Annotated in this window: 51 protein-coding genes, 1 tRNA gene and 1 pseudogene; 31 read left to right on the plus strand and 22 right to left on the minus strand. The window is 68.1% G+C overall.

Annotated features, from left to right (window positions below):
• Positions 1-196: 196 nt before the first annotated feature.
• The 3 genes from QZ670_RS09455 to QZ670_RS09465 all read left to right on the plus strand — a co-directional run bounded on the left by QZ670_RS09455 (position 197) and on the right by QZ670_RS09465 (position 3910).
• Complete coding sequence (locus tag QZ670_RS09455) at positions 197-1417, plus strand: NADP-dependent isocitrate dehydrogenase (protein ID WP_294254314.1); 1221 nt, start codon at positions 197-199, stop codon at positions 1415-1417.
• 183 nt (positions 1418-1600) lie between these two features.
• A complete protein-coding gene (locus tag QZ670_RS09460; RefSeq protein ID WP_294254316.1) occupies positions 1601-3388 on the plus strand; it encodes a cation:proton antiporter in 1788 nt (595 codons plus the stop codon).
• Between the two features lie 6 nt (positions 3389-3394).
• Entirely contained in the window at positions 3395-3910 is a 516-nt protein-coding gene (locus QZ670_RS09465; protein ID WP_294254318.1) for a hypothetical protein, read from the plus strand.
• Positions 3911-3919: 9 nt separating this feature from the next.
• Here QZ670_RS09465 and alaS read toward each other — a convergent pair whose 3' ends face one another.
• Positions 3920-6571 carry an alanine--tRNA ligase gene (gene alaS, locus QZ670_RS09470; protein WP_294254320.1) on the minus strand — a complete coding sequence of 884 codons (2652 nt, stop codon included), beginning with the start codon at positions 6569-6571 and terminating at the stop codon, positions 3920-3922.
• 100 nt (positions 6572-6671) lie between these two features.
• A complete protein-coding gene (locus QZ670_RS09475) occupies positions 6672-7886 on the minus strand; it encodes a Xaa-Pro peptidase family protein (RefSeq protein WP_294254771.1) in 1215 nt (404 codons plus the stop codon).
• Between the two features lie 353 nt (positions 7887-8239).
• Between QZ670_RS09475 and QZ670_RS09480 the strand changes: the two genes are divergently transcribed.
• Positions 8240-9562 (plus strand): dicarboxylate/amino acid:cation symporter, encoded by a 1323-nt coding sequence (locus QZ670_RS09480; RefSeq protein WP_294254322.1) that lies wholly within the window; start codon positions 8240-8242, stop codon positions 9560-9562.
• A 15-nt stretch (positions 9563-9577) separates the two neighbouring features.
• Here QZ670_RS09480 and QZ670_RS09485 read toward each other — a convergent pair whose 3' ends face one another.
• The 4 genes from QZ670_RS09485 to recA form a co-directional block, all read right to left on the minus strand.
• Positions 9578-10204 (minus strand): glutathione S-transferase, encoded by a 627-nt coding sequence (locus QZ670_RS09485; protein WP_294254774.1) that lies wholly within the window; start codon positions 10202-10204, stop codon positions 9578-9580.
• 98 nt (positions 10205-10302) lie between these two features.
• Positions 10303-12390: a catalase gene (locus tag QZ670_RS09490; protein ID WP_294254323.1), complete on the minus strand. Its 2088-nt coding sequence runs from the start codon at positions 12388-12390 to the stop codon at positions 10303-10305.
• 42 nt (positions 12391-12432) lie between these two features.
• On the minus strand, positions 12433-12666 hold the full coding sequence (locus QZ670_RS09495) for a hypothetical protein (RefSeq protein ID WP_294254325.1): 234 nt from the start codon (positions 12664-12666) through the stop codon (positions 12433-12435).
• A gap of 190 nt (positions 12667-12856) precedes the next feature.
• Positions 12857-13927, minus strand: a complete 1071-nt coding sequence (gene recA / locus QZ670_RS09500) for a recombinase RecA (RefSeq protein ID WP_064312673.1) — start codon at positions 13925-13927, stop codon at positions 12857-12859.
• A 139-nt stretch (positions 13928-14066) separates the two neighbouring features.
• On the opposite strand from recA, the gene QZ670_RS09505 reads away from it, so the two are divergent.
• Positions 14067-14786 carry an MOSC N-terminal beta barrel domain-containing protein gene (locus QZ670_RS09505; RefSeq protein ID WP_294254331.1) on the plus strand — a complete coding sequence of 240 codons (720 nt, stop codon included), beginning with the start codon at positions 14067-14069 and terminating at the stop codon, positions 14784-14786.
• Positions 14787-14817: 31 nt separating this feature from the next.
• Here QZ670_RS09505 and QZ670_RS09510 read toward each other — a convergent pair whose 3' ends face one another.
• Genes QZ670_RS09510 through QZ670_RS09525 form a run of 4 tightly spaced genes read right to left on the minus strand, consistent with a single transcriptional unit; the run spans position 14818 to position 19660 of the window.
• Positions 14818-16863, minus strand: coding sequence for a S9 family peptidase (locus QZ670_RS09510; protein WP_294254332.1), 2046 nt, complete (start codon positions 16861-16863; stop codon positions 14818-14820).
• A gap of 52 nt (positions 16864-16915) precedes the next feature.
• Complete coding sequence (locus tag QZ670_RS09515) at positions 16916-17368, minus strand: DUF2497 domain-containing protein (RefSeq protein ID WP_294254334.1); 453 nt, start codon at positions 17366-17368, stop codon at positions 16916-16918.
• Positions 17369-17405: 37 nt separating this feature from the next.
• On the minus strand, positions 17406-18959 hold the full coding sequence (locus tag QZ670_RS09520) for a TolC family outer membrane protein (protein ID WP_294254335.1): 1554 nt from the start codon (positions 18957-18959) through the stop codon (positions 17406-17408).
• A 17-nt stretch (positions 18960-18976) separates the two neighbouring features.
• Positions 18977-19660, minus strand: coding sequence for a protein-L-isoaspartate O-methyltransferase (locus tag QZ670_RS09525; RefSeq protein ID WP_294254337.1), 684 nt, complete (start codon positions 19658-19660; stop codon positions 18977-18979).
• 164 nt (positions 19661-19824) lie between these two features.
• On the opposite strand from QZ670_RS09525, the gene QZ670_RS09530 reads away from it, so the two are divergent.
• Positions 19825-19898: transfer RNA gene (locus tag QZ670_RS09530), tRNA-Cys, on the plus strand.
• A gap of 94 nt (positions 19899-19992) precedes the next feature.
• Here QZ670_RS09530 and QZ670_RS09535 read toward each other — a convergent pair.
• Positions 19993-20394, minus strand: a complete 402-nt coding sequence (locus QZ670_RS09535; protein WP_294254339.1) for a glycine zipper 2TM domain-containing protein — start codon at positions 20392-20394, stop codon at positions 19993-19995.
• Positions 20395-20595: 201 nt separating this feature from the next.
• Here QZ670_RS09535 and QZ670_RS09540 point away from each other — a divergent pair, with 201 nt between their 5' ends.
• The 4 genes from QZ670_RS09540 (at position 20596) to QZ670_RS09555 (ending at position 23229) form a co-directional block, all read left to right on the plus strand.
• The gene (locus QZ670_RS09540; RefSeq protein WP_294254341.1) at positions 20596-20814 is read left to right on the plus strand and encodes a hypothetical protein; all 219 of its coding nucleotides are present in this window, start codon (positions 20596-20598) and stop codon (positions 20812-20814) included.
• A 3-nt stretch (positions 20815-20817) separates the two neighbouring features.
• Positions 20818-21108, plus strand: a complete 291-nt coding sequence (locus QZ670_RS09545) for a hypothetical protein (protein ID WP_141985380.1) — start codon at positions 20818-20820, stop codon at positions 21106-21108.
• Positions 21109-21149: 41 nt separating this feature from the next.
• Complete coding sequence (cysS, locus tag QZ670_RS09550) at positions 21150-22580, plus strand: cysteine--tRNA ligase (RefSeq protein WP_294254344.1); 1431 nt, start codon at positions 21150-21152, stop codon at positions 22578-22580.
• Positions 22581-22818: 238 nt separating this feature from the next.
• Positions 22819-23229, plus strand: coding sequence for a TM2 domain-containing protein (locus QZ670_RS09555; RefSeq protein WP_294254345.1), 411 nt, complete (start codon positions 22819-22821; stop codon positions 23227-23229).
• Here the strand turns inward: QZ670_RS09555 and QZ670_RS09560 are convergent, their stop codons facing one another.
• From QZ670_RS09560 to QZ670_RS09570, 3 genes are read right to left on the minus strand one after another with little or no spacing between them, the layout of a single operon-like run.
• A complete protein-coding gene (locus tag QZ670_RS09560; protein ID WP_294254348.1) occupies positions 23230-24471 on the minus strand; it encodes an adenosylmethionine--8-amino-7-oxononanoate transaminase in 1242 nt (413 codons plus the stop codon).
• Positions 24471-25097 (minus strand): dethiobiotin synthase, encoded by a 627-nt coding sequence (bioD, locus tag QZ670_RS09565; RefSeq protein ID WP_294254349.1) that lies wholly within the window; start codon positions 25095-25097, stop codon positions 24471-24473. Before bioD ends, QZ670_RS09560 begins: the two co-directional genes overlap by 1 nt.
• Positions 25094-26236, minus strand: a complete 1143-nt coding sequence (locus QZ670_RS09570; protein ID WP_294254351.1) for an 8-amino-7-oxononanoate synthase — start codon at positions 26234-26236, stop codon at positions 25094-25096. The genes bioD and QZ670_RS09570 overlap by 4 nt, the downstream gene beginning before the upstream one ends.
• A 331-nt stretch (positions 26237-26567) precedes the next feature.
• Between QZ670_RS09570 and QZ670_RS09575 the strand changes: the two genes are divergently transcribed.
• Positions 26568-27938 (plus strand): class II 3-deoxy-7-phosphoheptulonate synthase, encoded by a 1371-nt coding sequence (locus tag QZ670_RS09575; RefSeq protein ID WP_294254776.1) that lies wholly within the window; start codon positions 26568-26570, stop codon positions 27936-27938.
• Positions 27939-27957: 19 nt separating this feature from the next.
• Here QZ670_RS09575 and QZ670_RS09580 read toward each other — a convergent pair whose 3' ends face one another.
• Both QZ670_RS09580 and QZ670_RS09585 read right to left on the minus strand, forming a co-directional pair.
• The gene (locus tag QZ670_RS09580; protein ID WP_294254353.1) at positions 27958-28473 is read right to left on the minus strand and encodes a PilZ domain-containing protein; all 516 of its coding nucleotides are present in this window, start codon (positions 28471-28473) and stop codon (positions 27958-27960) included.
• Positions 28474-28743: 270 nt separating this feature from the next.
• Positions 28744-29175 carry a DUF488 domain-containing protein gene (locus QZ670_RS09585; protein ID WP_294254355.1) on the minus strand — a complete coding sequence of 144 codons (432 nt, stop codon included), beginning with the start codon at positions 29173-29175 and terminating at the stop codon, positions 28744-28746.
• 169 nt (positions 29176-29344) lie between these two features.
• On the opposite strand from QZ670_RS09585, the gene QZ670_RS09590 reads away from it, so the two are divergent.
• The 3 genes from QZ670_RS09590 to trmFO are packed head-to-tail and all read left to right on the plus strand — an operon-like array spanning position 29345 to position 32232.
• On the plus strand, positions 29345-29833 hold the full coding sequence (locus tag QZ670_RS09590) for a MarR family transcriptional regulator (RefSeq protein ID WP_294254777.1): 489 nt from the start codon (positions 29345-29347) through the stop codon (positions 29831-29833).
• A 27-nt stretch (positions 29834-29860) separates the two neighbouring features.
• Positions 29861-30862 (plus strand): SRPBCC family protein, encoded by a 1002-nt coding sequence (locus QZ670_RS09595; protein ID WP_294254357.1) that lies wholly within the window; start codon positions 29861-29863, stop codon positions 30860-30862.
• A gap of 53 nt (positions 30863-30915) precedes the next feature.
• Positions 30916-32232 (plus strand): methylenetetrahydrofolate--tRNA-(uracil(54)-C(5))-methyltransferase (FADH(2)-oxidizing) TrmFO, encoded by a 1317-nt coding sequence (trmFO, locus tag QZ670_RS09600; RefSeq protein WP_294254361.1) that lies wholly within the window; start codon positions 30916-30918, stop codon positions 32230-32232.
• 170 nt (positions 32233-32402) lie between these two features.
• Here the strand turns inward: trmFO and QZ670_RS09605 are convergent, their stop codons facing one another.
• The 4 genes from QZ670_RS09605 to QZ670_RS09620 are packed head-to-tail and all read right to left on the minus strand — an operon-like array spanning position 32403 to position 37927.
• Entirely contained in the window at positions 32403-33899 is a 1497-nt protein-coding gene (locus QZ670_RS09605) for a Ppx/GppA family phosphatase (protein WP_294254363.1), read from the minus strand.
• Between the two features lie 4 nt (positions 33900-33903).
• Positions 33904-36072, minus strand: coding sequence for an RNA degradosome polyphosphate kinase (locus QZ670_RS09610; RefSeq protein WP_294254365.1), 2169 nt, complete (start codon positions 36070-36072; stop codon positions 33904-33906).
• Entirely contained in the window at positions 36069-36683 is a 615-nt protein-coding gene (locus tag QZ670_RS09615) for a chromosomal replication initiator DnaA (protein ID WP_294254367.1), read from the minus strand. Before QZ670_RS09615 ends, QZ670_RS09610 begins: the two co-directional genes overlap by 4 nt.
• Positions 36680-37927, minus strand: a complete 1248-nt coding sequence (locus QZ670_RS09620) for a heavy-metal-associated domain-containing protein (RefSeq protein ID WP_294254369.1) — start codon at positions 37925-37927, stop codon at positions 36680-36682. Before QZ670_RS09620 ends, QZ670_RS09615 begins: the two co-directional genes overlap by 4 nt.
• 64 nt (positions 37928-37991) lie before the next feature.
• Between QZ670_RS09620 and purM the strand changes: the two genes are divergently transcribed.
• From purM to QZ670_RS09690, 14 genes are all read left to right on the plus strand, one after another.
• Positions 37992-39098: a phosphoribosylformylglycinamidine cyclo-ligase gene (gene purM / locus QZ670_RS09625; protein WP_294254372.1), complete on the plus strand. Its 1107-nt coding sequence runs from the start codon at positions 37992-37994 to the stop codon at positions 39096-39098.
• A 177-nt stretch (positions 39099-39275) separates the two neighbouring features.
• Complete coding sequence (gene purN, locus QZ670_RS09630; RefSeq protein WP_294254779.1) at positions 39276-39797, plus strand: phosphoribosylglycinamide formyltransferase; 522 nt, start codon at positions 39276-39278, stop codon at positions 39795-39797.
• 70 nt (positions 39798-39867) lie between these two features.
• On the plus strand, positions 39868-40065 hold the full coding sequence (locus tag QZ670_RS09635; RefSeq protein WP_125973576.1) for a hypothetical protein: 198 nt from the start codon (positions 39868-39870) through the stop codon (positions 40063-40065).
• A gap of 41 nt (positions 40066-40106) precedes the next feature.
• Positions 40107-40799 (plus strand): endonuclease/exonuclease/phosphatase family protein, encoded by a 693-nt coding sequence (locus QZ670_RS09640; RefSeq protein ID WP_294254377.1) that lies wholly within the window; start codon positions 40107-40109, stop codon positions 40797-40799.
• Complete coding sequence (locus tag QZ670_RS09645) at positions 40799-43075, plus strand: patatin-like protein (protein WP_294254379.1); 2277 nt, start codon at positions 40799-40801, stop codon at positions 43073-43075. The genes QZ670_RS09640 and QZ670_RS09645 overlap by 1 nt, the downstream gene beginning before the upstream one ends.
• Positions 43076-43139: 64 nt before the next feature.
• On the plus strand, positions 43140-43457 hold the full coding sequence (locus QZ670_RS09650; RefSeq protein WP_294254381.1) for a LapA family protein: 318 nt from the start codon (positions 43140-43142) through the stop codon (positions 43455-43457).
• The gene (gene pyrF / locus QZ670_RS09655) at positions 43454-44128 is read left to right on the plus strand and encodes an orotidine-5'-phosphate decarboxylase (RefSeq protein WP_294254383.1); all 675 of its coding nucleotides are present in this window, start codon (positions 43454-43456) and stop codon (positions 44126-44128) included. Before QZ670_RS09650 ends, pyrF begins: the two co-directional genes overlap by 4 nt.
• Before the next feature lie 51 nt (positions 44129-44179).
• Positions 44180-44686 carry a GNAT family N-acetyltransferase gene (locus tag QZ670_RS09660; RefSeq protein WP_294254386.1) on the plus strand — a complete coding sequence of 169 codons (507 nt, stop codon included), beginning with the start codon at positions 44180-44182 and terminating at the stop codon, positions 44684-44686.
• A 17-nt stretch (positions 44687-44703) separates the two neighbouring features.
• Positions 44704-45342: a phosphoribosylanthranilate isomerase gene (locus QZ670_RS09665; protein ID WP_294254389.1), complete on the plus strand. Its 639-nt coding sequence runs from the start codon at positions 44704-44706 to the stop codon at positions 45340-45342.
• Positions 45339-46568, plus strand: a complete 1230-nt coding sequence (gene trpB / locus QZ670_RS09670; RefSeq protein WP_294254392.1) for a tryptophan synthase subunit beta — start codon at positions 45339-45341, stop codon at positions 46566-46568. Before QZ670_RS09665 ends, trpB begins: the two co-directional genes overlap by 4 nt.
• 124 nt (positions 46569-46692) lie before the next feature.
• Positions 46693-47505 carry a tryptophan synthase subunit alpha gene (gene trpA / locus QZ670_RS09675; protein WP_294254395.1) on the plus strand — a complete coding sequence of 271 codons (813 nt, stop codon included), beginning with the start codon at positions 46693-46695 and terminating at the stop codon, positions 47503-47505.
• Positions 47502-48362 carry an acetyl-CoA carboxylase, carboxyltransferase subunit beta gene (gene accD / locus QZ670_RS09680; protein WP_294254399.1) on the plus strand — a complete coding sequence of 287 codons (861 nt, stop codon included), beginning with the start codon at positions 47502-47504 and terminating at the stop codon, positions 48360-48362. Before trpA ends, accD begins: the two co-directional genes overlap by 4 nt.
• Positions 48363-48488: 126 nt before the next feature.
• A complete protein-coding gene (locus tag QZ670_RS09685; RefSeq protein WP_294254401.1) occupies positions 48489-49805 on the plus strand; it encodes a bifunctional folylpolyglutamate synthase/dihydrofolate synthase in 1317 nt (438 codons plus the stop codon).
• 77 nt (positions 49806-49882) lie between these two features.
• Entirely contained in the window at positions 49883-50314 is a 432-nt protein-coding gene (locus QZ670_RS09690; RefSeq protein ID WP_294254404.1) for a DUF6628 family protein, read from the plus strand.
• A gap of 4 nt (positions 50315-50318) precedes the next feature.
• Here the strand turns inward: QZ670_RS09690 and QZ670_RS09695 are convergent, their stop codons facing one another.
• A complete protein-coding gene (locus QZ670_RS09695) occupies positions 50319-51617 on the minus strand; it encodes an MFS transporter (RefSeq protein ID WP_294254781.1) in 1299 nt (432 codons plus the stop codon).
• 484 nt (positions 51618-52101) lie between these two features.
• Between QZ670_RS09695 and QZ670_RS09700 the strand changes: the two genes are divergently transcribed.
• Entirely contained in the window at positions 52102-53295 is a 1194-nt protein-coding gene (locus tag QZ670_RS09700; RefSeq protein ID WP_294254406.1) for an aromatic ring-hydroxylating dioxygenase subunit alpha, read from the plus strand.
• 27 nt (positions 53296-53322) lie between these two features.
• A complete protein-coding gene (locus QZ670_RS09705) occupies positions 53323-53448 on the plus strand; it encodes a hypothetical protein (protein ID WP_294254408.1) in 126 nt (41 codons plus the stop codon).
• A gap of 6 nt (positions 53449-53454) precedes the next feature.
• Here the strand turns inward: QZ670_RS09705 and QZ670_RS09710 are convergent, their stop codons facing one another.
• The gene (locus tag QZ670_RS09710) at positions 53455-53886 is read right to left on the minus strand and encodes a response regulator (protein ID WP_294254409.1); all 432 of its coding nucleotides are present in this window, start codon (positions 53884-53886) and stop codon (positions 53455-53457) included.
• A gap of 145 nt (positions 53887-54031) precedes the next feature.
• Here QZ670_RS09710 and QZ670_RS20075 point away from each other — a divergent pair.
• Positions 54032-54730, plus strand: a pseudogene (locus QZ670_RS20075) (pseudouridine synthase); the annotation flags it as partial.
• Positions 54731-55418 lie beyond the last annotated feature (688 nt).

Raw genomic sequence — 55418 nt, forward strand, 5'->3', positions numbered from 1 at the left:
AAGCGCCACTTGACGGTGGTGGTCGCGACGGGGGGCTTTTCAAGCGAAGGCATCGGGCCTGTCTACCTGTCCACCGGCCATCGCACAATCTTTTCGGTTCGCCCCGGCCCTTTCTCGTTGCAAGCGGGGTGGTTGATCCGCCGCGCCCCCTCCCCTAGACGCTTGCCCAAACCCGCCTAATCTGAAGGATGCGCATATGGCGAAGATCAAGGTAAACACCCCCGTCGTGGAGATCGACGGCGACGAAATGACCCGGATCATCTGGGAATGGATTCGCGAGCGCCTGATCAAGCCGTATCTCGACATCGAACTGGCCTATTTCGATCTGTCGGTCCAGAATCGCGACGCGACCGCCGACCAGGTGACCATCGACAGCGCCCACGCCACGCAGAAGTACGGCGTCGCCATCAAGTGCGCGACCATCACCCCCGACGAGCAGCGCGTCGAGGAGTTCGGCCTGAAGAAGATGTGGAAGTCGCCCAACGGTACGATCCGCAACATCCTGGGCGGCGTGGTGTTCCGCGAGCCGATCGTCATCAAGAACGTTCCCCGCCTCGTCCCCGGCTGGACCCACCCGATCGTCGTCGGCCGTCATGCGTTCGGCGACCAGTATAAGGCGACCGATTTCAAGGTCCCCGGCAAGGGCAAGCTGACCCTGAAGTGGGAAGGCGAGAATGGCGAGTCGATCGAGGAGGAGGTGTTCAACTTCCCCGCCGCCGGCGTCGCCATGGGCATGTACAATCTCGACGAATCGATCCGCGACTTCGCGCGCGCCTCGATGAACTATGGCCTGAACCGCGGCTGGCCGGTCTATCTGTCGACCAAGAACACCATCCTGAAGGCCTATGACGGCCGCTTCAAGGACATCTTCCAGGAAGTGTTCGACACCGAGTTCGCCGATCAGTTCAAGGCGGCGGGCATCGAGTATCAGCACCGCCTGATCGACGACATGGTAGCCTCGGCGCTCAAGTGGCACGGCGAATTCGTCTGGGCCTGCAAGAACTATGACGGCGACGTCCAGTCGGACCAGGTCGCGCAGGGCTTCGGCTCGCTGGGCCTGATGACCTCGGTGCTGATGACCCCGGACGGCAAGACGATCGAGGCGGAAGCGGCGCACGGCACCGTCACCCGCCACTATCGCCAGCACCAGCAGGGCAAGGCGACGTCGACCAACCCGATCGCGTCGATCTTCGCCTGGACCGGCGGCCTCAAGTATCGCGGCAAGTTCGACGGCACCCCCGAGGTGACCCGCTTCGCCGAGACGCTGGAGAAGGTCTGCATCGAGACCGTCGAGAGCGGCAAGATGACCAAGGACCTCGCGCTGCTGATCGGCCCGGACCAGGCCTGGATGACGACCGAGCAGTTCTTCGAGGCGATCCGCGTCAATCTCGAGACCGCAATGGGCAGCTGGCAGTAAGCCGCCCACCTCTACGTAATGCTACGGAAAAGCCCGCCTCTGGCGGGCTTTTCTACTTGCAATGCCGGGCCTCGCATCGTCTCTAGGGGGCATGACCGAGCGAGCAAAACCCGCCACCGGCCATCGGCCTTTCTGTTCCTCCCTTCCCCGCCCCGCGAACGCACCTCGCCACCGGGACATCGCATGCTGAGCCTGTCCAATCACGGCTTCAGCGATACGCTGGTAATCCTCGGCGCCGCGGGCCTCGTCATTCCGGCTTTCGCGCGCTTCCGCATCAGCCCGGTGATCGGGTTCATCCTTGCCGGGCTGCTGGTCGGGCCGTTCGGGCTCGGCAGCCTGGTCGGCCAAGCGCCGTGGCTCTATTATCTGACCATCTCGGACGCGCATTCGATCGAGCCGTTTGCCGAGTTCGGCATCATCCTGCTGCTGTTCTCGATCGGGCTCGAACTCTCGTTCAAGCGTCTCTGGGCGATGCGCGCGCTGGTGTTCGGCACCGGTGCGGCGGAGCTGTTCGGATCGGGGCTGATCCTGGCCGCGCTGCTCTATCTCACCGGGCTGAGCACGGGCGGTGCGATCGGACTGGGTCTGGCGCTCGCACTTTCCTCCACGGCGCTGGTGATCCCGATCGCCGGCACGACCAGCCCCGTAGGCCGCGCTGCCTTCGCGATGCTGCTGTTCGAGGATCTCGCGCTGGTGCCGATCATCTTCGGCCTCGGGGCGATGGCGCCCAATCCGGATGGCGCAGGCGTCACCAAATTGCTGATGACGCTCGGCATCGGCGCGGCGACCGTCGCGGCGCTGTTCATCGGCGGCCGCATCGTGCTGCCGCGGATGTTCGCCCAGGCCGCGCGGACCAAAAGCCCAGAGCTCTTCCTCGCCGCCAGCCTGCTTGTGGTGATCGTTGCCAGCCTTGCCACCACCGCGGCGGGCCTGTCGCCGATCGTCGGTGCGCTGATCGCGGGCCTGCTGATCGCCGAGACCGAATATCACGGCGAAGTCGAAGCGATCACCGCGCCGTTCAAGGGCCTCGCACTCGGCGTGTTCCTGCTCACTGTGGGCATGCAACTCGACCTCGGCTTCGTCGCAGCCAACTGGGCGGCACTGCTACTCGCGAGCCTGCTGGTGATGGTGGTCAAGGTCGCGGTGACGACGCTGCTGCTGCGCTGGTCGGGCGCCCGCATGGGCACGGCGGCGGAAACCGGCGTGCTGATGGCGAGCCCGTCCGAGACCACGCTGATCGTGCTCGGCGTCGCAGGTGCCGCCGGCCTCATCGCGCCCGGCACCGCGGCCTTCTGGAGCGCGGTCACCGCGATCGGCCTCACCGCCACCCCGCTGCTCGCCAAGGCGGGCCGCGGCGCCGCGCGCAAGATCGAGGGCAAGAACGGCGCGCAGATCGCGGAAGAAGACCTCGCCCCCGTCGAGGGCGGCACCGTGGTGATCGGCTTCGGTCGCGTCGGTCGTACCGTCGCCGAGATGCTGCGCCGGCACGACAAGCCCTATGTCGCCGTCGACGCCGATATCGACAGCGTCGTGCGTGGCCGACGCGCCGGCTTCCACGTGCTGTTCGGTGATGTCACCCGCAACGAACTCGTCGATCAGCTCCAGCTCGGGCGCGCCAAGGCGCTGGTGCTGACGATGGATGATCCGGTGCTGACCGTGCGGCTGACCAAGCGGGTCCGCGGCTGGGTGCCGAGTCTGCCGATCATCGCCCGCGCGCGCGACGCCGCCCATGCTGCCGAGCTCTATCGCGCCGGGGCGACCGATGCCGTGCCGGAAGCAATGGAAAGCTCGCTGCAATTGTCCGAGGCGCTGCTGGTCGATCTCGGCCTCGGTGTCGGCCCGGTGATTGCATCGATCCACGAAAAGCGCGACGAGATGCGCCGCTCGATCAAGGAAGCCGCCGGGCTGCAGCGCGAACCGCGCCTCACCCGGTCGCGCCTTGGTGCGAGCACCGAACCAACCGAGGCCTGAACCCTGATGCTGCTTTCCCTCGCCCTCGCCCTGCTCGCCCCCGTGCAGGGCGAAGCCGTTCCCGATCCGCTCGCCCCGGCCAAGGCCGGGCGCATCCGCTGCATCGATCCCGATCGCAGCGCGCGTACCTGCGGCACGATCGTCCGCTACACGCTGCGCGGCGACGGCGCGTTCGACGCGCTGGTCACCGGCGTGGTCAACCGTGATCCGGTGATCGTGCTCGAGTATTCCACCTTCGGCCAGGTGCGCGACGGCATGGTGTGCAGCCGCGTCCGCCCCGCCGACTTCACCAGCGGGAAGCTGTCGAGCAACGGCACGGCGCTGAGCCCGGCCTTGGAGTCGAACACGCGCCTCAAGCTGATGGAGGCGCTCCAGCCGCTCGCCGGCCATGAGCGCTGCTACCGCGATGCCGGCGCGGGCGAACTGACCGTCAACGTCACCATCGACGGTCTGCTGCGCCCCGACATGAGCCAGACCGCGATCTGGGTGCTGCCCGAGGACGGCTACGCCCCCGGGCGCTGACCCTTTTGATCAGGCGGCGACGGCAGCCTCTGCCAGCGCCGCCTTCACCGCCGCAAGCGCATCGACGCCCTTGGCTCCGTCCGGACCGCCACCCTGCGCCATATCCGGACGGCCGCCGCCGCCCTGCCCGCCGAGCACCGCGACGGCGACCTTCACTAGGTCCACCGCGCTGACGCCGATACCGTCGGTCACGCCGACCGCGACCGACGCACGGCCCTCGTTCACCGCGACCAGCGCGACCACGCCGCTGCCGATCCGCGCCTTGGCCTCGTCGACCGCGCCGCGCAGGGCCTTGGCCTCCAGCCCGTCGAGCACCTGGCCGACGAAGTTGATGCCGTTCACCTGCTCCGGACCGGCCGGGGCAGCCCCTGCCCCGCCGCCGAGGGCCAGCGCCTTCTTGGCCTCGGCCAGCTCGCGCTCGAGCTTGCGGCGTTCCTCGACCAGCGCCGCGACACGCGCGGGCACGTCGTCGGGCGAGGTCTTGAGTGCCGCCGCTGCCTCGCGCAGCCGCTCGTCACGGCCGTTGAGCCACTGGCGCGCGCTCTCGCCGGTCAGCGCCTCGATACGGCGCACGCCCGAGGAGACGGCGCTTTCCGACACGATCTTGAAGATCGCGATGTCGCCCGTCGCATTGACGTGCGTACCACCGCACAGCTCGACCGAGTAGGACGCATCCTCGCCCAGCCCCATCGAGAGCACACGGACCTCGTCGCCATATTTCTCGCCGAACAGCGCCATCGCGCCCGCGGCAATCGCATCGTCCGGCGTCATCAGCCGCGTCTCGACCACGCCGTTGTGGCGGATCTGCGCGTTCACATCGGCTTCGACCTGCGCGATCTGCTCCGCCGTCAGCGCGGAGGGATGGGAGAAGTCGAAGCGCAGCCGCTCGGGCGCCACCAGGCTGCCCTTCTGGCTGACATGGGTGCCGAGCCGCTTGCGCAGCGCAGCGTGCAGCAGGTGGGTCGCCGAATGGTTGGCGCGGACCTGGTCGCGATGCTCGACATCGACCGAGAGGTGGACGGCATCGCCCACGGCAACCTCGCCGCTCTCGATCTTGGCATGGTGCGCATGGAGGCGGCCCAGCGGCTTCGACGTATCGTCGACAAGCGCGCGCAGCTTGTCGTTGCCGATCACGCCGACGTCGCCCATCTGGCCGCCGCTTTCGCCATAGAAGGGCGTCTGGTTGGTGAGGATGGTCACCGTGTCGCCGGCAACTGCCTTCTCGACCCGCGCACCGTCCTTCACCAGCGCAACCACCTGGCCTTCGCCCTCGGTGCTGACATAGCCGGTGAACTCGGTGCCGCCGAGCTCGTCGGCGAGGTCGTACCACAGCTCTTCCGAGGCCTTCTCGCCCGAGCCCTTCCAGGCCGCGCGGGCGGCGCGCTTCTGCTCGGCCATCGCCGCGTCGAAACCGGCGCGATCGACGCCGATCTCCTGCACGCGCAGCGCGTCCTCGGTCAGATCATAGGGGAAGCCGAAGGTGTCGTAGAGCTTGAACGCGGTCGCACCCGGCAGCGTGTCGCCGGCCTTGAGCCCCTGCGTTGCCTCGTCGAGCAGGCGCAGGCCGTTGGCGAGCGTCTGGCGGAAGCGGGTTTCCTCCTGGAGCAGCGTCGCCTCGATCAGCGGCTGCGCGCGGACCAGCTCGGGATAAGCCGCGCCCATCTCGGCGACCAGCGACGGCACCAGCCGGTGCATCAGCGGATCCTTGGCACCGAGCAGATGCGCATGGCGCATCGCGCGGCGCATGATGCGGCGGAGCACATAGCCGCGGCCCTCGTTCGCCGGCAGCACGCCGTCCGCGACGAGGAAGCCCGACGAGCGCAGGTGATCGGCGATCACGCGGTGGCTGGCGACCTGCTCGCCGGTCGCCGAGGTGCCGGTCAGCGCCGCCGACTGGTCGATCAGCGCCTTGAACGTGTCGATATCGTAATTGTTGTGGACGCCCTGGAGCACGGCGGCGATGCGCTCCAGCCCCATACCGGTGTCGATGCTCGGCCGCGGCAGGTCGCCGATAATCTCGTCATTTTCCTGCACGAACTGCATGAAGACGAGGTTCCAGATCTCGACGAAGCGGTCGCCATCTTCCTCGGGCGAGCCCGGGGGGCCGCCATAGATATGCTCGCCGTGATCGTAGAAGATTTCCGAGCAGGGGCCGCACGGACCGTCCGAGCCCATCGCCCAGAAATTGTCCTTGGTCGGGATGCGGATGATCCTGTGATCGGGCAGCCCGGCGATCTTCTTCCAAAGGTCGAACGCCTGGTCGTCGGTGTGGTACACCGTGACGGTCAGCTTCTCGGCCGGAATGCCCCATTCCTTGGTGAGGAGCGTCCAGGCATGGGTGATCGCCTGCTCCTTGAAATAGTCGCCGAACGAGAAATTGCCGAGCATCTCGAAGAAAGTGTGGTGCCGGGCGGTATAGCCGACATTGTCGAGGTCGTTATGCTTGCCGCCCGCGCGCACGCACTTCTGGCTGCTGGTCGCGGTGCTGTAGGGGCGCGATTCCAGGCCGGTGAACACGTTCTTGAACGGCACCATGCCCGCGTTCACGAACATCAGCGTGGGATCGTTGTGCGGCACCAGCGGCGCGCTGGGGACGCGGGCATGGCCCTGGCCCTCGAAATAGTCGAGAAACGAGCGGCGGATATCATTGGTCGACGTCATGAGGCCGACTTAGGGGCGCGCGCGCGTTCGCTCAAGCGAAACACGTCGATCATGCTGATCGTTCCGCATTCGCATTGGCCAGGCCCGCGCGCGGCGCGGTTCAGCCCATCGGCTGGTCGATCGAGACCGGTGGGGTCGAGAACCATTTCGGCCCGCCCTCCGTCACATGGAAGCAATCCTCCAGCCGCACGCCGAAACTGCCGGGAATGTAGATGCCGGGCTCGTTCGAGAAGCACATGCCTGGCGCCAGCGGCGTCTTCTCGCCACGCACCAGATTGACCGGCTCGTGCCCGTCGAGCCCGATGCCATGCCCGGTGCGGTGCGACAGGCCGGGCAGCTTGTAGTCCGGCCCATAGCCGAGCGACGCGTAATAGGCGCGCACCGCATCGTCGACGCTGCCCGCCGGCGCGCCGAGCTTTGCGGCGGCGAACGCCACCTGCTGGCCTTTGGCGACCGCATTCCACACCTTGCGCTGCTCGGCGCTTGGCGTTCCATGGACGAAGGTGCGCGACACGTCGGACTGATAGCCCATCACGTTGCAGCCGCAGTCCATCAGTACGATCGCGCCGTCGCTCACCGGCGAGGGCGTCTTGGTGCCGTGCGGATAGGCAGCCCCCTCACCGACCAGCACCATGCTGAACTCGGGTTCGCCGCCCAGCTTGCGCGTCGCCGCATCCATCAGCGCCGAGACGTCGCGCTGGCGCATGCCCTTGTCCACCCGTGCATAGACAAAGCGATAGGCCGCGATGGTGATATCGGTTGCGAGCTGCATCAGCGCCAGCTCGGCCGGGCTCTTGATCATCCGGCAGCCGCGCACCACCGGATTGGCCGAGGTGACCCGCAGCCCGTTCTTCTGCAGCCCGTCGACCGCGAAGAAGCGCACCGTCTCCTCGATGCCCACCGGCTGCCCCGCCAGCTTGCGATCCTTGAGGAAGCCGGCGACCACCTTGAGCGGATCCTCGTCCTCCTGCCACACCCGCACCTCGGCAGGAATCGCCAGCGTCTCGCGGGTGCGCGGCTCCTCGAAGAAGGGCGTGACGATGCAAGGCTCGCCTTCCGCCGGCAGGATGGCCGCGGTCAGCCGCTCGCTCCGGCCCCAGCGGATGCCGGTGAAATAGACCAGACTCGCGCCGGGCTCGATCAGCACCGCACCGATGCCGTTCGCCTGCATCAGCGACTGCGCTTTCGCCAGCCGCGCGCGCCGCTCCTCGGTGCCGATCGGGCGGGCGTTGCCGGTCATGTCCTGGAGCTGGGTAAGGTCGGGCTCGGCCGCGCGGACGATCGACGGCATGCCCAGCAATGGCAGCGCTGCCATGCCCCCGATCAGGTTCCGCCGCGTCGTTGCCCAAGCCGTCATGTCACGCCCTCGCCCTTGTGTCGTCGTTCGCGTAGGACGAAGCGGGACCGAACGGCAAGGATTTCGCGCCGCGATCGGAGGAATGGATATCAAACGGGTTGTCGCCATCGCGCCGATGCTGCTGCTGACGGGGCCCGTGCTGATGCCGAAAGTGCCGCGACCGTCTACGCCGCCGGCCCCCGGTTGGTGCGCCTCCCCGCAGTCGGCAGCGCCCTTGCCGATCCCGCAGAGCGGTGCCGGATCGCGGCCCCGGGCTTGACCCGGGCGCAACAATCCCCTTCCCTCCCGCGACGATTCTACAGGGAGCATGTGTGGGTAAACGACTAACCTGGTTCATCCTGGCGGCGCTGCTGCTGGGCGGGCTGATCGGCTGGGGGCTGAACCTCGGCTATGGGGGTACGGCGGCGGGCAAGGCGACGCTCGAGTCGATCGCCTATGGCCTCGACATCCCCACCCAGATGTTCCTGCATCTTATCAAGATGATCATCGCGCCGCTGGTTGTCTCGACGCTCGTCGTCGGCATCGCGCATATGGGGGGCGGCGGTGCGATCGGGCGTGTCGGCCTGAAGGCGTTCTTCTGGTTCGTCTGCGCGAGCCTCGTCTCCCTCACCCTCGGCCTGCTGCTGGTCAACCTGCTCCAGCCGGGCACCGGGCTGCACTTGCCGCTGCCGCCCGCCAATGCCTCGAGCGGGGTGGACCGCTCGGCCTTCGATGCAGCCAAGTTCTTCACCCATATCGTGCCGACCAGCGCCATCGAGGCGATGGCGAGCAACGACATTCTCCAGCTGGTGATCTTCTCGCTGTTCTTCGGCGTCGGCATGGCGGCGGTGGGCGACAAGGCCAAGCCGCTGCTGCGTGGTCTGGAAGCGCTCGTCTCGGTGATGCTGACGGTCACCGGCTATGTGATGCTGTTCGCGCCGGTCGCGGTGTTCTGCGCCGTGGCCCGCACGCTCGCCACCAAGGGGCTGGGCGTGGTCGGCGATCTCGCCTTCTTCATGGGCAGCTTCTATATCGGGCTGGCGGCGCTCTGGGCGGTGCTGCTCGGCGCCTGTTTCCTGGTGATCGGGCCGCGCACGGGACTGCTGTTCCGCTATCTGCGCGATCCGATCCTGCTCGGCTTCTCGACCGCTTCGTCCGAGGCCGCCTATCCTCGCACGCTCGATGCGCTCGACCGGTTCGGCGTGCCGCCGCGCATCGCCAGCTTCGTGCTGCCGCTCGGCTATTCGTTCAACCTCGACGGCTCGATGATGTACATGACCTTCGCGTCGATCTTCATCGCCCAGGCATACGGCATCCACCTCGACTGGGCGACGATGATCCAGATGCTGCTGATCCTGATGGTCACCAGCAAGGGCATTGCCGGCGTGCCGCGCGCCAGCCTGGTGGTGATCACCGGCACGCTGGCCCATTTCAACATCCCCGAGGCGGGCGTGCTGCTGATCCTGGCGGTCGACCACTTCCTCGACATGGGCCGCACCGCGACCAACGTCGTCGGCAATGCCGTCGCCGCCGCGGTAGTGGCGCGCTGGGAAGGCAAGCTCGACGATCCGGACGAGGCCGAGCCCGCGGTGCGGCCGCTTCCCGCCGGGGGGCCGCACGATGCCAGCAAGTTCGAGGATTATGCCGGGAGCTGAACGCTCCCGGCGACATCACGCATAGGCATAGGGCCCGCCCGCCTTCAGCGCACGCTGATAGGCGGGGCGGGCGTGGATCTTCTCCAGGAAGGCCGCGATGTGCGGGCGGCCATCCAGGATACCGGCGCGCTTGACTGCGGCTTCCATGGGAAAGCTCATCATAACATCGGCCGCGGTGAAGCTGTCGCCGGCGAACCATGGCCGCTGCGCCAGCTCGGCTTCGACATAGTCGAAATGCACCTCGGCCATCGGCCGGAACTTCTTGAGGCCCATCTTGCCAAAAATCGGCACGCGGGCGAGCACCAGCATCACCAGTAGCGGCGGCATCAGCGAGCCTTCGGCGTAATGGAGAAAATGGCGGTAGCGGAGCGCATCCTCGCGGTTCGCGGGTGCGCCGAGCTTTCCCTCGGCCTTGTCGACCAGATATTGCAAGATCGCGCCGGTTTCGGCGACGACCGTGCCGTTGTCCTCGATTACCGGCGACTTGCCGAGCGGGTGGACTTTCTTGAGCTCGGGCGGGGCGAGCATCGTCGCCTTGTTCCGCTCGTAGCGCTTGACCTCATAGGGCAGCCCGAGCTCCTCGAGCAGCCAGAGCACGCGCTGCGAACGCGAATTTTCGAGATGATGGACGATGATCGTCAAGTCGGCCCCTCCGGTCGGCGCGGCGTTCGCCGTCGCTGTCTGCACACGCCTGCAGCTTGCGCGACGGCGAAGCGCCGCGCAAGCTGTCGTGGTGCCGGTCAGGCGAGCGTGCGGACCTTGGGCTCGCGGTCCCAATAGCGCTGCTTGGCGGCCTTGACGAAGCCGGCCAGATCGGTGACGCCCTCGTCGGGCTCCACGCCCGCCTTGTCGAGCAGCGGCTGGGCGGCGGCGTTGGCGCCGATCGCCTTGAGGTGGCCGAACGCGTCCATCACCCACTGCACCGCGGCGCCTTCCTTGACGAGCTTGGCGGCGGCCTCGTCGGAGAGGATCACCGCGCAGGCGTCCACCGTGACCGAGGGCTGGCCGAACAGCTGGGCGTCGGCAGCGATCTTCGACCCGTCCGAGAGCGGTACCTTGCCCACCTTGGGCGCGATCGTCATCGCATTGCCGCCCGCCGCCCTGATCGCGTCCTTCAGCGCGGCGAGCTCGCCCGCATCGGTGCCATCGGCGATAAGGATGCCGACGGTCTTGCCCTCCAGCGTGTGCACCTCGCGCGGACCGCGGATGATCCGCAACGCCGGCGACGGCTCCATGTCGAGCACTGGGGCCGCCGTGGGCGCTGCCTCGGGCAGGTCCATGGCGAGGCCATCGGCGACGCGCTGCGCCAGCGTCTCGTCGACATTGCGCAGGTTCGCCATCATCTGGGTGCGGATATGCTCGAGGCTGACCTTGGACAACTCGAACACCAGCGCCGAGGCGATATGGGCCTGCTCGACGGGGTCCATCGAGCGGAAGAACAGCCGCGCCTGGCTGTAATGGTCGGCGAAGCTCTCGGGGCGGATGCGGAGCTTTTGGCCCTGCTCTTCCGCCGGGAAGGTATTGTAGCCCTTTTCCGGATCCTCGCGCGCGCCGCCTTCCTCGCCCGCCTTGGCGAGGCTGTTGGGCTCGTAATTGGCACGGCCCTTGGGCACCGCCATCTGCATATGGCCGTCGCGCTGCTGGTTCATGAAGGGGCAGCCCGCCGCTTCGGCGCGCCCCTTGGCGGCGTTGATCGGCAGCTGGTGGAAATTGACCGAGCCGAGGCGCGACAGCTGGGTGTCGGTATAGCTGAACAGCCGGCCCTGGAGCAGCGGATCGTTGCTGAAGCCGATGCCGGGGACGACATGGCTGGGCACGAACGCCGCCTGTTCGGTTTCGGCGAAGAAATTGTCGGGATAGCGATCGAGCACCATTCGGCCGACGATGCGTACCGGCAGCACTTCCTCGGGGATCAGCTTGGTCGCATCGAGCACGTCATAGGGCTGCGCGTTGGCGAATTCCTCGTCGAACAGCTGTACGCCCAGCTCCCATTCCGGATAGTCGCCCCGCTGGATCCGCTCGAACAGGTCGCGGCGCTGGAAATCGGGGTCGGCACCGGCGATCTTCACCGTCTCGTCCCAGATCGTCGAGGCGAGGCCGGCCTTGGGCTTCCAGTGGAACTTGACGAAGGTGCTTTTTCCTTCCGCATTGATGAAGCGGAAGGTGTGGATGCCGAAGCCCTCCATCGTGGCGAAGCTGCGCGGCAGCGTGCGGTCCGACATCGCCCACATCACCATGTGCGTCGATTCGGGCATCAGGCTGATGAAGTCCCAGAAAGTATCGTGCGCGGTCGCCGCTTGGGGATAGCCGCGATCGGCTTCCATCTTGGCGGCGTGGATCAGGTCGGGGAACTTGATCGCGTCCTGGATGAAGAAGACGGGGATGTTGTTGCCGACCAGATCCCAATTGCCCTCGCGGGTGTAGAACTTGACCGCAAAGCCGCGCACGTCGCGCGGGGTGTCGACTGACCCTGCGCCGCCGGCGACCGTGGAGAAGCGGACGAACACCTCGGTGCGCTGGCCCTTTTTCTGGAACAGGTCGGCCACGGTGACGTCGGCCAGGCTGTCGGTGCATTCGAAATAGCCGTGCGCGGCCGAGCCGCGGGCGTGGACGATGCGCTCCGGGATGCGCTCGTGATCGAAATGGTTCATCTTCTCGCGGAAGATTTCGTCCTCGATCAGCACCGGGCCGCGCGCGCCCGCCTTTAGCTGGTTTTGATTATCGCTGATGGGCGTGCCGTGGTTGGTAGTGAGCACCGGGTGCTCGGCATCGGTCACCTGATGGGTTTCGCCCCCGGCGGGGGCGTTGCGGCTGTTATGATCGGTCATGGGGAATCCTCGCAAACGTGCGAAGACTGAACGAGCCGTGGATCAGGCAGTTGCGCTAGGTTTGTGATCTATGTCGATTTCGGTCGCGGCGGAGGCGCCAGCCGCCGCAACGGCGATCAGCACCCGGAGCGCCGGTTCGTCGCCGGAAGCGACTGCGCCCAGGCAGACATAGCGACCGCGCCGCCCCTCGCCCCGCAGCAATCCCGCCGGATCGGGCAACGCGGCGCCTTCTGCGAAGTGCAGCAGCAGGTTGGGCGGATCGACGACCAGTCGCAATACCGCCGTGCTAGCGCCGGAGGTCGTGTAGAGGAGCGTTTGCCCAATCCCGCGGGCCGCATCCCGCTCTACCGCCTCGGGCCATGCCGATCGCAGCAAGGCCCGGGCAGCAGCGAGGCGGACGGTAAGGTCCATAGGGGACGCGGCATCGCACGTCCCCGCAGGCTCCGCCGCCTTGGAAGTTACCCGATCAAATATCGTCGTCGGGCTCCGGGCCGGCCATCAGGCCCTCGGCAACCTGCTCGGTACGCCCGCGGATCGCGGCTTCCAGCCGGTTGCAGACCTCCGGGTTCTCGCGCAGGAAATTCTTCGAATTCTCACGACCCTGACCGATGCGGATGCTGTCATAGCTGAACCAGGCGCCCGACTTCTCGACCAGCCCGGCCTTCACGCCGAGATCGAGGATCTCGCCGATCTTCGAGATGCCCTCGCCGTACATGATGTCGAATTCGACCTGCTTGAACGGCGGCGCCACCTTGTTCTTCACCACCTTGACGCGCGTCGCGTTGCCGATGATTTCGTCGCGGTCCTTGATCTGCCCGGTGCGGCGGATATCGAGGCGGACCGAGGCGTAGAATTTCAGCGCGTTGCCGCCCGTCGTCGTCTCCGGGTTGCCGTACATCACGCCGATCTTCATGCGAAGCTGGTTGATGAAGATCACCATGCAGCGTGAGCGGCTGATCGAGCCGGTGAGCTTGCGCAGGCTCTGCGACATCAGGCGCGCCTGGAGACCGACATGGCTGTCGCCCATCTCGCCTTCGATTTCGGCGCGCGGCACCAGGGCCGCGACCGAGTCGACCACCAGCACGTCGATCGCGTTCGAGCGGACCAGCGTATCGGTGATTTCCAGCGCCTGCTCGCCGGTATCGGGCTGCGAGACGATCAGTTCGTCGATATTGACGCCCAGCTTCTTGGCATAGACCGGGTCGAGCGCGTGTTCTGCGTCGACGAACGCGGCCACGCCGCCATTCTTCTGCGCCTCGGCGATCACGTGCAGCGCCAGTGTCGTCTTGCCCGAGCTTTCCGGACCATAGACTTCGATCACGCGGCCGCGCGGCAGACCGCCGACGCCGAGCGCGATGTCGAGCCCCAGCGAGCCGGTGGAGATCGCCTCGACCTGCATCGTCTCCTTGGAGCCCAGCCGCATGGCCGAGCCCTTGCCGAAGGCGCGGTCGATCTGCGCGAGGGCGGCGTCGAGCGCCTTCTGCTTGTCCGTGGGATTGGCCATATTGCCGTCGATCACCTTGAGAGATGCTGCCATTGGGAAGCCCCGTCGCTAGAGGGTTTGCACGCCACGTTCAACTGTGTTGGAAATTATGTATCACTTTTGTTCCGTGAGAACAAGAGCGGAACACACGCGAAAATTTGCAGCGGTGCGTCGGGCTGGCTAGCGATGCAGGATGACCATGATCGTCGGCCATGTATCGGCCCTTTCGCGCTTTCCGGTGAAGTCCATGGCGGGCGAGAGCCTGTCGGTTGCGGAGGTCGACTGGCAGGGCATTGAGGGCGACCGTCAGTACGCGTTCGTACGCGCGGCAAACGGCACGCGCTTTCCGTGGCTTACCGCGCGCGAAGTCCCGGGCATGGTTCTCCACCGCGCCCGCTTTGCCGATCCAGCCGCGCCGAAGATGAGCGCAATTGATATCGAGGTACCCGATGGCGGTATCCGCTCGCTGCACGATGCCGGCCTGCACGCCCATCTCGCCGAGGCGGCGCGCGAACCGGTGTCGTTGATCCAGGTGGCGCGCGGCGTCTACGATTCCATGCCGATCTCGCTCCAGACCAGCGCCGGGCACCGCGCGCTGGAGACCGCGCATGGTGGCCGTATCGATCCGCGCCGCTTCCGCATCAACGTGACGATTGAAAGCGAGCTGCTGCCCGAGCATTGGCAGGGCCTGCGCCTCGCCTTTGGCGACCCGAGCGAGGACGGCGCGATCGTGCAGTGCGCCGATCCGATCCAGCGCTGCGTGCTGGTCACGATCGACCCGGACACCGGCGCCAAGGACCCGACGATCCTGCGTACCGTCGCCCAGCGCTTCGTCGCCTGCTACGGGCTCTACTCAGCGCCGGCGCGGCCGGGACTGATCCGCGTCGGCGATCCGGTGCGCATCCTCGCCTGAAGCGGAGGGGCCGGAGCCCCTCCCCCAGCCGTTACTTCCCCGCCTTGCCCGTCCACTGGTCCATCCAGCCGAGCACCTCGGCATACCATTGCAGCGAGTTCTTCGGCTTGAGCACCCAGTGGTTCTCATCCGGGAAGACGAGCAGCTTGGACGGGATCTCGCGGCGCTGGAGCGCGGTGAAGGCGGCCAGTCCCTGCGTATAAGGAATGCGGAAATCCTTCTCGCTGGTGATCACCAACTGCGGGGTCTTCCACGCGCTGACGTAATTGATCGGGTTCCAGCGCTCGAACGCGGAGGGGTCCTCGAAATAGGCCTTGCCGCCATGTTCCCACTCGTCGAACCACAGCTCCTCGGTCTCGTACGCCATGGCGCGGGCGTCGAACACGCCGTCATGCTGGACGATGCACTTGAAGCGATCGGGCCACTGGCCCTCGATCCAGTTCATCATATAGCCGCCATAGGAGGCGCCGAGCGCGCAGGCCTTGTCGCCGTCGAGGAAGGCGAAGCGATCGGTCGCGGCGCGCAGGCCCTTCTTCAGGTCCTCGAGCGGTCCGCCGCCCCAATTGTTGCGGATCGCATCGGTGAAGGCCTGGCCGTACCCGGTCGATCCGTGGAAATCGACCGCGACCACGGCATAGCCCGCGCCCGCGAACACCGCCGGGTTCCAGCGATAGGACCAGCTATTGCCCATGCTGCCCTGCGGCCCGCCATGGACGATGAACGCGATCGGCGCCTTCGCCCCCGCCGCCAGCCCGGCCGGCTTGGCGACATAGCCCCAGACGGTGTCGCCATTGGCGCCGTTGAAGCTGTAGCGGGTCACCTCGGGCATCGAAATGCCGGCCAGCTTCTCGGCGTTCACCGCCGTCAGCCGCGTGCTCTTCTTGCCCTTGAGCCAGTAGAAATCGTCGGGCGCGGTGAGGCTGTTCATCGCATAGACGAGCCCGCCCCTGGTCGGCACCACCGCCGAGACGCTGCCCTTCTCGGTCAACCGCTCGACCTTGCCCGCCAGCGATACGGCGAAGACCGGCTCTTCCTGCACGTCCTGTGCGGTGACGTAGATCGTCTTCGAATCCGCCCCCCAGGCGATCGAGGCGACCGAGCGATCCCACCCGGCGGTCAGCGCGCGGACGTCGCCGGTGGCTAGGTTGCGAAGCATCAGCACCTGGCGATCGGCCTCATAGCCCGGTCGCGCCATCGCGAACCAGGCGAGCCACTTCCCGTCGGGCGACGGCGTCGGGAGATTGTCCATGCCGCCATTGCCCTTGGTGAGGTTCACCGGCGCCGACGAGCCATCCGCGGGTGCGGCGAAGATGTCGAGATTGGTCGAGAGCGATTCGATCCGCCCGGCCTCGCGCAGCGCGAAATAGACGGTCTTGCCATCGGCACTCCAGGCGACTTCCTCGCCGCCGCCCGAGGGCTTGGAGGGCGTGTCGCCGATCAGTCCGCCCTCGATCGCGACGCCGTCGCCGGTCGCGCCCTGCGGACCAAAGGGCAGCACGAACAGCTGCGAACGGGTGCCGTCCGCCCATGTGTCCCAATGGCGCACGAATAGCTGCTGGTAGACGCGGCCTGACCCGGCGTTCGGATCCTTCTTTTCCATCGCCGGGGTGATCGTCGGAGCACCCGGCTTGCGATCGGCCCAGACGAGCAGCTTGGAGGCGTCCGGCGAGACCTTAAAGCCGCTGAAGCCGCCCTGGATATGGGTCAGCTGGGTCGGCGTGCCGCCGGTGATCGAGACCGACCACACCGCGTCCTCGCCGCCCTTGTCCGACTGGAACCACACGGTCTTGCCATCGGCGGAGAATTGCGGGGCGGTTTCGTTGACCAGCGGCTCGGCGACCAGCTTCTCGGGCTTGGCACCCTTGACGGTCAGGTCGAGCCGCCACAGGTCGTAGCGGCCCTTGTTGGTGGCAAGGTCGGTCTCGCGCTGCTGCCAGACGAGCCAGTGCCCGTCAGGCGACACGGCGGGCGCGCCCACGCGGGAGAGGCCGACGACGTCCTGGATGGTGAGGTCACGCGCCGAGACAGGCGCAGCGATGGCGGCGAGCGCGACGCTCGCGACGAGGAACTGCTTCATGGCGGCACGATAGCCGGAAGGTAACGCCGGATACAATGTCCGGACGCGCGGCTCAGCGGCTGCCGGTGATCCGGGCGATCTCGCGCGCGACGATCTGCTCGACGAGCTGCGGCAGATTCTGGTCCAGCCAGTCGCGCAGCATCGGCTTGAGCATCTCGCGCACTAGACCCTCGAGCGTGTCCGATCCCGGCACCTGCGGCTTGACGATCAGCCGCGACAGCGCCTCCAGCTTCTCGCGGCTGGCCTCAGCCACGCGATCGGAAAGGATCGGGTCGACCGGAGCTGCGACCGGCCCGGGCGCTTCCGCAATCGGCTCGTGCAGCTCGAGCACATCCTCGTGCGGAGGATCGACCAGCGCTTCCTCCTGCGCAGGCTCGACCTCGGGTTCATGAACCGCCCGCAACGGGCGACCGCGGGCGAACGCGCCGGGTTCGTCATCGGCGATGATCCGTTTGATCGATGCGAGGATTTCCTCCATCGACGGCTCGCTGCTGGCAGTCCCCATCGCGTCCATCCTGGCGTTCGAGTGCGAACCCCCTCAATCAGGGATTGGGGCGGTCGCTGTCAACCGGACGCTGGAGCGTCGGGTCAAGCGGCGCGCCAATCACTTCGGCGCCCTGCGCCGGTGTGCTGCGGGTGCTGGTGGCCACCGGCTGGGGCGCCTTGTCGTCGCGCCAGTCGTTGATACGATTGCGCACCCGAGTGTAATTCACCGCCGGATCGTAGAGCAACCGGCTGTCGAAGTTCAGGTCCTTGGCCTGCGCGCGCCCCATTGCGGCAAGCAGGCTGAACCCGGCGACATAGGCGTCGCGCTCGGCCGTGACATACTGGACCTGCGCGTTGAGCAGTTCCTGCTCGGCGTTAAGGATGTCCAGAATGGTCCGGGTACCGACGCTGTTCTCGGCACGCACGCCCTCCAGGCTGAGCTGGTTGGCCTGCACCGCCGTGCGTGACGATTCGATCACCCGCAGCGCCGCCTGATAGCTGGCATAGGCCGAGCGTGCCTGGGCAATCACGCCGCGTTCGGTGAGCGTCACGGTCTCAATCGCGGCGCCTTCGCGTGCTTGCGCCTGGCGGACCTGCGCCGCCGGACGGCCGCCCTGGAACAGCGGCAGAGAAACCTGCACCCCGACGGTGGCGGTGGTCGCCGTGGGGGTGAGGCCGGAGCGCCGGCCGATGTCGCCCACGGAACCGAGATAGTTGAGGTAGGTGCCGCCCGCGCCGAGGCTCACCTGCGGCAGGCGCCCCGCCTTCGCGACGCGGGTGTCATAGCGCGACGCGTCGCGGGCGAGCTGCGCGGCTTCGAGGAACGGATTGTTGGCGAGTGCCACCTGCTCGGCGGTCTGCACGTCCTGCGGCATATTGGGCAGCGCCGGCGGCGGCGCAAGCACGCCCGGCGGCGTGCCGACGACCTGAATATAGGTCTCGCGGCTGCCGATCAGCTGGGCCTCGGCGCTGCGCAGCTGCGACTGGGCAAGCGCAAGGCGCGCCTCCGACTGGGCGACGTCGGTGCGGGTGAGGTCACCTACCTGGAAACGGTCGCGGGTGGCCTGCAGGTTGACCTCGAGAACGTGAACGTTTTCCTGGTTGAGGCGGACGATCGATTCGTCGCGAATGACGTTGAGATAAGCGGTTACCGTCTGAGTAAAGATGTCCGCCTCGGTGCCACGCAGATTCGCGCGGCCGGCATTCACCCGAACCTCGGCGGCACGCACCGAGTTGCGGATGCTGCCGCCACTGTAGATCGGCTGCGACAGGTTGAGCCCCACCTGCGCTTGGCGCGACGGCGTCAGCGCGGTTGCATTGGTGTTGTATAGGCTGTCGTTCGCTGCGCCGTTGGCGCTGAGGCCGGGCAGCCCCTGCGATCGCGCGATCGGAACATTCTCGTCGTTGGCGCGCTGGTTCGCGCGCTGCGCCTGGATGTCGGGATTGGTTGCGTAAGCTTGAGCCAGCGCATCCTGCAGCGTCGTCGTCGGCGCAGCCGTCTTGGCGCCGGGAGCCGGCACGTCCTGACGGCCGCTCGGCGCGGTCTGGGCGAACGCAGGCGCCCCGAGGGAAACGAGGCTCACACCAATGAGCAAAATGTTCAGTCGCATGAGCCCCGCTTTTAAGGTTAAAAGGTAAATTTTCTCGGCTTTTCGAAGCCCGGCAGCGTTGCCACTTCGATGTCCAGGAAGTCCGCCAGACCGAAGCCCCCCTCGGTACGGCGGCCGAGCGCCAGCCGCGTCACGCCGCGGTCGATCACGCCCGTCACGATGCGGCCGCCGACCTTGACCTGGTCGACGATCGACTGCGGCAGTTCCTCGACGGCACCGTCGATCACGATCAGGTCGTACGGCGCGCGCGCGGCCCAGCCGGCGTTGAGCGGGCCCTGGACCAGCTCGACATTCGCAGCACCGGCGAGCCCGCCGCGCGCGATCGCGACCAGCGCCGGCTCTTCCTCGAGCGCCACGACTGAGGAGACCAGCGACGAGAGCAGCGCCGCGGCATATCCACCGGCCGCGCCGACCAGCAGGACTTGGTCGCTCGGCTGCAGCTCCGCTTCGGTCAGCAGCCGGCCGGTCGCCAGCGGCGAATCGTGGCGGCGGCCATTGCCGAGCGGCAGCAGCGTGTCGCGATAGGCGAGTGCGCGCTGCTCCGGCGGCAGGAACACTTCGCGGGGGACTTGCGACATCGCCGTCACCACGCGAGGATCGTTCACTGCGTTGGTACGCAGCTGGCTCGCCACCATGGCGTGGCGCATCGCTTCGAAACGGGGCGCTTCGAGGGGCGCAGGGTCGACCATAAGGGCCATCATCACTCCGCTTGTCGCACAACCGTATTAGTTGTGCAATACACTTGTTGCTGTCCCGAGGCTTCTATCGCGGAGTACGGGGCTCGCCAAGCGAGTGCGACGTTATTTTGAAACTCTGTTGACAGAGACCCACCCGCGGAGGCATTGGCCCCGCCTCACCTCCGGATGGCCCGATGGCGGAATGGTGACGCAGCGGACTGCAAATCCGTATATGCCGGTTCGATTCCGGCTCGGGCCTCCACCGGCGCCAGGCGCGCGCTTCTCCACTTCGCAGATACGAAAAGGGCGCCCGCTGCCCCGTGCAGCGGACGCCCTTTCGTTTCTGTCGGCCGGGATCAGCGGCCGTTGCGGCAGTCGCCACCATCGACCGCGCGGCCGGCCAGGGCGCCGGCACCCGCGCCGATGATCATGCCGGTGCCACTGCGGCGATAGGAACTGCCGCGACCGATCTCGCCGCCCAGCAGGCCACCGGCGATCGCACCGAGGATCGTGCCCGCAGTGCCGTCGCTGCAGCGCTGGCGATAATTGCGGCCGCGATAGGCGTAGCGCGGACGGTCGTCGCGATAGTCGCGGTAGTCGCGATAATCACGGGCATCGCGGTAGCCGTCACGATAGTCGCGATCGTAGTGATTGTAGCCATCGCGATAGCCCCAGTCCTGAGCGGCCGCCGGGGTCGCGGCGATCGAACCGGTCATCAGCGTGGCAGCCATGGTGGCGCCGATCAGAAACTTCTTCATCTCGTATCTCCTCGCGGCGGCAGCCTGTGCCGCCGTCTGAAGCCTGATTCGCACAAACACGCTGTTCGCATCCTGAATGCGCTCGTTAGCTCATGTTCAGCTAATCCATTGACCCGGATCGGGACGCCGCGCGCTTCACATGCGCGCGGAACCATGACACCTGGGAAACGTTCTTTCTGCCTATTGGAGGGAACCTTCCGCATGTACGATTTCGGCATCCGCCGCGCGCTGACCGGCTATCGCATGGCCTACCGCCCGCACGAGACCAACCCCTGCCCCGGCTGCGGCCAGTCGCACTGGATGGTCGGGCGGACGACGGCCGAGTGCGCGTTCTGCGGCACTGCCCTGCCGCTGCACCATGGCGCGGTCGGCGGCAGCGCGCTCCACGCCCGCCCCGCCCATCCGCCGCTGGCGGCCTGAGCGATGACCAGCGTTTCGAACACCTCGCCGATCGAGCGAATCGCCCGCGTCATCGCCGCCGAGATGCTGAGCCCTAATGCCGAGGGTGCCGGCGAGCTCGGCCGTCCGGTGAGCGAGATCGTCGACACGATCTGGCCGCGCGAGACCGATCGGGCGCTGGCGGTACTCCGCACGCTGCGCGAGCCCACCGCGACGATGATCGAGGCGGGGCGCGCCGCCGGCGACGATCCCGCCCGCATCTGGAGCGCGATGGTCAACGCCGCGATCGCCGAGGCTTCCGCGCTGGCCGATTAAGGCGGGTTTGTCGCCGCGCTTTTGTTCGCTATGCGCAGCCCATGCATGACGCTCCGCTGACGCTCTACAACTCGCTTTCCCGTTCGCTCGAGCCGTTCCAGCCGCTCGACCCCGCCAGGGGCGTGCGCGTCTATTCGTGCGGGCCGACGGTCTACAACTACGCCCATCTCGGAAACTTGCGCGCCTATGTGTTCACCGACACGCTGAGCCGGGTGCTGCGCTGGAAGGGCTATCCGCTCACCCACATCATCAACATCACCGATGTCGGCCATCTCACCTCGGACGCCGATGCCGGCGACGACAAGATGGAAGCGGCCGCGCGCGCCCAGGCGATGAGCATCTGGGATATCGCCGCGCACTATACCGCCGCGTTCAAGCAGAACATCCGCGATCTCAATATCGCCGAGCCGAGCAAATGGTCGGTCGCCACCGATCATATCCAGCAGATGATCGCCTTCGCCGAGAAGATTGCGCCGGAGCATTGCTACGAGCTCGAGTCGGGTCTGTATTTCGACGTGACGACGGTGCCCGATTATGGCCGGCTGGCCGGTGCCGCAGACGATGCCGCCGAGAGCCGGATCGATCCGGTGGACGGCAAACGCCACCCGCAGGACTTCGCGATCTGGCGCAAGTCGCCGCCGGCCGAGCAGCGGCAGATGGAATGGGATTCGCCCTGGGGCAAGGGCGCGCCGGGCTGGCACCTCGAATGCTCGGTGATGAGCATCCAGTATCTCGGCGCGCCGTTCGACATCCATACCGGCGGCATCGACCACCGCGAGATCCACCACCCCAACGAGATCGCGCAGAACCAGGCCTATTGCGGCTGCGGCGATACCGGCGCGCATTTCTGGATGCACAACAACTTCCTGGTCGACCGCAGCGGCAAGATGTCCAAGTCCAAGGGCGGGTTCACCACGCTCCAGTCGCTGATCGACGCGGGCGTGCATCCCCTCGCCTATCGCCTACTGTGCCTCCAGGCGCAGTATCGCAGCGAGCTGGAATTCTCGGCCGAGAACCTCGCTGCAGCACTCACCCGGCTGAAGCGGCTGGTGATGACGGTCACCGCACTCCGGGCGCGCGCCGAGGGCGAAGGCAGCGCGCCGGCGGCGTGGCTGGAGAAGCTCGACGAAGCCGTGTCGGACGACCTCAACACGCCCAAGGCGCTGCCGGTGCTCGACGAGATGCTGGCCGACAAGCGCATCACGCCAGCGGACCGGCTGGCCGCGCTCGCCGAGTTCGACAAGGTGCTCGGCCTGCGGCTTTCCGAGCTGACCCGCGAGGAACTGCGCGTGCAGCCCAAGGGCGCGACGATCACTCCCGAGGCGATCGCCGACCTGCTGGTCGAGCGCAAGCAGGCCCGCGAAGTGAAGGACTTCCAGCGCTCCGACCGCATCCGCGACGATCTCGTAGCGGCGGGGATCGAGGTGATGGACGGCGATCCGCTCGCCTGGGACTGGAAGCCGGCGCTGTAGGCACACCCGTTTCCTCCCCCGCCAGGGGGAGGTGGCGCCGCAGGCGACGGAGGGGGAGGAAGCACGACGGGCGAGAGGTTCTGGCATCCTCCCCCTCCGACCCGCTGGCGCGGGCCACCTCCCCCTGGCGGGGGAGGATATGGCTGGTTCGCAAATCGCCTCTTGCCATCCCGCGCCAACCTCCCCCACAAAACGCGACGTTTTTTCGGGGGAAGCAATGCGCGGGCAAGTGTTGGGCGTGGATCGGTCGAGCGGCGAAGGCCAGATTTCGGGGGAGGACGGCAGCCGCTATGTCTTCACCCAGGAAGACTGGAGCGACAGCCGCCACCCCGCCGTCGGCGCGAAGGTCGATTTCGACGTCGACGGCAGGCGTGCCCGCCGTATCTTCCGCCTGCTCGAGGGCGGCGACCTCCCGGCGCCTTTGGGCGAGCCGCGCAGCAAGATCGTCGCTGCGGTGCTTGCCCTGTTCCTGGGCACGCTCGGCATTCACCGTTTCTATCTCGGCCGTACGGGCTCGGGTGTGGTGATGCTGATCCTCACCTGCACCATCGTCGGGGCGCTGATCACCGGCGTCTGGGCGTTCGTCGACGCGATCCGCTATCTGCTAATGAGCGATACCGAGTTCGCCCAGCGCTATCCGCGCCGCTGATCAGGCGGCGAGGAATTCGGGCACCAGCCTCCAGACCTGCTCCAGTTGTTCGCGCGTGATGCTGTAGGGCGGCATCACGTACACGGTGTTGCCCAGTGGGCGCAGCAGCACGCCGCGATCTCGGGCGAAGGCCATGAGGCGCGGGGCGATAGCGGAGAGATAACCATTCTCCGGCTGCTCTACCTCCAGCGCGGCGATGGTGCCCACACGACGGTGGCCAATCAGGTCGGGAATCCCGGCTAGACCGTCCAGCGCCGCCTGCTGCCAGTCGCCCAGTTGGGCGATCCGCTCCAGCACCGGCTCGTCGCGCCAGATGGCGAGGTTCGCCACGGCGGCGGCGCAGGCGATCGGGTTGGCGGTGTAGCTGGACGAGTGGAAGAACATGCGTGCCCGATCCTCCGACCAGTGCGCCTCAAAGATCGGCGCGGTCGCCAGCGTCACTGCCAGCGGGATCGCGCCACCGGTGATGCCCTTGGACAGGCACAGGATGTCGGGTACTACGCCCGCCTGTTCGCAGGCGGTGAGCGTGCCGGTGCGGCCCCAGCCGGTCATCACTTCATCGGCGATGAAGAGGACGTCGTGGCGCGCACAGATGGCGCGCATCTCGGCGAGCAGCGCGGGGGTGTAGAAGAGCATCCCCCCGGCCCCCAGCACCAGCGGCTCGACGATGAAGGCGGCGGCCCCGGCGCGGCATTCGGCCTCCAGCGCGTCGAGCGTCGCCTGCTCGGCACCCGCGCTGGGGAACGGGATGGTGCCGACGTCGAACAGCAGTGGCTGGTAGGGCCGGTTGAACACACCGCGCGCGCCGACCGACATGCCGCCGATCGTGTCGCCATGATAGCTGTGCTCGAGCACCAGAATGCGGCTGCGATTCTCGCTGCGATTGTGCCAGTAGCCTAGCGCCATCTTGAGCGCGACTTCCACCGCGGTGGAGCCGCTGTCGCTGAAAAACACATGCTCCAGCGCCTCCGGCAGGATGTCCCGTAGCCCGGCGGCGAGCATCTCGGCGGGTTCATGCGTCCAGCCGGCGAAGATGATCTGGTCGAGCTTTCCCGCCTGTTCGGCGATCGCGGCCATGATCCGCGGGTTGCAATGGCCGTGCGTCGTCACCCACCAGGAGGAGATCGCATCGATGAAGCTGCGGCCGTCGGCGGTATGGATCACCGCGTCCTGCGCGTGGCTGACCATCGGGATCGGCTCGCTCAGGCCATGCTGGGTGAAAGGATGCCAGACCGACGACATCAGGCGAAGTCCGCCACGTCGAAGGCTTCGGCAAAAGCTTCCACCAGCGATTCGTGCGTTAGATCGGCCAGCATCGGCAGGCGACCGAGGCGCTTGACCTTGCCGATCGCAGCGATGGTCGCCTCGCTGTCCTCGACCGAATCGCCGACAAAGGCAATGCCGTGGATCGGCACGCCGCGCGCCCGCAGCGCTTCGATCGAGAGCAGGCTGTGGTTGATCGTGCCGAGCGTAGTGCGTGCAACCAGCACCACCGGCTTGCCCCAGCGGGCGAAGACATCGGCGTAGAGGATCTCGCGCGTCACCGGCACCAGCGCGCCGCCTGCGCCTTCCACCACCAGCGGCCTGTCGACACTCGGCAGCGCGAGGCGATCGAGGTCGATCGTCACGCCGTCGATCTCGGCGGCCAGATGCGGCGAGCAGGGGGTGACCAGGCGATAGGCCTCGGGGAGAATGTGCCCGATCGGCAGCCCGGACAGGGCTGCGGTGCGCTCACTGTCGCTGCCGTCGTCGAGGCCGCTCTGGATCGGCTTCCAGTAGCGGGCGCCGAGCGCGCCGGCGAGGGCTGCGGCGAACACGGTCTTGCCGATGCCGGTGTCGGTGCCGGTAATGATAAAGGTCTGGGTCATGCTGCGATGGTTTCGGTTGCGGGGAGTAAAGTCGCGAGCCGGTCCGCGAGGGCGCCGATCTGGCCGGGCGACACGTTGTTGGTGATCGAGATGCGCAGGCGCGAGGTGCCTGTGGGGACAGTGGGCGGCCGGATGCCGCGCACGTCGAAGCCGCTCTCCTGCAGCGCCCCCGCCAACGCCATGGTGCGCACGTCGTCGCCGAGGATCAGCGGCAGGATCTGGGTGTCGCCCGCCAATACGCCGAGCGAGGCCAGCGCCGTGCGGGCCGCAGCGATCCGGCCCGACAGCGCCGATCGCAAAGCGTCGCCCTCCGCCACGATGCGCAGCGCCGCGCGTACCGCAGCCGCCATCAGGGGCGACGGCGCGGTCGAGAAGATGAAGGCGCGGCCCCGGTTGACGAGAAAGTCGCGCACCACGGCCGGCCCGGTAACGAGCGCGCCCTCGCAGCCCAGCGCCTTGCCGCAGGTGTGCAGCGTGATCAGGTTGGCGGTCGGCAAGCCATAGGCGAGGCCCTGCCCCTGTGGGCCGTAGACGCCGGTCGCATGCGCCTCGTCGACGAGCAGGATCGCCTCCTCGGTCGCGGCCAGCGCCGACAGCGCGGCGAGCGGCGCGACGTCGCCGTCCATGCTGTAGAGGCTTTCGACCGCGATCCACACGCGCCCCGCCCCGCCTGCACGACGCCAGGCAGCGATCGCCTCGGCGAAGGCGGGAACGTCGTTATGCGGAGCCTGCCGGGTTTCTGCGCGCCCAAGCCGCATGCCCTCATGCGCGCTGGCATGGACGAGTTCGTCGAACAGCACGAGATCGCCGCGCTGGGGCAAGGTCGCGAGCAGCGCCGCATTGGCCGCGTAGCCGCTGGAAAAATACAGCGCCGACTCGCGTCCGAAGAACGCCGCCGCCTCGGCTTCCAGTGCCTCGTGCTCGGGATGGTTGCCGCGCAGCAGCCGCGAGCCGCCCGAACCGATCGGCACCCCGCGCGCCAGCGCCGCTGCCACCGCGTCGCGCAGTGCCGGAGAGTCGGAAAGGCCGAGATAATCGTTGGACGCGAAGTCCGCGCCCTCGCGGGCGATCAGCCTGCGCCCGCGGCCGCGGGCCGCCAGATCGGCAAGGTCGCGCGTCTGTGCTTCGAATGCATGCATCGCGGCGCGGCTACACCCCGCTGCGCGCGGGTGCAATCGATCCGCTTACCTTTACCCCGCGGGGGTAAGAAAATGCTTGCACAGTTTTACCCCGGCCGGGTAAGGGGCCTGAATGACGACGTTAGCCGGTTCCAAGATCCGCCAGTTTCGCGAGGAACGCACCCTCACCCGCGCCGCCTTCGGTGCCTGGTTCGACACGCCAGGCTCGACGGTGCAGGGCTGGGAGACCGACGGCAAGCGCGCCAACACCAAGGTGATGAACCAGATTGCGGCGATGGGAATCGCCGAGCATGCGGACTGGCACGTCGCCGTCCGCGACGTGGAGAGTGCAATGGCAAGCTGGACCCCCGATAGCTGGACGCGCGCCGAAGCGCGCCAGATGCCGCAATATCCGGACAAGGGCGCGCTCGACGTGGCCACCCGGCAGCTGAGCAGCTATCCCCCGCTGGTCTTTGCCGGCGAGGCGCGCGAGCTTACCACCGAGCTGGGCAAGGTCGCGCGCGGCGAGGCCTTCCTGCTCCAGGGCGGCGACTGCGCCGAGAGCTTCGCCGAGTTCCACCCGAACAACATCCGCGACACCTTCCGCGTGATCCTGCAGATGGCGGTGGTGCTCACCTTCGCCTCCAAGCTGCCGACGGTGAAGCTCGGCCGCATGGCCGGCCAGTTCGCCAAGCCGCGCTCGGCCGATACCGAGGTAATCGACGGCGTCGAGCTGCCCAGCTACCGCGGCGACAATGTCAACGACATCGCCTTCACGCCCGAAGCGCGGATCCCCGATCCGCAGCGGATGGTGCAGGGCTACAGCCAATCGGCAGCGACGCTGAACCTGCTGCGCGCCTTTGCAAATGGCGGCTATGCCAATCTGCACCAGGTGCATAAGTGGACGCTCGATTTCATGGGCAAGAGCCCCTGGTCGGCCAAGTTCGCCGATGTCGCGGACCGGATCGGCGAGGCGCTCGACTTCATGGAGGCGTGCGGGATCAACCCCGATACCGTGCCGCAGCTCAAGGGCACCGACTTCTACACCAGCCACGAGGCGCTGCTTCTCCCCTATGAGCAGGCGCTGACGCGGCAGGACAGCCTGACCGGCGACTGGTACGATACCTCGGCGCATTTCCTGTGGATCGGCGATCGCACCCGCTTCGAGGGCTCGGCGCATGTCGAGTTCCTCCGCGGCATCGGCAACCCGATCGGGATGAAGTGCGGGCCGAGCCTGGAGCCCGACGCGCTGCTGCGCCTGCTCGACACGCTCAACCCGGGCCGCGTGCCGGGCCGAATGACGCTGATCACCCGCTATGGCCATGACAAGATCGAGGCCGGGCTGCCCAAGCTGGTCCGCGCAGTGAAGCGCGAGGGGCATCCGGTGGTGTGGAGCTGCGACCCGATGCACGGCAACGTCGTCAAGGCGGCGAACGGCTACAAGACGCGGCCGTTCGACCGGATCCTCGCGGAGGTGCGCGGCTTCTTCGCCGTGCACCGGGCCGAGGGCACCTTCGCCGGCGGCATCCATGCCGAGATGACCGGGCAGAATGTAACCGAGTGCACCGGCGGCGCGATCGCGATCACCGAGCAGGGTCTGGCCGATCGCTACCACACGCATTGCGACCCGCGGCTCAACGCGGGTCAGAGCCTCGAACTGGCGTTCCTGCTCGCCGAGATGCTCAACGACGAAATGGCCGAGCGCCGCAAGGCGGCGGCCTGATCCCCGGAGGGCGCGTTGTTCAGCGGAGCAGCGCGCCCGCCAGCGCCCACAGGCCATAGCCGAGCGCGAACACCAGCATCCAGGCGAGCACTGCGCTGCCGACGATGATCGCCAGCCGGGTACGGACCGAGAATTTCTCTTCCTTGGGCGAGGCGTTCCACCCGTCGACGACCGGCGGGGTAGCCTGAGGCGTCGGCAGCGGCGTCTTGGGAAAGGCGATCGGCGTCGCGGCGGGGCCGGACACGGCGGCGCGCAGCTCCGCGTCGCTGAGGGGAGTCACGAACTCGCAGCCATAGATGCCCGCGGTGCCCCACACGACCGATGCCTCGCGCGTCCCGATTCCGGCGATGCCGAGCGCGATCGCGTCGCCCACCTTGAGCTCGGCGCCCGCGACGACGCGGAAGCCGCCGTTCGACAGGTCCTCGATCGTCACGTCGACCGGCGCCCAGTCCGAATCGCGCAGCGTCGCTTCGAGTTCGACGCTGTGCCGCTCGGCCCAGCGTCCGTCCTGATACAGTCGTGCCGCGATACCCATAAGCGCTCCACTGGCGTGCGTTGGGCTCCGCTTTGCACGCGCAGGCGTTGCGAGGCGGTAAACGCCGCGGAAATTATCTTAAGAGTTCATGGTTAACGAAGATTTTTCGGCGACCGCGACAATTTTCGGGTTGCACCGCAACGAAGCGACACGCGGCTGCAACACGGGCCGGGCAAATGATCCCCTGTCGACGCGTTTCGTTCCCCCTCGCGTCGACTCTCCCCGAACTACACGGGGCAGTCCCACGGGGCTGCCCCGGCCTTTTCGGGATCAGGCGTAGAGGTCGACAACCTCCGCGCCTTCGCCTTCGGCCTCCAGCAGCAGTGTCCGATGACAGTGGCACGGATCGCGTTCGTAGCAGAGCAACGCGCTCGGCTTCTCCGCTGCCAGCGCGCGCATCTGCGCGACCTGCGCTTGCGCCTCGGGCAGCCCCAGCTGGACGTCATAGACCTCGCGCAAGGTCGCCACGTCGCCCTTCTTCGCCGCATCGCGCCCGCGCTTGGGGGTGCCGAGCTGCTTGAGATGGACATAGTCGATCCCCGCCTCCCGCAGGCTCGCCGCCAAGCTGGACTTGGAAAAGCCCGGGCGGCGCGACAGCGGCAGCGCGCGCACGTCGATCACCCGCTGCACGCCGGCCTTGGTGAGCGCGGCGAGGAACTCGGCCATGGTGGTGGCTTCATAGCCAATGGTGAAGATCTTCATCGGGGCTCCTTCCCAGCAAGAATGCACGGGGTCCCGACTTCGCCGCAACCGCAAACCAGGCGTTGACCGTGCGCCGAAATCCTGTTATTTCTGAAATTACAGAAATAGAGGAAGCGACGTGATCAGCGACCATCCCGACGCCAAGGCCTTCATCCTCCATTGGGGAGAAATGGGAACGCATTGGGGGGTCAACCGCTCGGTCGCACAGATCCACGCCCTGCTCTATCTCTCCGACACGCCGCTGCCTGCGGAGGACATTGCCGAGGCGCTGGGCCTGGCGCGCTCCAACATCTCCACCGCGCTCAAGGAGCTGATGGCCTACACCATCGTCCGGCGCGTCCATATCGAAGGCGATCGCCGCGACCATTTCGTCGCCGAGACCGACCTGTGGGAGTTGCTGCTGCGCATCTCCGCCGAGCGCAAGCGCCGCGAGATCGATCCCACGCTGGCGCTCCTTGCCGAACTTTCCGAACGGCTCGCAACCGACAAGCACGCACCCGAGCAGCTCCGCGAGCGGATCACGCGGATGCATCAGTTCATCACGACGCTGGGCGACTGGTACGACCAAATGCGCCAGCTGCCCAAGCCCACGCTGGTCACGCTGATGAAGCTGGGCCGCAGAATCGCAACCTTCCTCCCCGGCAAACGCGACGGATAGCCTCCGGCACGCCGAAAGGAGTTTCCCATGTCCGAACTGTCTCCCCGTCGCCGCAAGGCGGCGATCCGAGTGGCGTGCGCGCTGGCGGCCGGCCTTGCCTTCTGCCTCGCCGTCTATCTGCTGCTGACGGCCGCCAATCCCAGCGGGCTGATCAGCTTCTCCTTTCTGGTGATCCTCCCCGCCGCGGTAACCGCCTTCATCCTGGGAATCGCCGATCCGTTCCGCGAGCGCTCGCGCGCCTTCTACACGCGCAAGATCCCGGTGGCGCTCCTGGTGGCGGTGGTGTCGACCTCGCTCGTGTTTCTCTACGAGGGAATCCTCTGCATCGTCATGCTCGCGCCGGTCTGGTATGGCCTCAGCACGCTGGGCGGCTATCTCGCCTGGCGCTGGTTCGGCCCGCGCGACGAGGGGGACGGCCAGACGCTCCGCTCCACCGCGCTGCTGCTCGTGCCGGTGCTGGCGATGCAGGCCGAACCCTATGTTCCGCTGCCCATCGCGAACGTCGTCGTCAGCCGATCGATCGTAGTCGCCGCGGATCCGGCAAAAATCTGGCCGCTCGCCCAGGGCGTGGGCGCGATCGCGCCCAGCGAAGGGACGTGGAACCTCTCGCAGGACGTGATCCGCCTGCCACGCCCGGTCAGCGCCACGCTGGTCGGCGCCGGGCCCGGCGCGATCCGCTATGCCCGCTGGCAGCAGGGTCTGTCGTTCAAGGAAGTGATCACCGACTGGCAGCCGGGCAGGCGCCTATGGTGGCGCTTCCGCTTCGACAAGGACGAGATGGACGGCTGGAAGCTGCAGGACCGCCACCTGATGCCCGACAGCGCCTATTACCGGATCACCGATGGCGGCTATACGCTGGAGCCGCTGGGCGACGGCCGCACGCGGCTGACACTCACCACCCACTATCGGGTGCGGACGCCGGTCAACTGGTATGCCCGGCTGTGGGGCGAGCTGTTCCTCGGCGACGTGTCCAACAACGTCCTTGCGGTGATCGCCCAGCGGGCCGAAGCTGCGGGGGTTGCGCGCTGAGCCGTGGGGACTATGTCCGCCTGCTTCCCCGTTCCAACAGCTAGAGTTTGCCCATGCCCGGCCACGACATCCATATCATCGGCGGCGGCCTCGCCGGATCGGAGGCTGCGTGGCAGCTGGCCCAGGCCGGGCACAAGGTGCGCCTGTCGGAGATGCGCGGTTCGGGCGAAATGACCCCGGCGCATCAAAGCGACCGGCTGGCGGAACTCGTCTGCTCGAACAGCTTCCGCTCGGACGATGCGGACAGCAATGCGGTGGGCCTGCTCCACCAGGAGATGCGCGCGCTCGGCTCGCTGATCCTCACCCAAGGCGACATCCACAAGGTGCCCGCCGGCTCGGCGCTGGCGGTGGACCGCGACGGCTTCGCGGACGGCGTGACCGCGGCGCTGGAGGCGCATCCGAACATCACCATCGTCCGCGAGCGGGTCGACACGCTGCCCGCCGAGGGCCGCACCATCGTCGCCACCGGGCCGCTGACCGCGCCGATGCTGGCGGAGAGCATCGGCCGCGCCACGGGCAAGGACAGCCTCGCCTTTTTCGACGCGATCGCTCCGATCGTCCACCGCGAGTCGATCGACATGGAGATCGCCTGGTTCCAGAGCCGGTGGAACAAGGGCTCGGGCAAAGACTATATCAACTGCCCGATGTCCAAAGAGCAGTATCTCGAATTTCACGCCGCGCTGATGGCCGGCGAGAAGACCGAGTTCCGCGAGTGGGAGAATGTCCCCTATTTCGAAGGCTGCATGCCGATCGAGGTGATGGCCGAGCGCGGGGTCGATACGCTGCGCTACGGGCCGATGAAGGGCGTCGGCCTCGACGACCCGCGCACCGGGCGCTGGCCCTATGCGGTGGTGCAGCTGCGGCAGGACAATGCCAGCGGCACGCTATGGAACATGGTCGGCTTCCAGACCAAGCTCAAATATGCCGAGCAGGTGCGGTTGTTCCGGACCATCCCCGGGCTGCAGAATGCCGAGTTCGCGCGGCTGGGCGGGCTGCACCGCAACACCTTCCTGCGCTCGCCCGAGCTGCTCGACGGTACGCTGCGGCTGAAGAGCGCGCCCAATATCCGCTTCGCCGGGCAGATCACCGGCTGCGAGGGCTATGTCGAGAGCGCGGCAATCGGGATGCTGGCCGGACGCTTCGCCGCGGCGGAGATTGCTGGCGTAGACCTGCCGCCGCCGCCGCGCGAGACGGCGCTGGGGGCGCTGCTGTCGCACATCACCGGCGAGGCGGAGATCGAGACGTACCAGCCGATGAACGTCAATTTCGGGCTGTTCCCGCCGATCGAGGGCCGCACCAAGAAGGCGGATCGCAAGCGGATGTATACCGATCGGGCGCGGGCGGCGTTGAAGGAGTGGCTGGCGGCCTGAGGGGACACAGCAGTCACCCTCACCGTCCCACTGCCTTCGGCAGCGGGTCCCTCCCTCTCCCGCAAGCGGGAGAGGGCATTGGGCTAAAATCCCTCTCCCGCCGGCGGGAGAGCGAGGGAGGCGCGGAGCGCCGGAAGGGTGAGGGTGAGTCCGAGTGAACCCCTACCCCCTCACGTTTCCAGCACCGGCTCCTTCGCCATCGCCAGCGCCAGCGCACGGTGGCGCTTTTCCACCGCCTCGCCGTAGAGCGGCTCGTCGCCATCAGCGAGACTGAGCACCAGCGACGGCCCCTCCAGCCGCAACCGCGAGCGCTTGAGCGGCCGTGCGACCCCGCCGCTCAGCCGCTGGCCGAGCCGCATCGCCAGTCCCCAGCGCTTGGCCTCCGCCAAAGCCTCAGGTGAGGCCAGCCCTTCGAGCGGCACCGGGCTATCGATCGCCCCGCCCAGCGAGGTGTACAGCGCCTGCGCCACGATTGCGCGACCGGCGGCGTCGATGCCGACCCAATTGCCGTGCAGTCCGATCTCCATGCCCCGCTCGGCGCGAAACTCGGGGTTTGCTCGCCAGCCCACATCGGCGAGCAGGCAGGCGGCATGCCGCAGCCGCGCCCACTCCGTCCCGTCGCGAAACAGCGGCGCAAGCCAGGCATCGAGCAGATCGCCATGCTCCGGGAAACGGCCCGAGCGCTGGCCTTCCTCGCGGGCGGCAACGATTAGCGGATCCTGCAGCCGCTCCTCGGCAGAGAGGCGCTGGAACAGCAAGCCTTCGCGCAGGCCGTAGGCCGATACGATCGTTCCGCTGCTGCCGAGCTGCCTGGTCACTGCCACGAGCAGTGCCGCTGCATCGGCCAGCGAGGGAATGCGCGCGCTCGACAGATCAGGCACGGTCTTGAGATCGGCCTTGGTTGCGCCTTCGACGCGACGACCAAGCTCCTCCACCCGGTCGATCGCCAGCGGATAATGATGGACGATCGGCAGCGGATAGTTGCTGAGATGCATGTCGAGCTTGGCGAGCGAGCGCCACGAGCCGCCGACCATGTAGAAGGGCAGCCCCTTCCCCCGCCCCTTCCAGCCTGCCGCCTCGATCATGCGCGTGACCTCGCGCTCCAGCACACCCTTGCCGCGCGCGCGGATCGCGCCAAGGCGAAGGACGCCAAGCGGAAAGGAGACGCGATCCGTCACCGTGCCCGCAACGACGCGGACCAGCTCCAGGCTGCCTCCGCCAAGATCGCCGACAACACCATCGGCTTCCGGGATCCCCGAAAGCACGCCGAGACCGGCTGCGGTCGCTTCCTCGACGCCCGACAGCAATTCAACCTCCAGGTCGAGCGCCTTGGCCATCGCCATCAGCTCGCCGCCATTGGAGGCGTCGCGCACTGCGGCGGTGGCGACGGTGCGCAGCTCGCTCACCTGCATCTCGCGGGCAAGCAACGCGAATCGGCCCAGCGCCGCCCGTGCGCTGGCAAGACCGCCGGCATGGATCGCGCCCGTCTCGGCAAGCCCCTTGCCCAGGCCCGCCATCACCTTCTCGTTGAAGAGGATCGCCGGCAGCCGTGCCGGGCCTTCATACACGACCAGGCGGATCGAATTGGAGCCGATATCGATGATCGCCGTACGCGGCCGGGCGCCTTCGGACTGAGCGCGCGGCTTGCGGAACAGGGCCGTGGCCACCTGCTCAGCCGCCCTTCGTTGCGAGCCGGCGCTTGCGCGGCGACAGCTTGGGCACGGGCTTGCGCGCCTCCACGGCGGCGCCGCGGCCCGAAAGCGAGGGGTTGGTCATGAAATAGCGGTGCAGGTTGAATTCCCCGTCTTCACCCGGGACGATCCGGTCGTAATGGCCATCGGGCGCGAGCAGCCAGCTCTGTTCGTTGTCCAGCAGGTTGGCGACCATCACCTGGTCGAGCACCTGGTCGTGCACGGTCTTGTTGAGCAGCGGCAACATGAACTCGACGCGCCGATCGAAGTTGCGCTGCATCCAGTCGGCCGACGAGATATAGAGCTTGGCGTCGTCATTGGGCAGCGCCTTGCCGTTGCCGAACGCCCAGATGCGGCTGTGCTCCAGGAAGCGGCCGACGATCGACTTGACCCGGATATTCTCGCTCATTCCCGCGACGCCGGGCCTCAGGCAGCAGATGCCGCGCACGATCAGCTCGATCTGCACGCCCGCCGCACTCGCCTGGTAGAGCTTCTCGATGACTGCGGGGTCGACCAGCGAGTTCATCTTCGCCCAGATCGTGCCCGGCCGGCCGGCGCGGACATGCTCGATCTCCTCCTCGATCAGCGCGGTCAGGCGCTTCCGCAGATCACGCGGCGAGATGCCGAGCAGTTCCAGATGCTGCGGTTCGACATAGCCGGTGACGTAGTTGAAGATCTGCGCCGCATCGCGCCCCATCCGCGGATCTGCAGTGAAGAAGCTGAGGTCGGTATAGATCCGCGCGGTGATCGGGTGGTAGTTGCCGGTGCCGAAATGGCAGTAGGTGCGGTAGCGATCGCCCTCGCGGCGGACGACCATCGAGACCTTGGCGTGGGTCTTCCAGTCGATGAAGCCGTAGACGACCTGCACGCCGGCGCGTTCCAGCGCAGTCGCCCAATAGAGGTTCTGCTCCTCGTCGAAGCGGGCCTTGAGCTCGACCACCGCGGTCACCGACTTGCCGGCTTCGGCGGCGGCGATCAGCGCGTTGATGACGGCGGGCTGCTTGCCGGCGCGGTAGAGCGTCTGCTTGATCGCCACCACGTCCGGGTCCGCCGCTGCCTGCTGGAGGAAGCTGAGCACCACGTCGAACGTCTCATACGGGTGGTGGACGATGATGTCTTTCGCCCGGATCGCCGCGAAGCAATCGCCGCCATATTCGCGGATCCGCTCGGGGAAGCGCGCCGAGAAGGGGGTGAACTTCAGGTCCGGCCGGTCCTCGTCGACCAGCATCGACAGGTCACCGACGCCGAGAAAGCCGCCGGTCTCGGTGAGCAGCGCGTCGCTGCCGCCCAGCTCTTCCTTGAGCACCGCTTCGAGATCGGGGGCGATGCCCTCCTCCATCTCCAGGCGAATCACGCGGCCCCTGCGGCGGCGCTTGATCGCAGAGCGGAAGGTGAGGACGAGATCCTCGGCTTCTTCCTCGATTTCGATGTCGCTGTCGCGCAGCACCCGGAAGGTGGCGGCGGCGAGCATCTCGTAGCCGGGGAAGAGCAGCCCCCAGAAATGCTTGATCAGCGTCTCGATCGCGACATAGCGCGCCGGGCTGCCGGGCAGGCGGACGAAGCGCTTGAGCGTCGTCGGCAGCATCACCAGTTCCTGGATCGGCTCGCGATCGGACTTGCGCAGCAGGTTGAAGATCACGCTCGATCCCTGGTTGGGGATGAACGGGAACGGGTGGGCGGGGTCGAGTGCCTGCGGCGTCAGGATCGGGAAGATCTGCTCGCGGAAATGGTTGGCGAGCCATTGCTCGGTCTCGCCCTCGATCGCATCGGCTTCGAGCACGAAGATGTTGGCGACCGCGAGCTGGGCCCGGATGTCCACCCACACCGCCTGCTGCTCGTCGGCGAGCGTCGCGGCCTCGGCGGAGATCGCCTCCAGCTGCTGCGCGGGGGTGAGCCCGTCGGCCGAGCGCGTATCGATATTCTGGAGCTGCTGGCCCATCAGGCCCGCGACGCGGACCATGAAGAACTCGTCGAAATTGCTGCCCGAGATGGAGAGGAAGCGCAGCCGCTCCAGCAGCGGATGGGCGGGGTTGCACGCCTCCTCCATCACGCGGCGGTTGAAGGCCAGCCAGGAGAGCTCGCGGTTGAAGTAACGCGCTTCGGTGGGATCGGCGGGGGCGATGGTCGCAGGTGCGGCGGATTCGGTCATTCGCTCTCGCTATCGTCGGAATGCGTCAAAAGGCTTGCAGCCTGGAGTGTAGTCTTCACCACCGGGATCGACAAACGGCCGTCGGTCTCCATCTCCAGCACATCGGCAACGCGCAGGATGGCGACATGGCTGCGCTCGATGCGCTTGGCGATCCAGGCGATGACCGCGGGCGTGGCGTGCAGCAGGTGCCGGATGAAGGCGCGCTCCAGCAGCAGCGGGATCAGCGCATCATCGGGCGGCCCGATCTCCAGCAGCGGCGAGGCGGCGAGGCGCGAGCGCAGATCGGGCAGCGTCACCTCCCACAGCGGCGGCGCGGCGTCGGCGACGATCAGCAGCGGGCGGCGCGCGCCCTGCGCGTCGTTCCAGGCGTGGAAGATGTCGGCCTCGTCGGCGCGTTCGGCATCGTCGATGATCGTCGCGCCGTTCTTGGCAGCGAAGATCCGCGCGAGCAGGCTGCGGCCGGACTTGCGCGGGCCCACCAGCAGCGCCGCCATGACCGGCCACGTTGCCCAGTGTTCGAGCTGTTGGACGGCGCGGGCGTTCGAGTCGCTGACCAGGAAGTCCGTCTCGCTCGCCTCGGGCAGACCCAGCGGCAGGCGGAGCTGGCTCATTGCGCCTTGGGGGTCGGCGATGCTTGCGGCGCGGCGCCGCGGCGGATGCGGAGCACGCCCGGCCCTTCCTGCACGCTCCAGCCGCGCGACTCGAGTGCGGCGCGGAGAGCCGCCTGCGATCCGTCGAACGACACGCGCATCACCGAGATGCCGCCCAGCGCAAGGCTGGTGGTCGTAGCACTGCGCACGCCCGGCACGCCCCGCACGGCACTTTCCGAGGCGTTGACCGCGGCAGCATTGGGCGTTTCAACCTGCACCGAAAGCGACATGGTGCTGCTCGTCGCCCCCGGCGTGGTCTCCACGCTCGGCAGCGGCGTCGGCAGCGGGGTTTCCTCGGGCGTCGGCGCGGCAGGCTGCGCGACCGGCGGCCGCGCCGCGAGCACCGCATCGGTATGCAGCCGGCCGTCGGTCAGCGCCGCCTGATAGGCCTTGTCGATCCGAGCCACGGCGGTGTCGAAAAGCGCGTCGATCGCGTCGCCATTGTCGATCCGCAGCGCGAAACTGGTGATCGGATCCTTGTCCGGCCCATGCGTCGCCGAGAAGATGCCGACGATCGGCCCGCCCGGATAGTCGCGGCGCAGCTGCACCTCGGCAACGAGCGTGTCGACCGCGCCATATTGATCGAGGATCGTCCGCCACCAGTTGCGACCGTGGCGCAGCGTCTGGCCGGTATTGACCAGCAGCCGGTCCGCGCCGGTACCGCGCAGGCGGACATAGTCGATCGTGCTGCCCGCGGCGCGCAGCCGGTTCCAGGCGCGCGCCCAGGCGGTATCGCGCTCGAACACTTGGCCGACGCCGCCCGAATATTGCAGCGGCACCAAGAGCATCGGCGGCGAATGGGTGACCGCGATCGACACGCCCAGGATCGAGCCTGCCTTGGCGCGATCGAACTGTACGCCGAGGCTGGCGATATAGCGGTTGGGCCCGATCTGCTCGCGCTCGACGACGATGCCGGTGACGATCGCGTCCAGCGCCGAATCGGAGAGCGAGCCCGGCTTGCCGGTGAGCTGCTGCGATAGCATCGACCAGCCCTTGCGCTGCGCGATCCGCCAGCCGCCCTGACGCGCGATGTCGGCGCTCTTGCCCGAGACGTCGACTTTCACGCCGCTCACTTCGAAGCTGCCGGCGGTGCCTACGGGTGCTACGGGCGCCCCGCCCTGCCCGCGTGCCGCCATGATGCCCGCACCGGCGAGCGCGAGCGCCGAAAGGGCGCCAAGGACGGTTTTGGGACGGCGAAACTGCATGCGGGCGCCCTTTTGGCGAACCGGGCGTGGAAATCCAAGCGCGTTGTGGCTAGGGCGCTCTGCCATGAGCGACACCAAGGCGGGCGACGGCCCCTACACCTATGCCCAGGCGGGCGTTTCGATTGCGGCGGGCAACGCGCTGGTGCGCGCGATCGGCCCGCTTGCCCGTTCCACCCGGCGCGCGGGCGCGGACGCCGATCTGGGCGGCTTCGGCGGCATCTTCGACCTGAAGGCCGCGGGCTTCACCGACCCGCTGCTGGTCGCGGCGAACGACGGCGTCGGCACCAAGCTGAAGCTGGCGATCGAGCACAACCATCATGACGGCGTCGGCATCGACCTCGTCGCGATGTGCGCCAACGATCTGATCGTGCAGGGCGCCGAGCCGCTGTTTTTCCTCGATTATTATGCGAGCGGCAAGCTCGACAACGCGGTCGCCGAGCGGGTGATCGCGTCGATCGCCGAGGGCTGCCGCCAGGCTGGCTGCGCGCTGATCGGCGGCGAGACCGCCGAGATGCCGGGCATGTATGCGGACGGCGACTATGACCTTGCAGGCTTCTGCGTCGGCGCGGTCGAGCGCGACCGGCTGCTCGACGGCAAGAAGATCGCGGCGGGCGACGTGCTGCTCGGCCTCGCCTCGAACGGCGTGCACTCGAACGGCTTCTCGCTGGTGCGGCGACTCGCGGCGGACAAGGGCTGGAAGCTCGATCGCCCGGCGCTGTTCGACCAGGAGCGGCTGCTGATCGACGCGCTGATGGCGCCGACTCGGATCTATGTCGCCAGCCTGCTGCCCGAGTTGCGCAAGGGCACCATCCACGGCCTCGCCCATATCACCGGCGGCGGCCTGCTGGAGAATGTACCGCGCGTGCTGCCCAAGGGTACCCATGCCCGCATCGACGCGGACGCCTGGCCGCTGCCGCGGCTGATGGCGTTCCTGCAAGCGCAGGGCAATATCGAGCCCGAAGAGATGGCGCGCACCTTCAACTGCGGCATCGGCATGGTCGCGGTGGTCGCCGCCGACCAGGCCGGGGCCGTGTCGGCAGCGCTGACCGCCGCGGGCGAGACGGTGTTCCCCATCGGCTCGATCGAAGCGGGCGAGCGCGGCTGCACCGTGGTCGGCGGCGACGAGACCTGGAGCGCGCGCGCGCCGTGGAGCGCCACGCATCATGGGTGATTGCCGAGCGCTCGCAGAATGCGCTCCCCTCCCGCTCGCGGGAGGGGTCGGGGGAGGGGCTGAGCAGTACCGCCAGCCTTCCCTCTCCATGTCAGCCCCTCCCCTAACCCCTCCCGCAAGCGGGAGGGGAATTTGAAGAAGCGACTCGGCATTCTGATCTCGGGCCGCGGATCGAACATGGCCTCGCTGGTCGAGGCCGCCGCGGCGCCGGACTGCCCCTATACGGTCGCGCTCGTCGCCAGCGACAAGCCGGAGGCGGCCGGGCTCGCCTGGGCCGCCGAGCGCGGCGTGCCGACCTTCGCGCAGAGCCCCAAGGGCATGCGCAAGGCCGAGTATGAAGCTAAGATCGATGCGGCGCTGCGCGAAGCCGGCGTCGAGGCGATCGCGCTCGCCGGCTATATGCGACTGCTGTCCGACGACTTCGTCGCGCGCTGGCGCGGGCGGATCGTCAACATCCACCCCTCGCTGCTGCCCAAGTACAAGGGCCTCGACACGCACGCTCGTGCCATCGAGGCGGGCGATGCCGAGGCGGGCGCCTCGGTCCATATCGTCACCGAGGAACTCGATGGCGGCGAAGTGCTCGGCCAGGCCCGCGTGCCGATCCTGCCGGACGACACCGCCGACAGCCTTGCCGCCCGTGTGCTGGCCGAGGAGCACAAGCTCTACGCCAAAACGCTCGCCGACTGGCTCCGGGGCTGAGAATCTGCGGATATTTGGCCGTCATCCCGCGTTCATCCCCGTCAATACCGAACAAGGGGAAATCACGGACATGGCCAAGGACTCGGCGCTCACGCCGGAGGAAGAAGGCGGGATCGCCACGGCCGAACTCGGGCTGGTGCTGCTCGACGGCCCCAATGGCGTCGCCGTCGCGATGACCCCCGAGGCCGCCGAGGCCACCGGTCGCAGCCTGCTCGCTGCAGCCGAAGCGGCGGCGGGCCAGCGCGAACGGGGCGAAACGGGTTATTGAGACTTGTGCTGTTATGCTGCCCGCGCCGATAAGGGGCGCGGATGATCAAGGTCGCCAGCTATAACATGCGGAAGTCGATCGGCACCGACCGACGACGCCGACCGGAGAGGACGCTCGAGGTACTGCTCGAGGTCGACGCCGATGTGATCGCCTTGCAGGAGGCCGATCGGCGCTTCGGCGCGCGCGAGGCGGTGCTCACCCAAAGCCTGCTCGCCGAGCACAGCCCGTGGAAGCCGGTGCACTTCGGCATGCGCGCCCGCTCGATGGGCTGGCACGGCAATGCGCTGCTGGTCCGCAAGGAGGCTGAGATCCTCGGCTGCGCGGCGCTCCATTTGCCCACCCTGGAACCGCGCGGCGCGGTGATGGCGGATCTCCGCATCCAGGGGCAGAAGCTGCGCGTGCTGGGCATGCATCTCGACCTGTCCGGCCTTTGGCGTCGGCGGCAGGCGCATGCGATCCTCACCCAGCTGGCGGACCTCCCGCCGATGCCGACCGTGATGATGGGCGACCTCAACGAATGGAGCGCCGATCGCGGCTGCCTGCGCGACTTCGCCCAGCATTTCGCCTTCGCGGCGACCGGCAAGAGCTTCCACGCCCGCCGCCCGATGGCGCGACTCGACCGGATCATGGCCTCGCCCGAGCTCGCCTTGGGCGAGGCCGGCGTGCACCACAGCCTGGCGGCGCGCACCGCCTCCGACCACCTCCCCGTCTGGGCGGAGGTGCGGCACCGCTGATGCAGGAGACGCAGGAGAAGGAACTGCGGCTGGCGCTGGTCTGCTATGGCGGGATCAGCCTGGCGGTGTACATGCACGGCATCACCAAGGAGGTGTGGCACCTCGCTCGCGCGAGCTGCGCCGAGCGCGAGGGCACCCCGCTCCAGAGCGTCTACCGCGAGCTGATCGAGGACATTCGCGATCGCAGCGGGCTCAACCTGCGCGTGCTGATCGACATCCTGTCGGGTGCCAGTGCGGGCGGAATCAACGCGGTGTTCCTCGCGCAGGCGATCGCCACCGGGCAGTCGCTCGATCCCCTCACCGCGATGTGGCTCGACCATGCCGATGTCGACGCGCTGCTCGCCCCCAGCCAAGGCCCGTCGCACCGCTTCGCCAAGATCTGGGCCAAGCCGATCGCCTGGATGCTCTCCAACCGCGAGCATGGCGTCGAGGAGACGGTGGAAGCGGGTGCACGCGCGGAGGTACGCGAGAAGCTCGAGCGCTTCGTCCGCTCGCGCTGGTTCGAGCCGCCCTTCGGGGGCGAACAGCTGCTCAAGACGCTGCTCGCCGCGTTCGACAAGATGGCCCGGGGCCCCGCCGAGCGCCGGTTGCTGCCCGAGGGCCAGCCGCTCGACCTGTTCGTCACCGCCACCGACTTCCGCGGCCATGCCGAGACGCTGCGGCTCAACACGCCGCCGGAAGTGGTGGAGACCGAGCATCGCCTCGTCTTCAGCTTCACCGACCACGGCCGCGGCACCGGCATCGCGCATCCTGCCGCCTTGGGCTTTGCCGCCCGCGCCACCTCGAGCTTCCCCGGCGCCTTCCCGCCCCTGATGGTCGAGGAGCTCGACAAGGTGCTCGCCGATCGCGGCGAGACCTGGGCGGGGCGCGACGCCTTCCTCCAGCGCGCGCTGCCCGAGCAATGGGCGGAGAGCCGCGCCGAGAAAGCCGTGCTGATCGACGGATCGGTGCTGGCCAATGCGCCGTTCGAGCCCGCGATGGACGCGCTGCGCGAGCGCCCTGCCCGCCGGCAGGTCGACCGCCGCTTCGTCTTCCTCGACCCGACCCCGGACATGCGGTTCGACTTCTACGGCCCACGCCAGGAGCGTCCCGGCTTCTTCTCGACGCTGATCGGCGCGCTGTCCGAACTGCCGCGCAAGCAGCCAATCCGCGACAATCTCGACGCGATCGCCGCCCGCTCGGACCGGATCGAACGGATGCTCGCCATCGTCGCCGAAATACGTGCGGAAGTGGAAGCACAGGTCGAGTCGCTGTTCGGCTACACGCTATGGCTGGATTACCCGACGCCCAAGCGGCTGGCTGCGTGGCGCAAGCGCGCGCAGGTCGCGGCGGCTGCCAAGGCGGGCTATGGCCATACCGCCTATGCATTGCTCAAGGTCGACGGCGCGATCGACCGGACCGCGCGGCTGCTGCAGGCGCTTGCCGGGCAGCAGGATGGGCAGAAGCTTCGCTCGCTCGGCCGCCGCCTGCGCGAGGCGGTGCGGACGCGCGGTGCCGACCGGTTCGGCGCATCGCTGCCCGGCGGCGCTTCGCCCGAAGCGCTCGATTTCCTGCGCGGCCACGACCTCGGCTTCCGTATCCGCCGCCTGCGCCTGCTCGCCCGCCGACTCGCCGAGCTTGAACAGTCCGCCCCGCGCGGCGCGATGCGGCCGATGCGCGACGCGATCTATGGCGCGCTGGCCGCCTATCTTGAGCTAAAACGCTCGGACACCTTCGCCGACCTCCAAGATCGGCTGGCGGGCGATCCCGGCGCGGTGCTCGACACGCTTGCCGAGCGGATGCAGCTGCGTGCGCTCGACCGCCAGACCGACGAGGTGCTCTCGGCCGGGTTCAGCGCACTCTCGAAGGAACTGCGGCGGCCGATGCTGCTCGCCTATCTCGGCTTCCCCTTCTTCGACATCGCCACGCTGCCGCTGCTCCAGGGCGAGGGCATGGACGAGTTCGATCCCATCCGCGTCGACCGCATCTCGCCCGAGGACGCCAAGGCGATCCGCACCGGCGGCGTCGCGGCGATGCTGAAAGGCAACCAGTTCAACAATTTCGGCGCCTTCTTCAGCCGAGCGTATCGCGAGAACGACTATCTCTGGGGCCGCCTCAACGGCGCCGACCGGCTGATCGACATCGTGCTCTCCACCCTCGACGCCGAGGCGCGGCCCGATGCCGAACATGTCGCCGCGCTCAAGCGCCGCGCCTTCCACGCCATCCTCGACGAGGAGGCGCCCGCCCTCACCGCGATCCCCGGCCTGATCGCCGAACTGCGCGCCGAAATCGGCTGAGCCTTGGCAAGCGGGCCCGCTCGGGCCTAGAAGGCCGGTCAGGATTTGCCAGGAAGGGAGCGGAATGCGGTTTCTGAAGGTGCTGTTGTGGCTCCTGCTCGGCGGCGTGATCGCCGGGTTCGTGATCTACAATGGCGAGCAGCGCGTGAGCATCCAGCTCTGGGGCGGGCTCGTCGCCGATATCAGCCTGCCGCTGCTGCTGATCGTCGTGTTCCTCGCCGGCTTCCTCCCGATGCTGGTCGCCTATCAGACGCTGCGCTGGCGGATGCGACAGCGCTTCGCCGGGCTGGAACGCGCCCTTGCCGACCTTCGGTCGATCCCCGCCACGCCTGCGCCGCGCTTCGAACCGGTCACCGAACCCGCCGCGGAGCCGCGCACATGAGCAGCCGCATCTATGTCGCGCTCGACACGCCCGAGCTGGAAAAGGCCAAGGCGCTTGCCCAGAAGGTCCGCCACCATGTCGGCGGGATCAAGCTGGGTCTCGAATTCTTCATGGCGAACGGACGCCACGGCGTGCACGAGATGGCGGAGATCGGCGTGCCGATCTTCCTCGACCTCAAGTTCCACGACATCCCCAACACCGTCGCCAAGGCGATCCAGGCGCTGCGGCCGCTCAACCCCGCCATTCTGACGGTCCACGCCGCTGGCGGCCGGGCGATGCTGGAGGACGCCAAGGCGGCCGCGCCCGAGGGCACCAAGGTCGTCGCGGTGACGATGCTGACCAGCCTCGACGGCGACGACATGACCGCGATCGGCCTCAAGCCCGATCCGCACGAGCAGGTAATGCGGCTGGCCGAACTCGCGCGCTCGGCGGGCGTCGACGGCATCGTCTGCTCGGGCGAGGAAGTGAAGGCGGCGCATGCGGCGTGGAAGGACGGCTTCTTCGTCGTTCCCGGCGTGCGCCCTGCAGATGCGCATGTCGGCGATCAGAAGCGCGTCGTCACGCCGCGCAGCGCGGTGGATGCAGGTGCCTCGATCCTGGTGATCGGCCGGCCCATCACACAGGCCGAGGATCCGGACGCAGCTGCGCGCGCAATTGCCGCGACGCTTTGAGAAAAAACGGATTTCCCCGCCTACAAGAGAGGGGAAGCTTCCGGAACGACCATGCCCCTCGCCATCCGTCCTGCCCTGTCCGCCGACCTGCCGGCGATCCACCCCGTGATCGAACGCGCCTATCGCGGTGAGACCGCGCGCCAGGGCTGGACGCACGAGGCGGACCTGATCGAGGGGCCGCGTACCAACCTCGAAACGCTGACCGCGATTGTCGAGGATGCTGCGCAAGTGCTGCTGAGCGCCTGGGAGGACGGCGCCGCGATCGGCTGCGTCAACGTGGCGAACCGGGGCGGCGGCACCGCCTATCTCGGGCTGCTCTGCATCGATCCGCTGCGCCAGGCGGGCGGTCTCGGCCGCCAGCTGATCGCCGCTGCCGAGGCACATGCCCGCGACGTCTTCGGTTGCACGCGGATGGAGATGACGGTGATCGAGGAGCGTCGCAAGCTGATCGATTACTATGTGCGCCGCGGCTATGCCGAGACCGGCGAGCGCCGCGACTTCCCGATCCCGCTCGACCCGCCGCTGTTCATGACGGTGCTGGCCAAGCCGCTGGTCTAGCGCCTACAGGGCAGACCATGCCCGCAACCGCGAAAATCTGTGGCCTGTCCACGCCCGAGACGCTCGACGCCGCCGTGGCCGGTGGTGCCAGCCATATTGGCTTCGTCTTCTTCCCGCCGAGCCCGCGCCATCTCAGCTTCGACAAGGCACAGGGACTCGCCGCGCGCGTGCCGGGGCATGTTCAGCGCGTCGGCGTGTTCGTCGACCCCGATGATGCCCTGCTCGACGCGGCGATCGCCGCAGGGCGGCTCGAGGTGATCCAGCTCCACAAGGTCACACCCGAGCGCACTGCCGCGGTGAAGGCGCGCACCGGCCTGGAGACCTGGACCGCGCTGGCGGTTAAGACCCGCGCCGATCTCGCCCCCGCCGCCGCCTTCCGCGGTGCCGCCGACCGGCTGCTCTACGACGCCAAGGCCCCCGAGGGCGCCAAGGTGCCCGGCGGCACCGGACTGCGCTTCGACTGGACCCTGCTCGACGGCTTCGCCCACCCCCTGCCCTGGATCCTGTCCGGCGGGCTGGATGCCGGCAATGTCGGCGAGGCGATCCGCGTCACGGGTGCCCGCCTGGTGGATGTCTCTTCGGGCATCGAGGCCGCGCCGGGCATCAAGGATGTGGACAAGATCGTCGCATTCCTTAAAGCCGTGGCCCGATCATGAACGCACCAAACTCCTTCCGCGCCCAGCCCGACGACCGCGGGCATTTCGGCCAGTTCGGCGGACGCTTCGTCGCCGAGACGCTGATGCCGCTGATCCTCGACCTGGAGCGCGAATACACCGCCGCCAAGGCCGATCCCGCCTTCCAGGCCGAGTTCGACGACCTGCTCGAACATTATGTCGGCCGCCCGAGCCCGCTCTATTACGCCGAGCGGCTGACCGATGCCCTGCGCGAGAACGCGCCCGAGGGCATGGGGGCCGAGATCTGGTTCAAGCGCGACGAGCTGAACCATACCGGTGCGCACAAGATCAACAATTGCATCGGCCAGATCCTGCTTGCCCGCCGCATGGGCAAGACGCGGATCATCGCCGAGACCGGCGCCGGCCAGCACGGCGTGGCGACCGCCACCGTCTGTGCCCGCTTCGGCCTGCCCTGCGTGATCTACATGGGCGCGACCGACGTCGCGCGGCAGCAGCCCAACGTGTTCCGCATGAAGCTGCTCGGCGCCGAAGTGGTGCCGGTCACCTCGGGCGCGGCGACGCTCAAGGACGCGATGAACGAGGGCCTGCGCGACTGGGTCGCCAATGTAGAGGACACCTTCTATATCATCGGCACCGCCGCCGGCCCGCACCCCTATCCGGAGCTGGTCCGCGACTTCCAGTCGGTGATCGGCCGCGAGGCGCGCGCGCAGATGCTCAAGCGCACCGGCAAGCTGCCCGACCTGCTCGTCGCCGCGATCGGCGGCGGGTCCAACGCAATCGGGCTGTTCCACCCGTTCCTCGACGATGCCGACGTGCAAATGCTCGGCGTCGAGGCGGCGGGCGAAGGGCTGGACAAGCGCCATGCCGCCAGCCTCGCGGGCGGCGCGCCGGGCATCCTCCACGGCAACCGCACCTATCTGCTGCAGGACGAGGACGGCCAGATCACCGAGGCGCATTCGATCTCGGCGGGTCTCGACTATCCGGGCATCGGGCCGGAGCACGCCTGGCTGCGCGATATCGGCCGCGTCGAGTACACGGCGGTGACCGACACCGAGGCGCTCGACGCCTTCCAGCTGCTCTGCCGCACCGAGGGCATCATCCCCGCGCTCGAGCCGAGCCATGCCATTGCGGCGGTGGCCAAGGTCGCCCGCACGTTGCCTCGCGACAAGGTGATCCTCGCCAACCTGTGCGGTCGCGGCGACAAGGACATCTTTACCGTGGCCGACGCGCTGGGAGTGCAGATGTGATGACCAAGCGCTACCAGCCTGCGCTCCCCTCCCGCTTGCGGGAGGGGTCGGGGGAGGGCCTGACCGGCCTCGCCTCGAACTGCCATCCCCTCCCCCAGCCCCTCCCGCAAGCGGGAGGGGAGCAATGACCCGGCTCGCCAACGCCTTTGCCCGCGCCGCCGAGCAGGGCCGCGCCGCGCTGGTGACCTTCGTCACCGCCGGCGATCCCACCCCCGGCGCGACCGCCGCGATCCTCGACGCGCTGATCGCGGGCGGGGCGGACGTGATCGAGCTCGGCATGCCGTTCACCGATCCGATGGCGGACGGTCCCGCGATTCAGGCAGCGAACCTGCGCAGCCTCGCCGCCGGCACCACCACCGCCGATGTGCTCGCCATCGCCACAGCGTTCCGCGCACGCCATCCGGACGTGCCGCTGGTCCTGATGGGCTATGCCAACCCGATGACCCGCCGCGGTCCGGAGTGGTTCGCCAGCGCCGCGCGCGATGCCGGCGTCGACGGGGTGATCTGCGTCGACATCCCCGCCGAGGAAGACGACAGCCTCGGCGAAGCGCTCCGCGCCGCCGGCATCGGCAATGTCCGCCTCGCCACCCCGACCACCGATGCCACCCGCCTGCCTGCGGTGCTGGGGGGCGCCTCCGGGTTCCTCTATTATGTCTCCGTCGCCGGGATCACCGGGCTGCAGCAGGCGGCTACCGCCTCGATCGAGGCTGCGGTTGCCCGCCTTAAGGCCGCGACCGATCTGCCGATCGCGGTAGGTTTCGGCGTCCGCACCCCCGAACAGGCTGCCGCCATCGGCCGCGTCGCGGACGGCGTGGTTGTCGGCTCGGCGATCGTCGAGCTGGTCGGCCGCCACGGCGCGGATGCGGCCGAGCCCGTCCGTGCCTATATCGATACGCTGAAGACGGCGCTGGTCGCCGCACGCAAGGAAGTCGCATGAGCTGGATTTCGCGCGTCCGCAACGCGCTCGCCTATGTCACCACCCGTGGCGAGGAGAGCCCCGACAATCTCTGGCACAAGTGCAAGGGATGCGGACAGATGGTCTTCATGAAGGAGTTCGAGGAGAACCAGAATGTCTGCCCGCACTGCGATTACCATGATCGCATCGGCGCGACCAAGCGCTTCGAGCAGCTGTTCGACGACGGCGCCTACAAGCTGCTGCCCAGCCCCAAGGTTGCCGAGGACCCGCTGAAGTTCCGCGACTCCAAGCCCTATACGGCGCGGATCAAGGCGGCGCGGGCGAGCACCGGCGAGCAGGACGCCTTCCAGAACGCCAGCGGCACGATCCTCGGCCACAAGGCGGTCATCGGCGTGCAGGACTTTGCGTTCATGGGCGGATCGATGGGCCAGGCGGTGGGCGAGGCGTTCATCGCTGGCGTCGAGACCGCGATCGCATCGCGATCGCCCTATATCGTCTTCACCGCTTCGGGCGGCGCGCGCATGCAGGAGGGCATTCTCAGCCTGATGCAGATGCCGCGCACCACCGTGGCGATCGAGATGCTGCACGATGCCGGGCTGCCCTATATCGTCGTGCTGACCGATCCGACCTCGGGCGGCGTGATGGCGGCCTATGCGATGCTGGGCGACGTCCAGATCGCCGAGCCGGGTGCGACGCTCGCCTTCACCGGCCGCCGCGTGATCGAAAACACGATCCGCGAGAAGCTGCCCGACGATTTCCAGACCAGCGAATATTATCGCGACCACGGCCTCGTCGACATGGTGACCCACCGCAAGGAACTGCGCGACACACTGGGCCAGCTGATCGGCCTGCTATGCGAGGCGCGCGCGGCGGCGTAATGCGTCAGGGGATGTGCAACCAGTTTGCGCTCCCCTCCCGCTTGCGGGAGGGGTCGGGGGAGGGGCTGACCGTAGCGTCGACCGGCTTCTTCCACGTCAGCCCCTCCTGCAAGCGGGAGGGGAATGGTGCCTGACTTCGCTCGCTCCACCAATCCCGCCGTACAGGCCCAGCTCGACCGGCTGACCCTGCTCTCCCCCGGCGCCGACATCCTCGGCCTCGATCGCATCACCCGGCTGCTGGAGCGCGTTGGCAACCCGCATCTCCGCCTGCCCCCGGTGCTCCACGTCGCAGGCACCAACGGCAAGGGATCGACCTGCGCCTTCCTCCGCGCTGCGCTCGAAGCGGCGGGCATGCGCGTCCATGTCTATTCCAGCCCCCACCTCGTCCGCTTCAACGAGCGGATTCGCCTCGCGGGCACGCTGATCGACGACGCCACCCTCGCGCCGCTGCTCGCCGAGGTGCTGGACGCCGGCGGCGATATCGGCGCGAGCTTCTTCGAGGTGACCACCGCCGCCGCCTTCCTCGCCTTCGCCCGCACGCCCGCCGATGCCTGCGTGATCGAGGTCGGCCTGGGCGGGCGGCTGGACGCAACCAATGTGGTGCCCGCGCCGATCGCGACAGGCATCGCGCAGCTCGGCATCGACCATCAGGCATTCCTGGGCGACACGCTGCCCCAGATCGCCCGCGAGAAGGCGGGCATCGCCAAGCCCGGCGTGCCGCTGGTGACGATGCGCTACGATCCCGAGATCGCCGAGGTAGTTGCGGCGGCAGGCGTGCCGGTGCTCGCACAAGGCACGGCGTGGGACTATGCTGTGAAGGGTGGCCAACTCACCTACCGCGACGCAAAGGGCACAGTGGAGACCCCGCTGCCGACGCTGTCCGGCCCGCACCAGCCCGGCAACCTCGCGCTCGCCATCGCGATGCTGCGACACCAGGACACGCTCGCCATCCCCGATAGCGCGCTCGCCGTCGCGGCGACCGGCGCCCGCTGGCCCGCGCGCATGCAGCAGCTCGACGACGGCCCGCTGACCGCGCTGCTCCCGGCCGGTACGCCGGTGTGGCTGGACGGCGGCCACAACGCCGCTGCCGGCGCGGCGATTGCCGGCACGGTGGCCGAGGTTGCTGCCGACCGCCCGTGCCACCTCGTGCTGGGCATGCTCGCCAACAAGGACCCGGAAGGCCTGGTCACGCCGCTCGCCGCCCGGCTGGCGAGCGTAACCACCGTGCCGATCCCCGGCCATGCCCATCATGCGCCCGCCGAGCTTGCGGCGCTGGTTCGAGGCTTGGGCGTACCGCTCGCCGACACCGCGGCGGACGTAGGGAGCGCGCTCCGCGTCATCGCCGCGCGCATCGAGGGCAGCCAGCCGAGCGCCGTGCTGATCCTCGGCTCGCTCTACCTTGCCGGCGTCATGCTGGAAGCGAACGGCGAATTGCCCGACTGACAAACCGGCGCGCCTTATTGCGATTGACTATTAATAACAGAATGCGATGATTGCTCCGACGCCCATCGGAGAATCACATGCAGCCGTCCGTCCAGACCCTTGTCACTGCCCTGCCCCAGCTCCAGCCCGAGGATCCGGGCGTGCGGCTGCTGCTGTTCGGCGTCCGCCAGACCGGCGGCAACGGGCTGCACGATGCGAGCACCGCGCACGCCTTCCTCGTCGCGTTCGGCAAGGGCTTTCGCCGCCCGCTGATGCTGCTCCGCACGCTGATGCACGAGATGTCGGTGATGGCGACCGGCCCGGTGCAGATCGCGCCCTGGTGCTGCCCGCGCATGACCGCGGCCGAAGCGGCGCTGGTCGGCGCGCTGGGCAAGGTCCGCACCAATCCGGAGGCCGCCGCGCTGCTGCTCGCCGACCTGATCGGCGTTCGAGACGCAACCGGGCTGCTACCGACCGCGCACGCGCTCGCGCAGAGCTTCGCCGACCTCGCGCTGCCGCTGGAGCCCTGAGCGCCTAGCGCGCCTGCCCCGCGCTGCCGATCGAGCGGTCGACCAGCCCGCTGCGCATCATCCACCAATAGAGCGCGACGCCCGGCAGCGCGATCACGGTGGTGAACAGGTAGAAGTTCACATAGCCCATCGCCTCGATCAGGCTGCCCGCCGTCGTGCCGGTGATGAACCGGCCGACGATGCTCGCCCCGGCCGAGATCAGCGCATATTGCGCGGCAGTGAAGCGCAGGTCGGTCAGCGCCGAGAAATAGGCGATCACCGTCACCCCGCCGATGCCGCTGGCGATGTTCTCGAAGCCGATCGCGCCCGCCATGCCGAGGTTGGAATGCCCCGCCGCCGCGAGCGCCGCGAAGCTCAGGTTGGAGACTGCCATCAGCAACAGGCTCAGCATCACCGATCGCTTCATCCCCATCCGCGCGTACAGCACGCCGCCAAGAAAGATGCCGAGCATGTACGCGAGGAAGCCCAGCGACACGTCGTAGAAGGCGATTTCGTCGTTCGAGAAGCCGAGATCGTTGAACAGCAGCCGGAAGGTGAGGTTAGCCAGCGTGTCGCCGATCTTGTGGACCAGAATGAACAGCAGCACGATCAGCGCGCCTTCGCGGGCGAAGAACTGGACGAAGGGTCCCCAGATGCCCTTTGCCACGGTCGCGACGCTGCGGCGCTCGGCCGGCGCGCGGTGCCGCTCGGGCTCGCCGACGATTAGGCCCGTGAGAATGGCGGGGAGCGCGAACACCGCGCAGGCAGCGTAGCCCGCGGTCCAGCCCGCCTGCCCCGCCACGACCAGCGCGATCGCACCCGCCGCGACCGAGCCGATCCGCCAGCCATATTGCGACATCCCCGAGCCATAGCCGAGCTCGTGCGGCTGGAGCACCTCGATGCGGTAGCCGTCGATGACGATGTCGTAGGTGGCACCCGCCGCACCCATCAGCACCGCGGCGGTCACCATCGGCCAGATGTTGGTCGGGTCCGGCACGACCAGAGCGAGGTTGATCGTCGCTGCAACGACCAGCAGGCCCGCCACGATCAGCCACGAGACGCGCTGGCCCAATCGCCCGAGGATCGGGATCGGCACGCTGTCGACGATCCATGCCCAGAGGAACTTGAAGTTGTAGACGAGGATGGCGAGCGTGAACGCCGTGACCGTCGACTTGTCGATGCCGGTCTGGGCAAGCCGCGTGGTGAGAGTCGCCCCGATCATCGCGAAGGGGAAGCCCGAGGACACACCGAGCGCGAACGAGGCGAGCGGCCCCTGCGCGAAATAGGGCCGCACGCCTTCGGGCAGGTCCGCGCGCCAATCCACCGGCGCAGCCCTGCGCGCGAGCAGGAACGCGACGACGAACGCGGCAAGCGCCGCGCCGCCGCCCCAGTCGAGCGACAGCGTCGCGCCCGCCAGCGACTTGGGCGGCGAGAACAGCGTGAACAGCACCGCAAGCGCGAGCAGCGCGGCCCCGACGAGGCCCCCGGCAACGAGCAGGCTCGCCCCGCCGCGCCGGCGCCAGGCGATGCTCAGCACCAGCGTCGCACCCAGCGCGAGCAGGCCGAGCAGGAAGGTCATCGACGGCGCGAGCTTGGCGACGCCGTCGCTCCAGCCCGAAGCGAAGCCATAGCCCGGCACCCCCGCACTGCCGACCCGTGCCCAGGGCACCGCCAGCAGCGCGAGCCCGGTGACAAGCGCCGCCTGGGCAAGGACATAGAAGGTGCTGGCGCGGTCGTTCGCCGCGATGGGGGCTTGTTGGTTCGGCATGGAGGCGCGAAACTAGCCGAAAATTCGGGAGAGGATAGCCATGAACGCACCGACGCAGGGCCAGCGCGCGCTGGCGGCGATGCTGGCGCGGGGCGGCGACGCCGGTGCGGGGCCGATAAGTCACGTCTGCGCAAGTGTTTACACCAGCCCCGAACGCTTCGCCGCCGAGCAGGCCCGCGTCTTCGGCCGGGCGCCGCTCGTCCTCGCGCCCTCCGCCTTGCTGCCCGAGCCCGGCATGGCGGTGCCGCATGACGGCTTCGGCAAGCCGCTGCTGATCACCCGCGACAAGCAGGGCGAAGCGCATGTGTTCCTCAACGTCTGCCGCCATCGCGGCACGCGGCTGGTGGAAGGGTGCGAGGCCGTGACCACCCCTCGCCTCGTCTGCCCCTATCATGCCTGGAGCTACACGCTCGATGGTCGCCTCGCCGGCGTGCCCCGCGCCGAGGCATTCCCCGGCCTCGACAAGGCCGCCTTCGCGCTCCGCCGCCTGCCCACCCACGAAGCCGGTGGGCTGATCTGGTTCGCTTTCGACGAGGCCGCCGACTTCGCCCATGCCGACACGCTGGCGCAGGACTTCGCCGCCTTCGATCTCGTCGGCCAGCATTGCTTCCGCCGGCGGACCCACCGCGTGCCGGCCAACTGGAAGCTGGTGATGGACGCCTTCCTGGAGAGCTACCACATCCAGCGGCTCCACGCTGGCAGCATCGCGCCCTATTTTCAGGACGGCGTCTCCGCCGCGGACCGGATCGGTCCGCACCAGCGCTCGGCCGTGGGCCGCGCCGCCAGCATCGCCGCGCTCGAGTCGGAGGACTGGCCTACCCTGCGCGGCGCGATCACCTATACCTACCAGATGTTTCCCGGCGCGGTGCTCGCGGTCAGCCCCGACTATATCAACCTGATGGTGCTGATGCCGCGCGCTGTCGACGAAGTCTGGGTCGAGGATTTCATGCTGATCCCAGAGGCCCCCGCCACCGACAAGGCGCGCGACCATTGGGAGCGCAGCTGGCAGCTGCTCGACGGCGGCGTGTTCGCGTCCGAAGATTTCCGGGCCTGTGCGCTGGCCCAAGAAGGGCTCGCCGCGGGCGCCATCGAGCAGGTAACGCTCGGCGGGCTCGAACAGGGGGTCCGCGTTTTCCACGATGCGGTCGATGCGTGGGTTTCGTGCGACAACATGCCCGTGATCGGTGCGACTCGCCCCTTCGGTCAGGCTTCTGTTCAGGAAGAGGTGCTATAACACCGGGATCGACCAAAGGAGTTCGCCATGTCCCGTACCCGCACCGCTACCGCCACGAAGCAGGCCTCGCCGCAGGAAATGGTCGCGAAGCTGGCGGTGCTCGCCTCGGTGTTCGCCTGGGCCGGGGTGGTCGTGACGCTGTTCGTCCACTGATCGGCGTCAGCCGCCCAGGAACAGGTTGAAACTGCTGGGCAGGCGGCGCGGTATCTTGCCGCCTTCCAGCACCGCCTCGATCGCATCGATCGCCAGTACCAGGTCGCGTTGCGCATATGGCTTCCCGAGACACCCGGCCGCCAGCGCCCGCGCATCCGCCGGGCAAGCGCCGGTCACGAACAGCACTGGCACGCCACGCGCAAAGGCGATGCGCGCAACTTCGACCCCGCTGCCGTCGGCGAGGTTGATGTCTGCCAGCACCAGGTCGAGCACCTCGTGCGAGTCGACGATCCGAGTCGCATCCGCCACCGAGTCGACCGTCGCGACAATGGTGAAGCCCGACTCGCGGAGGAAATGCTCGGTATCGAACGCTACCAGCGGCTCGTCCTCGACGACGAGCAGATGTTCGATCCGCCGCTTCTTCCTACCGAACAACATCCCAGTTGGGCCCCCGAATCAACCGCTTGGCACAGCCCGTAACGCGCGAGTCACAAACTGGCACCGTATATATTTTTGCCAGCCCCGCCGAAATCGCTATAGCGCTGCGGTGTCTGACTCCAAGCCTATCAAAACCGCCGGTACGCCGCAGCGTATCGCCAAGCTCCTCGCCCGTGCCGGCATCGCCTCGCGGCGCGAGATCGAACGGATGATCGACGAGGGGCGCATCGCCCTGAACGGCACCACGCTCGATACCCCCGCGACCATCCTCACCTCGCTGCACGGCGTCACCGTCGACGGCAAGCCGGTGGCCGAAGCCGCCCCGGCGCGGCTATTCCGCTATCACAAGGCCGCCGGGCTGCTCACCGCCGAACGCGACTTCACCGGCCGCCCGACCATCTACGACAATCTGCCCGAGGGGCTGCCGCGCGTGATCCCGGTGGGCCGGCTCGATCTGAATACCGAGGGGCTGCTCCTCCTCACCACCGACGGCGAACTGAAGCGCGAGTTGGAGCTGCCCTCCACCGGGGTCGAGCGCAGCTACCGCGCCCGCGCCTATGGCCAGGTGAGCCAGGAACAGCTCGAGGATCTGATGCTCGGCATAGAGATCGAGGGCGTCCAATATGGCCCGATCAACGCCAATATCGAACGCCGCACCGGGGCCAATCTCTGGATCGAGATGACGCTCACCGAAGGCAAGAACCGCGAAGTCCGTCGCGTGCTGGAGCATCTGGGGCTCCAGGTCAGCCGGCTGATCCGCACCCGCTACGGCCCCTTCTATCTGGGCGACCTGCCGGCGGGCGACGTCGACGAGATCCGCCAGGCCGATCTGATCACCTTCCGCACCGTGCTGGGCAAGCCCGGCGGCGGCAAGGCGGCATCGAACTTGCAGTTTGCGGTGCGCCAGCGCGTGGTCGAACCGGTGGAGAAGCCCGCCAAGATCGAGCCCGAAGGCCGTCGCCGCATCGCCAAGCCGGCGCCGGTGGCCAAGGGTCCCGTGTTCACCGCCCGCGCGACGCCCGCGGCCAAGCCGAAGGCGGGCGAGGAGCGCCCGCACACCGGCGGTCGGCTCGGCGTGCGCGAGGGCAGCGCGGATGGCGTGGGCAAGCCTGCGCGCGCCGCCCGAGCCAAGTCCTTCCGCGACACCCGCGAACCGCGCGCCGGCGACCTTGTCGATCGGCCGCGCGGCCGCCGCGACGCGCGCGGCGAACAGGGTGCCGAGCGCCCGCGCACGCCGCGCGACGGCGAGCGGAGCTGGACGCGCGGCGGCGAGCGCGAGGAGCGCGGCCGCCCGGCGGGGCCGTCGCGGTTCGGCGGTACCGACGGGGATCGCCCGCGCGGCCCCAGGACGGCACGACCGGGCAGCGACTCCCCCGAACGCGGCCGCGCGCAGCGGCCCGCCCGTTTCGGAGGCGACGAGGGTGAGCGCCCGCGCGGTCCGCGCACGTCGCGTCCGGGCGGCGACACCGGCGAACGCGGCCGTGCGCCTCGCCCCACCCGCTTCGGCAGCGACGAGGGTGAGCGCCCGCGTG

It is taken from the genome of uncultured Sphingomonas sp. (genome assembly GCF_913774285.1).
In the GTDB taxonomy this organism is placed as follows: domain Bacteria; phylum Pseudomonadota; class Alphaproteobacteria; order Sphingomonadales; family Sphingomonadaceae; genus Sphingomonas.

What these genes read in the sequence shown, in the direction of transcription:
- QZ670_RS09620 (WP_294254369.1), bottom strand. Translation starts at nt 37,927, where the DNA reads ATGCAGTTTCGCCGTCCCAAAACCGTCCTTGGCGCCCTTTCGGCGCTC.
- QZ670_RS09645 (WP_294254379.1), top strand. Translation starts at nt 40,799, where the DNA reads ATGCAGGAGACGCAGGAGAAGGAACTGCGGCTGGCGCTGGTCTGCTAT.
- QZ670_RS09560 (WP_294254348.1), bottom strand. Translation starts at nt 24,471, where the DNA reads ATGTCGTCGGTCTGGCATCCTTTCACCCAGCATGGCCTGAGCGAGCCG.
- QZ670_RS09515 (WP_294254334.1), bottom strand. Translation starts at nt 17,368, where the DNA reads ATGGGGACTGCCAGCAGCGAGCCGTCGATGGAGGAAATCCTCGCATCG.
- purN (WP_294254779.1), top strand. Translation starts at nt 39,276, where the DNA reads ATGGCCTCGCTGGTCGAGGCCGCCGCGGCGCCGGACTGCCCCTATACG.
- QZ670_RS09510 (WP_294254332.1), bottom strand. Translation starts at nt 16,863, where the DNA reads ATGAAGCAGTTCCTCGTCGCGAGCGTCGCGCTCGCCGCCATCGCTGCG.
- recA (WP_064312673.1), bottom strand. Translation starts at nt 13,927, where the DNA reads ATGGCAGCATCTCTCAAGGTGATCGACGGCAATATGGCCAATCCCACG.
- pyrF (WP_294254383.1), top strand. Translation starts at nt 43,454, where the DNA reads ATGAGCAGCCGCATCTATGTCGCGCTCGACACGCCCGAGCTGGAAAAG.
- QZ670_RS09610 (WP_294254365.1), bottom strand. Translation starts at nt 36,072, where the DNA reads ATGACCGAATCCGCCGCACCTGCGACCATCGCCCCCGCCGATCCCACC.
- QZ670_RS09650 (WP_294254381.1), top strand. Translation starts at nt 43,140, where the DNA reads ATGCGGTTTCTGAAGGTGCTGTTGTGGCTCCTGCTCGGCGGCGTGATC.
- QZ670_RS09585 (WP_294254355.1), bottom strand. Translation starts at nt 29,175, where the DNA reads ATGAAGATCTTCACCATTGGCTATGAAGCCACCACCATGGCCGAGTTC.
- QZ670_RS09490 (WP_294254323.1), bottom strand. Translation starts at nt 12,390, where the DNA reads ATGACCGATCATAACAGCCGCAACGCCCCCGCCGGGGGCGAAACCCAT.
- QZ670_RS09665 (WP_294254389.1), top strand. Translation starts at nt 44,704, where the DNA reads ATGCCCGCAACCGCGAAAATCTGTGGCCTGTCCACGCCCGAGACGCTC.
- QZ670_RS09660 (WP_294254386.1), top strand. Translation starts at nt 44,180, where the DNA reads ATGCCCCTCGCCATCCGTCCTGCCCTGTCCGCCGACCTGCCGGCGATC.
- QZ670_RS09710 (WP_294254409.1), bottom strand. Translation starts at nt 53,886, where the DNA reads ATGTTGTTCGGTAGGAAGAAGCGGCGGATCGAACATCTGCTCGTCGTC.
- QZ670_RS09570 (WP_294254351.1), bottom strand. Translation starts at nt 26,236, where the DNA reads ATGCATGCATTCGAAGCACAGACGCGCGACCTTGCCGATCTGGCGGCC.
- QZ670_RS09535 (WP_294254339.1), bottom strand. Translation starts at nt 20,394, where the DNA reads ATGAAGAAGTTTCTGATCGGCGCCACCATGGCTGCCACGCTGATGACC.
- QZ670_RS09590 (WP_294254777.1), top strand. Translation starts at nt 29,345, where the DNA reads ATGGGAACGCATTGGGGGGTCAACCGCTCGGTCGCACAGATCCACGCC.
- QZ670_RS09595 (WP_294254357.1), top strand. Translation starts at nt 29,861, where the DNA reads ATGTCCGAACTGTCTCCCCGTCGCCGCAAGGCGGCGATCCGAGTGGCG.
- QZ670_RS09635 (WP_125973576.1), top strand. Translation starts at nt 39,868, where the DNA reads ATGGCCAAGGACTCGGCGCTCACGCCGGAGGAAGAAGGCGGGATCGCC.
- QZ670_RS09525 (WP_294254337.1), bottom strand. Translation starts at nt 19,660, where the DNA reads ATGATGGCCCTTATGGTCGACCCTGCGCCCCTCGAAGCGCCCCGTTTC.
- purM (WP_294254372.1), top strand. Translation starts at nt 37,992, where the DNA reads ATGAGCGACACCAAGGCGGGCGACGGCCCCTACACCTATGCCCAGGCG.
- trpA (WP_294254395.1), top strand. Translation starts at nt 46,693, where the DNA reads ATGACCCGGCTCGCCAACGCCTTTGCCCGCGCCGCCGAGCAGGGCCGC.
- QZ670_RS09465 (WP_294254318.1), top strand. Translation starts at nt 3,395, where the DNA reads ATGCTGCTTTCCCTCGCCCTCGCCCTGCTCGCCCCCGTGCAGGGCGAA.
- QZ670_RS09615 (WP_294254367.1), bottom strand. Translation starts at nt 36,683, where the DNA reads ATGAGCCAGCTCCGCCTGCCGCTGGGTCTGCCCGAGGCGAGCGAGACG.
- QZ670_RS09520 (WP_294254335.1), bottom strand. Translation starts at nt 18,959, where the DNA reads ATGCGACTGAACATTTTGCTCATTGGTGTGAGCCTCGTTTCCCTCGGG.
- QZ670_RS09545 (WP_141985380.1), top strand. Translation starts at nt 20,818, where the DNA reads ATGACCAGCGTTTCGAACACCTCGCCGATCGAGCGAATCGCCCGCGTC.
- trpB (WP_294254392.1), top strand. Translation starts at nt 45,339, where the DNA reads ATGAACGCACCAAACTCCTTCCGCGCCCAGCCCGACGACCGCGGGCAT.
- QZ670_RS09540 (WP_294254341.1), top strand. Translation starts at nt 20,596, where the DNA reads ATGTACGATTTCGGCATCCGCCGCGCGCTGACCGGCTATCGCATGGCC.
- QZ670_RS09700 (WP_294254406.1), top strand. Translation starts at nt 52,102, where the DNA reads ATGAACGCACCGACGCAGGGCCAGCGCGCGCTGGCGGCGATGCTGGCG.
- bioD (WP_294254349.1), bottom strand. Translation starts at nt 25,097, where the DNA reads ATGACCCAGACCTTTATCATTACCGGCACCGACACCGGCATCGGCAAG.
- QZ670_RS09475 (WP_294254771.1), bottom strand. Translation starts at nt 7,886, where the DNA reads ATGGCAGCGCTGCCATTGCTGGGCATGCCGTCGATCGTCCGCGCGGCC.
- QZ670_RS09575 (WP_294254776.1), top strand. Translation starts at nt 26,568, where the DNA reads ATGGCAAGCTGGACCCCCGATAGCTGGACGCGCGCCGAAGCGCGCCAG.
- QZ670_RS09455 (WP_294254314.1), top strand. Translation starts at nt 197, where the DNA reads ATGGCGAAGATCAAGGTAAACACCCCCGTCGTGGAGATCGACGGCGAC.
- trmFO (WP_294254361.1), top strand. Translation starts at nt 30,916, where the DNA reads ATGCCCGGCCACGACATCCATATCATCGGCGGCGGCCTCGCCGGATCG.
- QZ670_RS09580 (WP_294254353.1), bottom strand. Translation starts at nt 28,473, where the DNA reads ATGGGTATCGCGGCACGACTGTATCAGGACGGACGCTGGGCCGAGCGG.
- accD (WP_294254399.1), top strand. Translation starts at nt 47,502, where the DNA reads ATGAGCTGGATTTCGCGCGTCCGCAACGCGCTCGCCTATGTCACCACC.
- QZ670_RS09460 (WP_294254316.1), top strand. Translation starts at nt 1,601, where the DNA reads ATGCTGAGCCTGTCCAATCACGGCTTCAGCGATACGCTGGTAATCCTC.
- QZ670_RS09705 (WP_294254408.1), top strand. Translation starts at nt 53,323, where the DNA reads ATGTCCCGTACCCGCACCGCTACCGCCACGAAGCAGGCCTCGCCGCAG.
- alaS (WP_294254320.1), bottom strand. Translation starts at nt 6,571, where the DNA reads ATGACGTCGACCAATGATATCCGCCGCTCGTTTCTCGACTATTTCGAG.
- QZ670_RS09640 (WP_294254377.1), top strand. Translation starts at nt 40,107, where the DNA reads ATGATCAAGGTCGCCAGCTATAACATGCGGAAGTCGATCGGCACCGAC.
- cysS (WP_294254344.1), top strand. Translation starts at nt 21,150, where the DNA reads ATGCATGACGCTCCGCTGACGCTCTACAACTCGCTTTCCCGTTCGCTC.
- QZ670_RS09505 (WP_294254331.1), top strand. Translation starts at nt 14,067, where the DNA reads ATGACCATGATCGTCGGCCATGTATCGGCCCTTTCGCGCTTTCCGGTG.
- QZ670_RS09690 (WP_294254404.1), top strand. Translation starts at nt 49,883, where the DNA reads ATGCAGCCGTCCGTCCAGACCCTTGTCACTGCCCTGCCCCAGCTCCAG.